Raw genomic sequence first — 57671 nt, 5'->3', positions numbered from 1 at the left:
CAGGGGAGCGATGGTCCGGCGCTGGAGCTTCCACTCCTCGCCTTCCGCCGTCAGCAGCCCGCGCCCGAGACCTGGAGCCAGAACCCGGAGCTGAAGGTCGTCCTTCCGGTAATTGGCGGCATTGTCGACCAGGATATGGCGGATCACCTCCGGGTCGTTGACCACGGTGATCCGCCCCAAGGCCCCGCTGCCCGAGATGATGCGCTCATTGAAATGCCGCTCCGTCCAGGTCGTGAGCGGGTTCCGGCGCACGGCCAGCAGGAAGCCGAGGAGCCCCGGCGGCTCCTGAAGCGGTTTCGGAGCGGGCGGGCGGAAAAGCGGTGGGTCGAGTGTGTCGGTCATCCGAATTTACAAGGCCGTCATGCGGCGTTCGCTGTTGCGGGAGCCCCAGTTTGAGATAAGAACACGCAACTCCATTGAAAGAGGTGAGCATGTCCTCGACCCGTACCGAAACAGATACCTTCGGCCCTATCGAAGTTCCCGCCGACAAGCTCTGGGGCGCCCAGACGCAGCGTTCGCTCCAGAACTTCAAGATCGGCACGGACAAGATGCCGCTCCCCCTCGTTCATGCGCTAGCCATCGTGAAGCAGGCCGCAGCCCTCGTGAACAAGGATCTGGGCAAGCTGGACGGGAAGCTCGCCGACGCCATCTCCGCCGCTGCCGCCGACGTGGTGCAGGGCAAGCACAACGACGAGTTCCCGCTGGTGGTCTACCAGACCGGTTCGGGCACCCAGTCGAACATGAACATGAACGAGGTGCTCTCGAACCTCGCCATCGAGCGCCTCGGCGGCGAACGCGGCAGCAAGAAGCCGGTTCACCCGAACGACCACGTGAACATGGGCCAGTCGTCCAACGACGTGTTTCCGACCGCCATGCACATCGCCGTGGCGCGCGAGATTCATGCCCGCCTGATCCCGGCTCTCAAGCACCTGCTGAAGGCGCTCGAAGCCAAGCAGGAAGAGTTCAAGGACATCGTGAAGATCGGCCGCACGCACTTGCAGGATGCGACGCCCGTGACCCTCGGCCAGGAATTCTCCGGCTATGCGGCGCAGGTCCGTCTCGGCATCGCCCGCATCGAGCAGACGCTGCCCGGCATCTATGCGCTCGCCCAGGGCGGCACCGCCGTCGGCACGGGCCTCAACGCCCATCCGGAATTCGCCGACCGCTTCGCCGCGAAGGTAGTCGAGCTCACCGCCCTTCCCTTCACCTCGGCCGCCAACAAGTTCGAGGCGCTCGCCTCCAACGACGCGCTCGTCTACACGCACGGTGCGCTGGCCGCACTCTCCGCCGGCCTGTTCAAGATCGCCAACGACATCCGCCTCATGGGCTCCGGCCCGCGCTCGGGCATCGGCGAAATCTCGCTGCCTGAGAACGAGCCCGGCTCGTCGATCATGCCCGGCAAGGTGAACCCCACCCAGGCCGAAGCGATGACCATGCTGTGCTGCCAGGTGGCCGGCAACCAGACCACGGTGACCTTCGCAGGCTCCCAGGGCCATTTCGAGCTCAACGTGTTCAAGCCGGTGATCGTGAACGCGGTTCTGCAATCGATCCGCCTGCTCGCGGACGGCGCGATCAGCTTCACGGACAATTGCGTCGTCGGCATCGAGCCGAACCGCGAGCGCCTGCAGGATCTGATGGGCCGTTCCCTCATGCTCGTGACGGCGCTCGCGCCGACCATCGGCTACGACAAGGCGGCCTACATTGCAAAGACTGCTCACAAGAACGGCACGACGCTGAAGGAAGAAGCCCTCAAGGCGGGCGTCTCGTCGGAAGATTTCGACGCCATCGTTCGTCCCGAGACGATGCTTCAGCCGGGCGAGTAAGAAGAACACGCGCCATGGCAGAGATTATCAATCTGCGCCAGGCGCGCAAGAACAAGGCGCGGGCCGACAAGGAGGCCCGCGCCGACCAGAACCGCATCACCTTCGGCCGCACCAAGGCGGAGAAGGAACTGACCAAAGCCGAGCGTGAGCTGGCGCAGCGCCGCATCGATGCTCACAAGCGCGACGACGACGAGAAATCTTGATGGGCGCAGGCATCGTCAAACGTTCCGTCTCGATTGCCGGTCACCGCACGAGCATTTCTCTCGAAGAACCGTTCTGGCAGTTGCTGCGCGACATCGCGGAGCGCGAGACGATTTCCGTTCAAGCACTGATCGGACGCATCGACGCCGAGCGCGGTGAGCAGAACCTCTCTTCCGCCATCCGCGTGTTCGTGCTGATGGATGTACGCGGCCGCGTGGCCTGACTGAAAAAAATCTAGCGTTCCGGCACGTTCAACACAGGTGGCGCAGGCTGGATCTCGACCGGCGGATTGAGCGGCGGCACAGACTCTTCTTCGTCCGGCAGCTGCTGTTGCTCGGATTGCAAACGCTCTGCATCACGGCGGGCCTTGTCAGCTTCAGCCTGTGCTCTCGTCTGACGAGCAGCCTCCTCTGCAAGGGCCCTCAAGCGCTGCCGCTCGGCTTCCTGCTGCGCCTGGATCTGTCGCTGACGCTCTGCAGCGGCACGCTCGAAGGCTTCGATCTTTTCAAGCTCGCGCTTGAGCACGATGGCAGCAAGCCCGTTGCGGAACGGCCCCGCATCCACGTCACGCACCGGATTGGCAACCGAGCCGCGCCAGTTGAGCCCGATGGAAGGAGGAGCGCCGGTCCATCCGGCAGGCGACGTCTTCGCAACCAGAGAACCGCGCGCCTCGAGGGCGAGCGTGTTGAGATCGAAGGTCACGGCGCCCTGCCATGTAGAAGCCCCGCTATCGATGACGAAGGGCGAGAGACGCAGCGATCCGCCGACGAGAGCCGCCGACGTTGTGACTGTTTGCGCAGATAGCGCCGCCCGTCCCAACTCCGCACCGATGATGGCCTCCGGCTTCCCATCGGCCAGAGGCTCGTTCTCCGCCAACGCACGCTTCAGGCTGCGATCGAAAACAGAGGGATCCGCATTCGGCACGCGAAGCTTCGTGATCTTCCAGTCACCCGCCCCGCCAAGAGCCGCAACGAGCTGAGACATGCTCTCGCCTGCCGTGCCGAATTTGAGATTGCCGGACAGCACCGCCTCGATAGGCGACGATCCGCTCAACGCCCAGAGCGGCACGCTATCGATCGCACCTTCGCCGACAACGGTGGCTGTCGCTCCCTGGCGCGTGATGGTCGTGGAACCCGTGAGACGTCCTGGACCGATGCTGGTATCGAGATTGCGGATCGAGATGCCATCGGTCTGAGCCTCGACCGTGAAGCTCGCACGCGTGCCCTGGATCCCGCGTCCCAGATCGAGCGTGCCAACACGGAACGTTACCTGCCCGCCGCTCACAAGCCTGCCGCTCTGACCAAAGCTCGCGTTCGACCAGATGGCCGTGGCATTGGGATCGCCTGGAATGTTCAGCGCCAATGCTGTCGTCAGCCACGGCAATGAGAGCTTGTCGAGCGATATCTCACCGCCGATCTCGGAGCGGGAGCGGACGTTGAGTCTGGCCTGCACGGCGTTGTTTGCAACCTGTCCCATCACATCGAGGCGGCTCGCGTCGCGCTCACGTCCCAGTGTCACGCGAGCATTCACCGGCACAGGCGGATTCACGCCTGCGCCATCGCCCAGAAGCAGCAGGAACGGCGTGACGTCTGCGGTTACGAACTCCGCCTCGCCGCTATCCACCACGTCATCGCTTGCGCTCAACGCGAAGGGCCGCAGCGTGTTGATCTGCGCGCCAGCGACTTCACCTGCGAATGTCACGTTGAACTGTCCCGATCCAACGCGTGTGCCGCGCAGGTCGATCCTCGATGGCCGGTCGAGACCGGCCATATTCGTCCGCTTCACCCAAGCGCCGGTATTGTCCGTTGCAAGGGTGAGATTCAGGTTTTCCGTGCGCCCATCGACGGCATCGACGCTGCCTTCGATGCTGCCGCCGGTAGCGGTGCCCTTCACCATGGTGCGCAGCCGCACTTCGGTAGAGCCCGCCGGCGGCGCAACACGCTCCGTTCCCACCTGCACGTTGAGCGCGCCTTCGCGCACGAAATACGGCACGAGCTTCGAGACGCCACCAACCCACACGCTACCGATCAGATCGATGAGAGGTGCTGCGCGCTGCGCCGTGACTTTGCCCGTGATGCTGCCGGAACCATCGGGCGCGATGCGTCCGCTGACGCGGGCATTGGCACCGGCGAGGTCCACGATGTCGAGACTTTCGACGAGCAGCGACGATCCGTCGGAGAGAATGCGCGCTGTGATGCGCCCCGTGGCCGAACTCTTCCCCGCACTAACGCCGCGTGCTTCAAGAATGAAGCCCACATCCACATTCTGCGTAGCCTCGAACACGCTGGAGAGCTGCGGCAATTGATCGAGGTTGAGATTTTGAATCGCAACCTGCGCTTCAACTTTGCCGCGTTCATCGGTGCCGGGGATGGTGTAGCGCAGATTTCCGGTTGTGACTGCGTCGCCGATCTTCACGCGCATGCGGTTGAGCGACAAAACTGGATTGCTGAAGACGATATCCGACGATACCTCGACAGGACGTCCATCGAGTACATCGAGGAATGGCGAGTGGATCTTGATGCGGTCGAGATAGCGCGCCAGGCGATCCGAGACATTCGAGGCCAGTGCAACCTTGCCTTCAATGCCCCCCTGCGTCGTCAGGCCAAGCTGGCCTTCCATCGCAACGCGTGTTTCACCGGGAGCATTGAATTCGAAGCGCTCGACGCGTGCCTTTCCATGATCGAGCGATAGACGCATGGTGGCGTTGGTCAGATCCTCTTGGCCAAGGCCGATGCTGTCGATCTTGAGGTCAAGATCGATCGGAACCGTGATTGGAGGCAGAGACCACTCTTTGAGCCGAGAACCGAAGTCCCGACCGTTAGAGGACAGGATGAAACTGTCCGCATCCAGACGACGACCTTCGAGCTTCAACGCGATGCGCGGATCGGTGATGCCGATGCTGCCCTCGCCCGTCATGCGCAGGCTCGCGCCGCCTTCGCCTGCCTCAAGACTGACGCCCTCCAATAAAACGGCGCCATTCGCGGTCTTGAAGTTTGTTTCAACGGCGATCGGGATGGGAATGCCAGCCGCCGCTATCTGCGCGGGCGGGCCAAACAGCACCTTGGCCTTGCCCGAGACAGTGGGAACCGTGGTGCCCGCCGTCGGCTCGTCGAGCGAGAGACGGGAATCGATGTCGAAACGCGGGTAGATATCGCCGCCGCCTGAAAGCTTGACCTGGACGCTCTTGTCCTCGCCGAGTTCGCCGGTCACGAGGCGGAACGGAACACCAGTCGTTGTGCCCTCCACCCGCCAGGGTCCGATGAGCTTCTGGCCCTCGATATGGACGTTTTCGGCAAAAGCCTGGTTCGTATGGCCCGTAGTGACAGTCCGGGTGGTGACGAGAAGCTGGCCGACCGTGAGGCTTTCAATGGCCCATTCACGGCTGCGACCGCTGCCGGAGACGAGATCCGAGGGCAGTCGCCAGTCGCCCTTTCCGGAGACCGGCACCTGGATGTCGGCCCGCTCGATCCGGGTCGAGGTGAAGCGCACTTCACCGCGCAGAAGCGGCGTCAGCGCGATCTCGGCCACCACATTATCGGCTGTCAGGATTGGGGAATCCGCCGTCTTGCCGCCGAGCCGCAGCCGGTCGAGAACGATCCTGGGTTCGGGCAGAAGACGAATGGAGATGCTGCCCTCCGTCTGCGCTTCAGTCCCCGACGCGCGCGCGATCATGCCGTCGATGGTGTCGCGGTAGTCCTTCCAGTCCATGAGAGGAGGAGCCGCGACGGCAACGGCGAGGATCAGGATCACGATGCCGGCGATGATCGTCAGGATATCGCGCAAGAGGTGTATTGTCTCCGTTTCGTCTTAAAGCTCTTTAGCCCAGGGCTTCCGGGATAGGGAGCGCTCCAGACACTCCTTCCACCATCAAAGTGTAACGATCTTGCCCGGATTCATGATGTTGTGCGGGTCCATGGCCCGTTTCAAGACGCGCATGAGCTCAAGCGTGGCTTCTCCATGCTCAATTTCCAGGTATTTCATCTTTTTCTGCCCCACCCCATGCTCGCCGGTGCAGGTGCCTTCCATTGCAACGGCCCGCTTCACAAGGCGATCCACGAAGGCCTCGCAGGCCGCAACTTCCGCAGGGTCATCCACATTCACGAGCGGCTGAACGTGGAAATTGCCGTCGCCCACATGGCCCACGATGGGCGCGATCATGCCGCTTTCGAGGATGTCTTTCTTCGTCTCGGCCACGCATTCGGCCAGACGCGAGATCGGCACGCACACGTCGGTCGCGACCGATTGGGCACCGGGGCGAAGGCCACGGGCCGCCCAATAGGCATCGTGCCGAGCCTGCCAGAGGCGCGAGCGCTCCTCGGGCTTGGTGGCCCATTCGAAGGGCTGGTTGGTGAACTCCGCCGCGATCTCGCCGAAGCGTTCGGCCTGCTCCTGAACACCCGCATCGGTGCCGTGGAATTCCAGCAGCAGCAAGGGGCTCTCCGGCAGGGTGAGCTTCGCATGTTGGTTCACCGCCCTCACCTGCACCTCGTCGAGCAGTTCGATGCGCGCCACCGGGATGCCTGACTGGATCGTCATGATCACCGCGTCACAAGCGGCCTTCACGGTCGGGAACGGGCAGATGCCGGCGGAGATAGCCTCGGGGATACCCTGGAGCTTCAGGGTGATCTCGGTGATAACGCCGAGCGTGCCCTCCGAGCCGATCAGGAGCCGCGTGATGTCGTAGCCGGCCGAGCTTTTCTTGGCGCGGCTTGCGGTCTTCACGATCTCGCCGTTCGGCAGGACGGCGGTGAGGGAAAGCACCACATCCTTCATCGTGCCGTAACGGACAGCATTGGTGCCAGAGGCACGAGTGGCGACCATGCCGCCGATGGAGGCATCCGCTCCCGGATCGATAGGAAAGAACAGGCCCTTGTCGCGCAGATGCTCGTTCAACTCCTTGCGGGTCACGCCCGCCTCGACCACGCAATCCAGATCCTCCTCATGAACGGCGATGATGCGCTTCATGAGGCTCAGATCGATGCAGACGCCGCCATCCGGCGCGTTGATATGCCCTTCGAGCGAGGTTCCCGTCCCGAAAGGAATGATCGGCACGCGTTTCTCGATGCAGAGCTTCACGATCTCGGACACCTCTTCCGTCGTGCGGGCATAGACCACAACGTCCGGCGGTTGGTTCTTGACCCAGGTGAGCGTGTGGCCGTGCTGCTCTCGCACGGCAGCCGAAGTGACCGCCCTATCGCCGAAGCGGCTGGAAAGCTCCGCAGTCAAGGCAGCGATAACGGCTTCCGAGGGCTTGGGACGGCTGGGCGAGAGAGAAGCGCTCATATGGCTATGGTTCCGGTTGGATGACGCGTTATCCATACCTACCAAAAGCTTCCTGAACGCAATACTCTGAAGGGCGGATGGGCCATTATGCCCATGCATGGCAACCAGACATGTGCTAACGTTTCCAACTTGCTGACGAAGGGTGATGCGTGTGACCGGCATCGAGGAAAGGAGCTGATCATGGAGAAGAGAACTCCAGTGTTCTTCTTCGCTCCCTTCGTGTCGTCCACGATGCGGGTCGAGCCTGCCTGGATCGACTACAACGGCCACATGAACATGGCCTATTACCATGTGCTGTTCGACCGCGCCGTCGACGAAGGTTTCGGCCTCATCGGCCTCGGCCGGGAATATGTGGAGGAGCGCAAGGCTTCTTTCTTCGCTGCAGAGGTCCATACCCTCTACAAGCGCGAACTGAAGGCCCGCGACCAGGTCCGCGTGACCCTGCAGCTGATCGATTACGACGAGAAGCGCATCCACTATTACATGGAAATCCGCCATGCTGCGGAAGGTTGGGTCGCCGCCTCCATGGAGGGAATGTCCCTGCACGTGGACATGGAAACCCGTAAGGTCTCCCCTTTCCCGGACGACATCGCCGCCAATCTCGCCGTGATGAAGGCAGCCCATACGCGCCTTGCCCGCCCGCAATCCCTGGGCAGCACGATCGGCATTCCGTCAAAGGCCGAAACCATGTTGGTCGCCGGAACCCGCCACTGACGTCAGCGCGTCACGCCACTCTCAGCCGCCTCGTTTCCAACCGCTGGCGGATCCATTCCGTGAGAGGGCTTTCATACCAGCGGAAGATCATGAGAGAAGCCACAACGGCTCCCGCCAGAACCAGCGCGATATAGCCCCATCCGCCGACGATGGTGCCGAGGCCGCTTCTGACAACGACCTCTCGTCCGGCACGAATGACGAAGGGGTGGACGAGATAGAGCGCATAGGAGGCATCGCCCAAAGCGCTTCCCACGCGGACGAACCAACCCGTCGGTTGCACAAGCCTCTCCGCTCCGAGCGCCGCTGCCGCGACCAAGAGCGCGGCCGGCAGGCCATAAGCGATGGCTCGGGGCAGGCCTGCGTGAGCCCAGACAACAAGCAGGCCAAGCCCAGAGATGAAGAGAGCCCCCCGCCATGCACGGGAAAGGGTGAACCCTTCGACCTTGAGAAGGCCGAGCATCATGCCGAAAGCAAATTCCAGCACGATCGGATTGGTCCAGAAGCTCAGCGGAAGCGGAAGCGTAACGAAGCGACCAAGAGCAACGGTAGCGGCCATGACGGTGATCAGGACCGGGACGGATCTCTTCAGCGGCCATGCAAGGGTCATGGCGAAGAGAAGATAGAAGTAGATTTCGTAGTTCAGCGTCCATCCCAGCGAATAGAGCGGCTGAACCAATCCGTCAGGACGTGCCAATGGGATGAACAGATACGAGGCCAGGATGAAACCCGGCTCCAGAACCTCGCTGTTGAGGACGCCGGGCACAGCGAGCGCGAGCGCGAGATAGAGGCCGGTGGCGCTCCAATAGAGAGGGACGACGCGCCCCAAGCGCCGCGTCAGAAAAACGCCCGCAGCCCCAGGGGCCTCCGCGAGCTTTTGCGACGAATAAACGATGATGAAGCCGGAAATGACAAAGAAGATGTCGACACCGGCAGCCCATGGAATGGCTTCAAAGGGATGAAACGAGCCGCCGAAGCGTCCCGCCAATGCAGCCGCGTCGAATTGAGCGTGGTGGATTGCAACCGCCAAAGCCGCGCAGGCGCGCAATATCTGAATGTGGATCAGCTTCGACATTATACGAGCTCGCCCCCGCGCTCTTGATGGGCGTGCATAGCCCTGAGGGGGCACCCTGACAAGCAGGGACCTCATGCCTCATGGCGAGCTGCGCCAATAAAGCTCAGCCTTGCAGCATCTGGACTAATAACATCTTGCAGCGCCCGGGGGACACCGGCCGTAGCCTGGAGCACCGATAGGCGGATTAGCGAACATCCGGTCCCTATTGATCTCCTGCCTCAGCTGATTGTCCCTGACCTCGAGTTCCTGCCCGAGGCTCTGTATGCGGCGATCCTGTTGGATGTTGCGGTTGATATCCTCGACCTGCCGCTCGGAACGGCTCTGGCTCGGCAGGCGCGTCTGCGCCTCTGCTGACAGGGGCAGAACGATGCTCAAGACAACCGCAGCCGAGCCTAAGAAACCTAAGAGACGCATGGGAGCATTCCTTTTGGAGCCTTTCCTCCCCATATGGCGATGAAAGCCTTTTCCGACAATCCAGTGAGCCCTCAATTCGCCCCCTCCCTCCGGGGCGAATGGCAATTCCGGGCTCGACGTCGTTCGCCTTTTGATCCATGGTCGCGCCGATGAATCAGCCTGATAACCGCCCCGATCCAAACGATGATCTGGCGCACCAGCCCTCCGCCGGCTCCCTGAGCGCTCGCGCCCGGGCTGCGGTGGCGCCGCAGACGCCTTATCTGAACGGCCTGAACCCAGAGCAGCGCGCCGCCGTGGAAGCCACGGAAGGCCCCGTTCTGGTGCTTGCAGGCGCAGGAACCGGCAAGACCCGGGTGCTTACCACCCGCATCGCCCATTTGATCGCTACCGGTAAAGCCTGGCCGTCGCAGATCCTCGCCGTGACCTTCACCAACAAGGCCGCGCGCGAGATGCGCGAGCGCATTGGCCGCGCCATCGGCGAGGTTGCCGAGGGCATGCAATGGCTCGGCACCTTCCACTCCATCGGCACCAAGATCCTGCGCCGCCATGCCGAGCTTGTCGGCCTTCGCTCGGACTTCACCATTCTCGGCACCGACGATCAGCTTCGCCTGATGAAGCAGGTGATCGAGGCGGAAGGCATCGACGAGAAGCGCTGGCCCGCGCGCCATCTTGCCGGCCTTATCGACGGCTGGAAGAACCGAGGCCTCGGCCCTGACCAGGTGGCGGCTGGCGAAGCAGGCGCGTTCGCCAATGGCAAGGGCGGCAAGCTCTACCGTGCTTATCAGGAACGCCTGAAGGTTCTGAACGCTGTCGATTTCGGTGACCTGCTGCTCGAATGCCTGCGCTTGTGGCGCGAGCATCCGGATATTCTGGAGCAATATCAGGAACGCTTCCGCTACATGCTCGTGGACGAGTACCAGGACACCAACGTTGCGCAGTATCTCTGGCTGCGTCTGCTTGCGCAGAAGCGCAAGAATCTGTGCTGTGTCGGCGACGACGATCAGTCGATCTACGGCTGGCGCGGCGCCGAAGTCGACAACATCCTGCGCTTCGAGCATGACTTCCCCGGCGCGACGGTGATCCGCTTGGAGCGCAATTATCGCTCCACCGGTCATATCCTCTCGGCCGCTTCCGTCTTGATCGCCAAGAACCAGGGCCGTCTCGGCAAGACACTGCGCACGGAAGACGAGCTTGGCGAGAAGGTATCGATCACCGGTGCGTGGGATTCGGAGGAGGAGGCACGTCTCATCGGCGAGGAAATCGAGGCGCTGCATTCCAAGAAACACTCGCTGTCGGAAGTCGCCATTCTCGTGCGCATCTCGGCGCAGATGCGTGAGATCGAAGACCGACTCGTGCAGCTCGGCGTGCCCTATCGCGTCATCGGCGGCCCACGCTTCTACGAGCGCGCGGAAATTCGCGATGCGCTGGCCTATCTGCGCGTCGTGAACCAGCCCGCCGACGACCTTGCTTTCGAGCGCATCGTGAACGTGCCCAAGCGCGGCCTCGGTGATGCGACGATCCAAGTGCTGCACAATCATTCCCGCGCCGCACGCGTGCCGATGATGGAAGCCGCACGCTTCATTGTCGAAACGGACGAGTTGAAGCCGAAGCCGCGCGCGACGCTGCGCGATCTTCTCATCTCCTTCGGGCGTTGGTCGAAATTGTCCGAGACCATGTCGCAATCGGAAGTCGCGCAGACGGTGCTGGAAGAATCCGGCTACACGGATATGTGGCAGAAGGAGAAATCCGCCGACGCCGCAGGCCGCCTCGAAAACCTGAAGGAACTTGTGCGCTCCATGGAGGAGTTCCCGGATCTGCAAAGCTTTCTGGAACACGTCTCGCTGGTCATGGAAGCCAATGAAAGCGACACCACCGAGCGCGTGAGCCTGATGACGCTGCACGCAGCGAAAGGTCTCGAATTCGACACCGTATTCCTGCCCGGCTGGGAGGAAGGCCTCTTCCCCAACCAGCGCGCCCTCGATGAGAGCGGCCGCGCGGGTCTTGAGGAAGAGCGCCGTCTTGCTCATGTGGGCATTACCCGCGCCAAGCGACGCGCGAAGATCTATTTCGCCTCCAACCGCCGTATCCATGGCCTATGGAACTCGACCGTTCCGAGCCGCTTCATCGACGATCTGCCAGAGAACAATGTGGAGATCGTGGAAGCGCCCGCGAACTTTTCCTATGGCAGCGGCTACGGCGGATCGCGCTTCGACCGCATGCAACCCTTCAGCGGATCATCCTATCAGACGCCCGGCTGGCAGCGCGCGCAGGCGCATCGCGCTAACACGGAAGACGGCGGCTATTCCGCCCTTCGCTCCGGCGACAGACGCGGACCGATGATGATCGAAGGCGAGCTGGTGGCGAAGTCCACCGGCACATCAGGCTTCTCGGTCGGCGGACGTGTGCTGCATTCCAAGTTCGGCCCTGGCACCATCGAGGCGGTGGACGGCAACAAGCTCACCGTCGAATTCGACAAGGCAGGTCGCAAGATGGTGCTCGACAGTTTCGTCGAGGCGTTGGGCTAAATCAAAGGGCGCATCCGGCGATGCGCCCTTGTCTTTGATCATTCCGCAGCCAATGGCGGAACCGGCGCGGGTGGCGTGCCATAAACGCGTGGATCGATGGGATTGAGCTGCCCTTCGTCCTCGGTATAGGCCGGCGGGCGATCCACGTAAGAGAACTGCCCTTTACCGTCCGGCGAAGTGCCATTGGCCCAGCGTCCCTGCTGGCTTTCCACGCCTTCCGAGTGGTTGAGGAATTGATAGGCGACCTCGCTCTTCTCCTGAGCCTGCGGGAAATTCGAAGGCACCGGCGTCATCTCGAGACCGTCCTCCTCCAGCTCCTTGATGGCAGCAAGCCATTGGTTCTGGTGCATCGTGTCACGCGCGATGAGGAAAGAGAGCATGTCGCGCACGCCGGTATCGTTCGTCATGTTGTAAAGGCGCGCCACCTGCAATCTGCCTTGGCTTTCCGCCGTCACGTTGAAGCGGAAGTCCGCAAGCAAATTACCGCTCGCGATGGTATAGGCCGAAGTCCAGGGATTACCGATGCTATCGGATGGGCGCGCGCCAAGGCCGGCGACGATGTAATGCTGCGGGTTCATGCCCGCAACGATGGCATCCTCCACACGCGCGCCGCCCATGACGGCACCGACGATGGAGTTCTTCGCCATGTCTTCCTGCTGTTCGACAGGCGAGGTTTCGAGCAGCCGCGCGATCATGGTGGCGAGCATCTCCACGTGACCGATCTCCTCGGTCCCGATATCCATGATCATGTCTTTGTACTTCTGCGGACCGCGGCAGTTCCAGCCCTGGAAGAGATAGGTCATCATCACGCTGATCTCGCCCCATTGGCCACCAAGGGGCTCCTGCAGCATCTTGGCGAAAAGCGGATCGGGCCTCTCAGGCTTGGCATGATATGCCATTTGCCGCTGACGGAAGAACATCGGCTTGCTCCTGTATGGGTTGGATGGACAGACTCTTCTGGCCGCACGAGAGTCTGCTCTCCAACCAAGGCACAGCATGGTTGTTCCCCAATGAATCCTTGGAACATCTACTTTAGACTTGTTCCGATTTTGCTGGCCCCTAGCCAAGCTCTATTAAGTGTGGAACCATCGCCTCTCAGAAGATGCTATCCATGAGGCTTCCGATGTTTCCCCTTTCCCATATGCTCAAGTCCTTCGTGCGCACTGGGACGTTGAAGGTCATCGATGCAGAGGGCAAAACTCACGTCTTCGGAGGCGAGAAGCCCGGCCTGAACGTGACCATGCGGCTGACGGATAAATCGCTCTATCACAAACTCTTCCTCAATCCGGAGCTTCATGCGGGCGAGGCCTATATGGACGGCCGCATGAGCTTCGAGGAAGGCTCCTCCTTAAGGGACTTCCTGAACCTCTTCTCCCAGAACCGCTCCACTCTGGCGAACTATCCCTTACAGAACGTGCTGAAGCGCATTTCCAGGGCCGTGAAGCGCTTTCAGCAGGCAAACCCTGTCGGCAAGGCGCAACAAAACGTGGCGCATCACTACGATCTCGGGAATGAGTTCTACCGGCTCTTTCTGGACAAGGGCATGCAGTATTCCTGCGCCTATTTCGTCAACGATGAAGACACGCTGGAAGAAGCACAGCAGAACAAGCTGCGCCTCATCGCATCAAAACTGCAGCTCAAGCCCGGCTTGAAGATCCTCGATATCGGCAGCGGCTGGGGCGATCTCGCGCTCTATCTCGCCGCAATGGAGGATGTGGACGTGACGGGCGTCACGCTTTCCAAAGAGCAGTACGAACTCTCGAACGAAAAGGCGAGGCGCGTAGGACTATCGCACCGCGTGCGCTTCGAGCTGCTCGATTACCGCAAGGTCGACAAACGCTTCGACCGGATCGTGTCCGTGGGCATGTTCGAGCATGTGGGTGTGCATCATTACGGCGAGTTTTTCGCCAAGATCAACGCACTGCTCGACGATGACGGATTGATGGTGCTGCATTCCATCGGCAAGATGAGCCCACCCGGAACGGCCAGCCCGTGGCTGCGCAAATACATCTTCCCAGGCGCTTACTCCCCTGCCCTGTCCGAGGTCTTTCCTGTGACAGAGCAGAATTCTCTTTGGGTGACGGACCTCGAGTTTCTCCGCATTCACTATGCCAAGACCCTGAACCATTGGCACAAGCGCTTCGAGGCCAACCGGGAGAAGATCGCTGCGATGTATGACGAGCGCTTCTGCCGGATGTTCGAGTTCTATCTCATCTCTGCCGAGACGATGTTCACCACGGGCAGCCAGCTCGTGTTCCACATGCAGCTCGCTCGCAGGCGCGATGCCGCGCCCATCGTGCGCGATTACATCACGGATCTGCAGCGCCACTACAAATCCATCGAGCCCGAGCGCCTCAAGATTCTCGAACCGGCGAGAGAGTTGATGCCGGCTTAAGGGCCGGCACCTCATCCATCAGGTGAGTGTCTCGTAATTCTTGTTCTTCAGCCCGTCATGCGAATGGCGCGTCGGCAGTGTTCCTTCCGGTTGTTTCTTGAAATGCGAGGAGGCCATGGAGCCGACGCCACCTTTTGCCGTAGTAACTCCGCCATCGACCGCATAGAGAGCCCCGGTCACATAACTCGCCTCGTCGGATGCGAGGAAGCAGAATACGTTCGCCACCTCCTCCGGCGTACCGCGCCGTCCCATGGGCGTGGCCTCGATCATCATCGATTCCATCTTCCGATCCATCGGCCCGGTCGACTTGTGAGTCCATGCGGTATCGATGGGCCCAGGACAGACGCAATTGGCTCGAACGCCATAAGCCGCCTGCTCCACAGCGACGCCGCGCATGAACGAATGAATGAAGGCCTTGGTCCCGCCATACATCGTGTTTTGGGCGATCCCGATCATGCCGGCCTCTGAGCCGGTAGAGACGATGTTGCCATAAGTCTTCTGCAGAAAAGGCAGCGCGAACTTGGTCATCAGGAAGACCGAGCGCACGTTCGAGCGAAGGGTCTCATCGAATTTATCGATGGGGTAATCCTGAGTCTCGGCGGCGGCCAGAAACACGCCTGCATTGTTGATGAGAATGTCGATCCGCCCATAAGCATTCGCGCAGGCCTCGACAGCGGATTGGGCGTGGTGCTCTTCGGCTATATCGCCAAGGTAGGTTTCCGCAAATCCCCCTGCCCCATTGATCAGACGCGCCACATCCTCAACCGGATCGTCAGGCAGGCCGACGAGAAGGAGCCGCGCACCTTCGCGGGCGAACTTCAGGGCAATGGCTTCACCGATACCGGTACCGGCACCGGTGATGATGGCGACCTTATCGAAAAGACGTCCGGACATGGGGATCTCCTGGCGGCGCAGGCACCGCTGCAATCGTGGTGGGACAGGCTTAGCGTTGGGAGAACGGGTGCGAGTCCGAGCGGTTCCTTTGATCGGGATCGCTTGAGGCATGGCACAGGGGGTGCTAGAGCAGCCTCATGCTTGAAGGTCTGCACCCCAACCGCCCCACCCATGTCTTCCGCATCACCACGGACGAGCGCTCCGCGCGCGCCATGACGGACCTGATCGGAGAGATATTCGACCCTGCCGAGACGGCCGTTGCCGCCTTCGAGACGGTTGAGGATGGGCCATGGTTGCTTGAGGCCTATTTCGCCCATGAGCCGAACGAGGCCGCCATCCGCGATCTCGTACGCCCCATCGTGGGCGAGGAAGCCGACAAGGGCGTGTTCCTGCCCCTCGAGCAGAAGGATTGGGTGAAGGCCTCCCTGGAAGGCCTGAAGCCTGTGCGAGCCGGCCGCGTGCTGGTTCACGGCTCCCACGACCGGGAGCATCGCCGCAGCAACGACATCGCCATCGAGATCGAGGCGGGCCTCGCCTTCGGCACCGGCCATCACGGCACGACGCTCAGCTGCCTGAAGGCTTTCGTGGATGAATTGAAGATGCGCACGCCCCGCCATGTGCTCGACGTGGGCACCGGCACGGGCATCCTGGCCTTTGTGGCGGCCAAGGTTTTGAAGCGCCCTGTCATTGCAGGCGATATCGATCCGGAAGCGGTGCGGGTAGCGAAGGAGAATGCACGTCTCAACGGCATCGGGCCGTGGATGAGGCTCTATGTCGGCCCCGGCACGCGTAATCCGGAAGCCGACCGCCCAGGACATTTCGATCTCGTCTTCGCTAACATCCTGGCAAAGCCCCTGCGGATGCTGGCGCCTTCACTGTCGCGCGTGGCAAGCAATGACGGAACGCTCATTCTGTCAGGGCTTCTGGGCCATGATGTTCCGGGTGTGCTGTCAGCTTATGCCCATCAGGGCTGGTATCTGCAGCGCCGCTACAATCTCGAAGGCTGGGCTGCTCTGGTGCTGAAGCGGGGCAGCGCACGTCCGCAGCCCCGCCATTAGCGGGTAGGTGTGAGGCTTACTCGGCAAGGACGCCGGGATAGCGCTTCATCATCTCGCGGCGGAGCTGGAAGGTATCGGCAACGACGTCGCGGACGAATTTGAGGGCGAGGACGATCAACATTGTTTTGCTCTCTTCTTTATCGATGAAATTCTTGTCTCAGATCTTGAAGGGCAGATCATTGCCCTGGATCAAGAAATCGGCGGAATGATCCTGCCTGCGGCCGAGATCGGCCATCAGAGCTTCGTGGCGGCGCAGCTCACGAGCGGCGCTGCGGGCACGGCTCTCGGCAAGGGCGTCCATCACGTTCCTGACGATCAGCGAGAACGTGGACGGGGTCTTTACCTGGCCGGTATAGACGGGGGACAAAACAGCTGTGGTCATGGGCTCATCTCCAACAGATTGGCGTTGAGACCCCTTCGGTTCAGCGTTCCTCTGTTCTTGTTACGCTATACATAAGCCATGCCAGACTTTAGTAGTAGGCGGGCCGATTGCATGCGAGCCATGCACTTATTGCACTGCACCATCGGAAAATATTAACGCTTGAGCCTTCGGCGCATGCGGGATGGGCAAATTGCCTGTTGCCTATGCAGGCCGGGCGGCTCCATGGCGGTTGCAGGGCCTGTCCCAGCGGCATAGCGTGCTGCTTCCTCAATCCTGATCGCGGTACTGCCCGGATGGCCCAGTTTCAATTCTTCGACGACACGACTTCTCCTTCGCAGGGCCCTGCCCGCATCGCCAAGCTGCGTGCCGAACTGAGCCGCCGCGGCTTCGACGGCTTCATCGTGCCCCGGGCCGACGAGCACCAGGGCGAGTACGTGCCGAAGAGCGCCGAACGTCTAGCATGGCTCACTGGCTTTACGGGCTCCGCCGGCACAGTGGTCGTCCTGCAGGAGAAGGCTGCTCTCGTGGTCGATGGACGCTACACGGTCCAAGCCGCCGAGCAGGTGGATACTTCCGTAATTACGCCAGTCCAGCTCGCCGAGATGTCGGTGGAGGATTGGATCGCTGCCAATCTGCCGGAAGGCGGCACGCTGGCCTACGATCCGTGGCTGCTCACGAGCGATGGACTGAAGCGTCTGGAGCAGGCCGTGGCGAAGGTAGGCGGCAGGCTTGCTCCCGTCGACATCAATCTGGTCGACGTGATCTGGATCGACCGCCCTGCGCCTCCGCAGGCTCCAGTGCGCCCTCACCCGCTGGATTATGCCGGTGAGACGGCAGAGGCGAAGCTCGAGCGCATCCGCAGGAAGATGGCGGAGGCCAAGCTTGATGCGGTGGTGATCTCCGATCCGCACAACCTCGCCTGGGCCTTCAACCTGCGCGGCGGCGATGTGGGTCACACGCCGCTGCCGCTCGGCTATGCCATTCTGCCGAAGCAGGGACGCGCAAGCCTATTCTTCGACCCCGCCAAGATCACCAATGAGGCCGGCGCGGCTATCGGCGAACTCGCCGAGTTTACGCCCATCAGCTCCTTCCAGAGCGCTCTCGATGCGCTCGGCCAGACAGGTGGGAAGGTGCGCGTCGATTCCACCACCGGCGCCGTTGCCCTCATCCGCCGCATCGAAGCGGCAGGCGGCAAGGTCGATGTGGGCGCCGATCCCATCGCGCTCATGAAGGCAGTGAAGAACAAGGCCGAGATCGCCGGTTCGCATGCGGCGCATCTGCGCGACGGCATTGCGATGGCGCGCTATCTCGCCTGGCTTGACCGCGAGGCCCCGAAGGGACAGCTCACCGAGATCGATGCGGTGGAAGCGCTGGAAGCGTTCCGCGTCGAGACAGGCGCACTGAAAAACATCTCGTTCCCGAGCATTTCGGGTGCCGGCCCGAATGCCGCACTGCCACATTATCGCGTGACGGCTTCCAGCAATCGCAGGATCGAGAACAACCAGATCTTCCTCATCGATTCAGGCGCGCAATACGAGGACGGCACCACCGACATCACGCGCACGATCATCGTGGGCGAGCCGACCGCTGAGATGAAGGACCGCTTCACGCGCGTGCTGCAGGGCCATATCGCGATTGCCCGCATCGTTTTCCCGAAGGGCACGACGGGCGCGCAGATCGATGCCTTCGCGAGGAAGCCGCTGTGGGAAGCGGGCCTCGATTTCGATCACGGCACGGGCCACGGCATCGGCAGCTATCTCTCCGTGCATGAAGGACCGCAGCGCATCGCCAAGACCGGCACCACGCCGCTCGAGATCGGCATGATGCTCTCCAACGAGCCTGGCTTCTACAAGCAGGGCGATTACGGCATCCGCATCGAGAATCTGATCCTCGTGGAGCCGCGCAAGATTGCCGGTGGCGACCGCGAGATGATGGGCTTCGAGACGCTCACCTTCACGCCCATCGATCTACGCCTCGTAGAGCCCTCCATCATGAGCGCCGAGGAGATCGCATGGCTCAACGATTATCATGCGCAGGTGCGCGCGAAGATCGGCCCGCATCTCGATGCCGAGACACGCGCATGGCTCGAGGACGCCACGCGCCCCATCGGCTAGATCAGGTTTCGCAGCAGCACGACGGAGGCCACGCCGACGGCGATGGTCGCGAGCAGCGGCAACCGAAAGGCGATGATAGCGGTGATGGCGGCGGCAATCGCCTCCGCCCATCCCGTCGTCAGTGCCGTCGGCGCGATCACCGAGACCAGCACGGCGGGCGGGATCGCGTCGAAGGCAGCCTTAGCGCGCCCCGTCAACACGAGACGATCCGCCACGAACAAGCCTGCGATGCGCGTGATGTAGGTCACCACCGCCATGCAGATGATGGCGAGCAGCGTCGTCGTATCGAGGCTCATGAGCGCGCCTCCCTGGGAGCGGCAAGATAGGCGGCGGCGATACCTGCCAACGCGCCAGACGCCACATGCCACGGCGCGCCGATAAAGTAATGCACGAGGGCAGCGACCGCCGCGCTGACGCCGACTGTCACGAGCGTCACGCGGCTACGGCCGAATCCAGCCACGAGACCGATGAAGAGCGCGGTGAAGGCGAAGTCGGCGCCGATGCGCGCAGGATCGCCCATGAAGGAGCCGAGGATCGCGCCGAGTGTGCTGGAAATGCTCCAGTTCAGCCAGAGTACGGCGGCCATGACGGCCCAATAAGCACCCGTGATCGGCCGCTCTAATGCGCGCCGCTCGGACAGCGCCCAGGATTCATCGGTGAGAAAGAACATCGCGAGAAGCTGCTGAGGGCGCGACAGCTTCAGCTTCGGCGAGAGCGAAGCACCCATGAGCACGTGACGCGCATTGATAAGCAGCGTCGCGAAGGTGAGCGCTGCGACAGGCGCGGGATGAAGCCAGGCTTCGGTTGCCGCGAATTGCGCGCCGCCCGCGAAGACGAGGCCGGACATCAGCCCGATTTCGAGCGGCGACAATCCCTTGGCAGCGGCAAGCGCACCGAACAGGAGTCCGATGGGAACGGCGGCGACAGCGACCGGTGCAATGTCGCGCAGGCCTGCGCGCATCTCGCGCTTATAGGTTGTCATGGCTGTTCCACTCACGATCCGTTGCGCCCGACAAGCGCGAACCAGCCGTCTTCGTCCATCACCTGAACGCCGAGCTCGGCGGCTTTGGCGAGCTTCGAGCCCGCGCCGGGACCAGCCACTACGATATCGGTTTTCTTGGACACGGAGCCCGCAACCTTCGCTCCGAGACGCTCGGCCATGGCCTTCGCCTCCTCGCGGGTCATCTGTTCGAGCGAACCGGTGAAGACCACTGTCTTGCCAGCGACAGGCGAGTCGATGGTGGCCGGCGCTTCCATCGGCTCCACATTCACCTGCGCTAGCAGAGCATCGAGCATCTCTTCGTTGTGCTCTTCCTTGAAGAACTCGACGACGGCCTCGGCCACGACGGGGCCGATGCCGCCGATGGCGGTGATCTCCGCATGCGCTTCCGATTCAGGATCGGCTGCGGCATTGGCCGTTTCACGCAAAGCTTCGAAGGTGCCGAAATGGCGCGCGAGCAGGCGCGCCGACGTCTCGCCGATATGCGGGATGCCGAGCGCGAAGATGAAGCGGTTGAGTTCAATCGACCGACGTGCCTCGATGGCGGCGAAGAGGTTGGCGACGCTCGTTGCGCCCCACCCTTCCCTGTTCTCCAGACGCTTGAGGCTGCGCGCGTTGCGCTCGGCTAGGGTGAAGATGTCCTGCGGACGCTGCACCATGCCTTCTTCGTAGAATTCATCGATGCGTTGCTCGCCCATTCCTTCGATGTCGAAGGCGTTGCGCGAGACAAAATGCTTGAGGCGCTCGCGCGCCTGCGCCGGACAGATGAGGCCGCCGGTGCAGCGGCGCACCGCATCCTCCTTGCCCGTGCGCGGATTGACCTCGCGCACCGCATGGCTGCCGCAGGCGGGGCATTGCGTGGGAAATTCGTATGGCTTCGCATCAGCGGGGCGCTTGTCCAGCACTACGTCGAGCACTTTCGGGATCACGTCGCCCGCGCGGTTGATGATCACCGTATCGCCGATGCGGATGTCGACGCCCTCGCGGATCTTCTCGCCGTTGCCGCCGATGCCCTTGATGTAATCCTCGTTGTGCAATGTCGCATTCGACACCACAACACCGCCCACCGTCACGGGGCGCAGGCGTGCGATCGGATTGAGCGAGCCCGTGCGGCCCACATTGATCTCGATGCCCTCGAGAACAGTCACCGCCTTCTGTGCGGGGAACTTGTGCGCCAGCGCCCAGCGCGGCGAACGCGACACGAAGCCGAGACGCTGCTGCAAGCCCAAGTCGTCGACCTTGTAGACAACGCCGTCGATATCGTAGCCGAGATTGGCGCGATCCGTCTCGATGGCATGATAATGCTCGAGCATTTCGGCAATGCTCGAGCAGCGGCGCGTGAGCTTGTTGACCTTGAAGCCGAAGCCGCGCAGCGCATCCATCATGCCGGATTGCGTATCGGCGGGCATCTTGCTCACCTCGCCCCAGGCATAGGCGAAGAAGCATAGAGGACGCGATGCGGTGATTTTTGGGTCGAGCTGGCGCAGGCTGCCGGCGGCTGCGTTGCGCGGATTGGCGAAGAGTGGCTTGCCCGCCGCTTCCTGGCGCTCGTTGATCGCCGCGAAATCCTTGTGCGAGAGATAGACCTCGCCGCGCACCTCGAACACGTCGGGAACATCTGCGCCTTTCAGCACATGCGGAATGTCGTCGACCGTGCGCGCATTCGCCGTCACGTCCTCGCCTTCCGCACCATCGCCGCGCGTCGCCGCCGAGACGAGCTTGCCCTTCTCGTAGCGGATGCTGAGCGACAGACCGTCGATCTTCGGTTCCGCCGTGAACACGAGCGGCGCATCGGCCTTCCATTGCAGGAAGCGACGGATGCGTTCGACGAATTCCTCCACCTCCTCATCGGCGAAACCGTTGGCCAGCGAGAGCATCGGGATGCGATGCTTGATCTTGGCGAATTTCTCGGAAGCCCTGGAGCCGACCTTCTGCGTCAGGCTCTCCGACGTCTTCAGCTCGGGGAACATGCCCTCCAGCGCCTCGTAGCGCTTGCGCAAGGTGTCGTATTCCGCGTCCGAGACCGTGGGCGCGTCTTCCTCGTAATAGCGCCGGTCATGCTCCGCGATCTCGACGCCCAGCGCCTCGTGCTCGGCACGGGCTTCCTTGAGCGTCAGTTCATCGACGGACTTCAGAGATGGGGTGTTTTTTGCGGACATGATCGAATCGAGGTTGGCGTTGGATGAACCATAGCGTCTTAGGCGCGACTCTCCAGGGTTCAGACCCCAGATAATTCTTGACTAAGCCTCAGTGGCGCCCTCCTTTCGCAAGGCAATCCCGAATGCGACCTGGCTGATGATCCCTGAGGCCGCCAGCACGCATGCCGCTGCAAGTGCCGGGTCATGCCCCAGCCCGGACAAGGAGGTGCAGATGGCACCGACCGCCATTTGCGCAAACCCGTAGAGGCCCGCGGCCGAGCCGATCAATCTAGGATTGACGCTCACTGCCTTGGTCAGTGCGGCAGGGCTCGACAGGCCCGCTCCCATCGTAAACAGGATCATCAAGCCAACCGCAGAAAACACATCGACGACGCCCAGCAGAACGAGGCTGAGGAGCATCAATGCTGCAAGGGTACTCACGGCGTTAGCTTCCACCATCAGGCGCTCCATCTTCACCCTGCCGATGAAGCGGCTGGCCAAAGCACTGCCGATGGAAGCCCCCACCGCCATCAATCCGAGGGCGATGCCGACCTCATGGGCAGGTCGGCCGAATTCTTCGAAAATGAAGGGCGATGCCGCGATGAAAGCATAGCCCGACGTCGTCGCGAAGCTGCCGCCGATGGTGTAGCCGAGGAAGGCGCGCGAGCCGAGGAGGCCCTTGTAGTCACGACCCAAGGAGAGAACGCTGATTGTGCCGGAAGGCTGTCCCGTTTCCGGCAGGAGGCGCCATGCAAAGAAAAGGTTCGACGCGCCAAGCGCGATGAGCAGCAGGAAAATGGAGCGCCAGCCGAAGGTGGTGGCAAGCAGCCCGCCGAAGAGAGGCGCAAGTGCTGGACCGATCACCACGATGAGGTTCATCACGGCAAGCTGCCGGGCAGCCGTTTCAGGGCCGGACATATCTCGCACCATGGCGCGCCCGAGGACCAGCCCGGCACACCCGCCCAGAGCCTGGAATAGCCGCGCGGCAACCAGAGCATAAACCCCAGGCGCAGCAGCGGCGGCAATCCCGGCTACTGTGTAGAGAACAAGCCCGATCATCAGGATCGGCCGACGTCCAAAGCAATCGGAGAGTGGGCCATAGATGAGCTGTCCGAATGCCAGCCCAAGAATGTAAAGGCTGATGGACATCTGCACAGAGGCGATACTTGCGCTGAGATCCTGCGCGGCAATTGGGAGCGCCGGCACGAACATGTGCATCGCCAGAGTGCCGCTGAAGGTGATGAGCACCAGAAGCCAAAGAGCTGGCTTACGTTTCAGGTCGACGGCTGGGGGAGGTTCGTGCCTCACAAGGATGAAGCCCTGGCGTTGGACATAGAACGGTTCGGAAACGGCATTGCGCCGCTCAAGGTCGGGGACACTTGTGTGCGCCCCGATCCCTTATCAAGTGGTTAGCCGGCTTCAGCGAATTTCAGTAGAGGCCTGAATGGCATGCCTCATGCGCGTCCTGTTAATGCGCTGCTGCTTCCAGAAGCCGAGCAGCTGCGGCGCGGGCTTCTTCGGTGATTGTCGCGCCTGCGAGCATGCGGGCGATTTCCTCGCGGCGGGGCGTCGCTTCCAGCGGGATGACGCGGGTCGCCACGCGGTCTTCGGCGCCGTTTACGCCTTCCTTCGCGATGAGGAAATGGCTCTCCGCGCGGGCGGCCACCTGCGGGGCGTGGGTCACGGCCATGACCTGGACACGCTTGGCCAAGCGTCCGAGACGCTGGCCGATGGCGTCCGCCACCGCGCCGCCGACACCGGTATCGATTTCGTCGAAGACGAGGGTCGGAGCCGAGCCCTTGTCTGCCAGCACCACCTTCAGCGCCAGCATGAAGCGGGACAGCTCGCCGCCGGATGCCACCTTCATGAGAGGACCGGGACGGGTGCCGGGATTGGTCTGGGCCCAGAACTCCACCCGCTCGAAGCCCGACGGATCGCGGCTGTCCTCGTCGGTTTGGATTTCCGTGATGAACTTGGCGCGCTCCAGCTTGAGCGGCGGCAGCTCGGCCTGCACGGCGGAATCGAGCGCCTGAGCCGCCTTCTTGCGGCCCTCGGAGAGCTTGCGGGCGGCCTTCAGATAGACCTGATCGGCCTCCTTCAGCGCGGTCTCGAGACCGGACAGCTGTTCCTCGCCTGCATCGATGGCGGCGACATCGCCCTCGAAGCGCTGGCGCAGGGCCGCCAGTTCATCGGCGGGCACATCGTATTTGCGGGCGGCAGCGCGAAGCGCGAAGAGACGCTCCTCGGTCTGCTCCAGCTCGCGGGGATCGTATTCGGTGGCGCGGATCGCCTCTTCCAGGGCCGCGCGAGCTTCGTCGATGGCGACAAGCGCCGAATCGAGGGCTTTCACGCTCGGGTCCACGAGGGTGGGCGCCTGGGCACTGCGGCGCTCCAGCTTGCGCAGAGCGGCCGACAGTTCCGGAACGGGAGAGGAGTTGCCTGCGACGGCCTCGAAGGCCTCGTTCAGGTCCTGGGCCACCTTCTCGGATTGCATCATCACGACCCGGCGCTCGGCCAGAGCCTCTTCCTCGCCGGCCAGAGGATTGAGCTTGGTCAGCTCATCCACGGCATGGCGGAGGAAATCGGCTTCCTTGCGGGCTTTCTCGATCCGGCTGCGGTGCTCCTGCAGGGCCGCCCTCGCCTCGCGCACCCGGCGCGCGGCGTCAGAGACGGCCTGAAGCTCGTCGGAGAGGCCACCGAAGGCATCGAGGATGGCGCGATGGCTGACGGGATCCACCAGGGCGCGGTCGTCGTGCTGGCCGTGGATCTCGACCAGGGTCGCGCCGATGGCCTTGAGTACCTGGACGCTCACGGGCTGGTCGTTGACGAAGGCGCGGGTGCGCCCGTCGGCGACCTGGACGCGGCGCAGGATCAGATCCCCGTCCACATCGATCTCCGCGTCGCGGGCGATGCGGCGCGCCGGATGATCCAACGGGCAGTCGAAAACGGCCGTGACCTGCCCTTGAGATTCGCCATGACGGACGAGGCTTCCGTCGCCGCGTCCGCCAAGAGCCAGGGCAAAGGCATCGAGCAAGATGGACTTGCCCGCGCCTGTTTCACCCGTGAGGACGGAGAGTCCCTCGTGGAAATGAAGCTCGAGCCTGTCGATGAGGACGATGTCGCGTATCGCCAGCTGGATCAGCATGGGAGGTGAGGCTTACCCCGCCCGCTGACCGACCTGGGGAACGCCACGGAAGGCCTTGCTGATCCAGGACTGGGAGTCCTCGCGCGGCGCGACGCCGCCCTTGGTCAGCAATGCGTGGGCGTCCTTGTACCAGGGACTGTCAGGGAAGTTGTGGCCGAGAACGGCGGCGGCGGTCTGCGCCTCGCCGACGATGCCCATGGCCATATAGGCCTCGGTGAGACGCTCGAGCGCCTCTTCCGTGTGTCGGGTCGTCTGATAGCGCGACACCACGGTGCGGAACCGGTTGATGGCGCCGGAATAGTTGCGCTTCTGCAGATAGAAGCGTCCGACTTCCATCTCCTTGCCGGCGAGCTGGTCGGCGGCGACCTGGATCTTCTTACGGGCATCGGCCACGTATTCGGAGCTCGGATAACGCTGGATCAGGTCCTGAAGCGCCGAGATCGCGCGCTCGGAGGCGGCCTGATCGCGGGTGATGTCCGGAATTTGATCGTAGTAGGACGAAGCCATCAGGTACTGCGCATAAGCGGCGTCCGAAGTGTTCGGATGCTGCTGGAGATAGCGCTTGGAAGCGGTGATCGCTTCCTCGTACATGCCGCCCTCGTAATTGGCGTAGGCTTCCATGATCAGGCCTTTGCGGGCCCATTCGGAATAGGGGTACTGGCGGTCCAGGCTGTTGAACTTCTTGGCGGCGCCTTCGAAGTCACGCTTCTGAACGCGCGCGAGACCGTCGTTGTAGATCTCCTCGGCCGGGACGTCGGCGACGACTTCCGGCTTGTAGGTTTCGCTCTTGTCGAATGGGTTGATCGACGACAGGGTGTCGCAGCCGGCGAGTGCCAAGCCGCAGGCGCCAACCATCAGGGCGCGCCCGGCAGCGGTTCTCAAGCTCAAGTAAACCTTCGCGAAAGACATGGCTTCGCGGTCCTCCAAAATCGGTGCCCGGTGATTTTCTAACGATGCACCGAGGTTCTTTAACCTATGCGGGGGGTAAGAGCCAACCCCATCCGAGCGGCTTTACCCAGATCGATGGCGCAAAGCGGTCAGAAACCGTGCGGCCAAAGGGCGCTCGGCAGGCTCTTGAAAGAGGAAGATCTTCAGTGAACTTCAGGAGCGAAAGCCGTCCGGGCCGCGCTGCTGACATCCAAATAGCCCGGCTCGCGGCGCGGAGCGCCGTCCACGATGGCGTAGTTGGAGCGGCTGGAGAACAGGGCCTCGAGCACGGAGAAGTTCAGGCGGTGGCCGCCGCAATAGGAGCGGTAGGTGGCCAGCAGCGGCAGGCCGGCCAGGGCCAGGTCGCCGACAGCATCGAGAAGCTTGTGGCGCACGAACTCGTCGGCATAGCGCAGGCCTTCCGGGTTCATGATGCCGTCGTCGCCGATGGCGACCGTATTGTCGAGGGAAGCGCCCAGCGCGAAGCCCGCGCTCCAGAGCTTCTCCACGTCGCGCATGAAGCCGAAGGTGCGGGCGCGGGAGATGTCGCGGCGGAACACGGACGGTGACAGGTCGATGGCCTTGCGCTGACGGCCGATCACCGGGGTCGGGAAGTCGATTTCCACGTCGAGGCGGAAGGCGCGCTCGTTCGGGAGAAGCTCGGCGAAGGCCTTGCCCTGGGTCACGCGGACGGGCTTGAGAACCTTGATATAACGGCGGCTGGCGCCCTGGGCGACGATGCCGACCTGATCGATGGCGTCGATGAAGGGGGCGGAGCTGCCGTCGAGGATAGGCACTTCCGGGCCGTCGATCTCGACGAGCACGTTGTCGATGCCCAGACCCGTCAGGGCCGCCATGAGGTGCTCGATGGTGGCGACGGCGCCGCTCTCACGGTCGCCGATGACGGTGCAGAGTTCGGTGGCGGTCACAGCCAGATGGCGGGCGTCGATGAGACGGTCCAAGCCGCCGGGCAGGCCGGTGCGCAGGAAAGCAATGCCATGGTTCACCTCCGCCGGGTGGAGGATCATCCTCACCTCATCTCCGGAATGAACGCCGATACCTACGAGCGTAACGGCGGCGCGGAGCGTGGTTTGATGGCTTTGCTTCATTATCTCTGAACCTCGAACATGATCGCCGCTTTGGAAAAAGCCGCGCAATGCGTTCGCTTCAAACTGTTGATCGGCGGGATCGAAGTAGGACCCTCGCCCTTTCGACATGGGGAACATAGTCCCCACTACAGCCTAGGCCAAATCACGCTTTTTAACGTTCTGTTACAGAGTGGATAAGTGTTAACCCTTTGTTAACTAACGCTTTTACGAAAAAAGCCCCAGCCGCGAGTGCGGCTGGGGCTTCCCGTTGTAACAAACCTTACAGGCTTAGTTGGCCTGGCGGCGGAGGAAGGCCGGAATCTCCAGCTGATCGTCCTCGGCACCGCGCGGGGCGGGACGCTGAGCCTGCGGCGCCGGACGGCGGGCATACTCGGCGTGAACCGGGGACATCTGTTGGCGCGGAGCCTCCTGGCGGGGAGCAGGATCCACCTGAACCTGCTGGTTTTCCTCGCGGCGGCCGAAGCCCATGGTGGCGAGGCGCTGCATCAGGGACGGCTTGTGCTCCTGAACCGGGTCGATCTCACCACGGCTGGCGCGGATCTGATTCTGAGCCGGGATCGGCAGCTCGTCGATTCGCGGCATCCGGGCCGGACGCATGGCGCGCTCGGCCTGCGGTGGGATGAAGGAATCGTCCATCGCCGGCTCGTCATAGACCGGAGCCTGCGGAGCCGGAGCTTCGTAGGACATCGCGGGCTTGGGCTGGGCCGGGGTGAGCACCACGTCGTCGCGGATCACCGGCTGGGGAGCCGGTTCCATGACCTGCGGAACGGCAGCCACGGGAGCGGGAGCGAGGACGGGGGTGCCCTCGGTCAGGATCTGCTGGGCAGCCTTCACCGGCTCGGCGAGCTGGGGGTTGGCGCGAAAGGTAGGAACAGGCTGGGCCTGGGTGGCGCGGGAGCGGGCTTCGGCGCGCAGACGCTCGGCCACTTCGGAGATCCGCTGCTCGGTGGCCGACAGGTCACCGGCGTTTTCCAGAACCGCATGGTCGATGCCGGTGGCCACGACGGAGACGCGGATGATGCCTTCCAGGCTCTCGTCGAAGGTGGCGCCGAGGATGATGTTGGCATCCTGATCCACTTCCTCGCGGATGCGGGTGGCGGCTTCGTCGAGTTCATACAGGGTGAGGTCGTTGCCGCCCGTGATCGAGATCAGCAGGCCGCGCGCGCCCTTCATCGACACATCGTCGAGGAGCGGGTTCGCGATGGCAGCCTCGGCGGCGCGGATCGCGCGCTTCTCGCCGGAGGCTTCGCCCGTGCCCATCATGGCCTTGCCCATGCCGCGCATGACGGAGCGCACGTCGGCGAAGTCGAGGTTGATGAGGCCTTCCTTGACCATGAGGTCGGTGATGCAGGCCACGCCCGAGTAGAGCACCTGGTCGGCCATCGCGAAGGCGTCGGCGAAGGTGGTCTTCTCGGTGGCGACGCGGAAGAGGTTCTGGTTCGGGATGACGATGAGGGTATCGACAGCCTGCTGCAGCTCGGCGATGCCGGCCTCAGCCAGACGCATGCGGCGCACGCCCTCGAACTGGAACGGCTTCGTGACGACACCGACTGTGAGGATGCCGAGTTCGCGAGCAGCGCGGGCAATCACGGGAGCAGCGCCCGTGCCGGTGCCACCGCCCATGCCGGCGGTGATGAACACCATGTGGGAGCCTGCGAGCTGATCGCGGATCTCGTCGATCACCTCTTCAGCGGCGGCGCGGCCGACTTCCGGCTGCGAACCGGCGCCGAGGCCTTCGGTCACCTGAATGCCCATCTGGATCACGCGCGGAGCCTTGGAGGAGGTCAGCGCCTGCGCGTCGGTGTTGGACACCACGAACTGGACGCCCTCCAGACCCGACTCGATCATGTTGTTCACGGCGTTGCCGCCGGCGCCACCGACACCGAAGACAGTGATGTGCGGCTTGAGTTCCCGAATGTCCGGAGTTTGCGAATTGATTGCCATGACCTGTGCCTCTTTGGCCTTTTGACTGACAGCGTTTGGCCGACGCTTACTGTGTTGACTTGAACTCTACCCGATGACCCGCCGCGCCATCGCGTTACGCATTTAAAAACTATCGCGAATCCACCGGCCCACCCGCGAGAAGTAGCCGTCGGTTCCCGTACTCTGAAACAAGCCGCTCGAGCGCGGCTCGAAATACTCGATATGCGCCACCTGGGGATAAACCAGGAGGCCGACCACCGCCGAAAAAGCGGGGCCCTTCGCCGCTTCCGGCAGACCCTTGATGCCGAGCGGACGCCCGACACGAACCTGGCCCTGCAGAATGCGGCGCGCCGTTTCCGGCAAGCCCACGAGCTGGCTTGCGCCACCCGTCAGCACGACGCGCCGTCCGGCCTGGGCTGCGAAGCCCGCGCCTTTGAGGCGATCGCGCACGAGTTCGAGAATTTCCTCGACTCGCGGCTTGATGATGCGAACGAGATGCGACTTCGGCAGATGGTTCGGAACGTCCCGTTCGTCCTCATCGACCTGCGGCACCGCGATCATGTCCCGATCGTCCGCGCTCGACGTGATCGCGGAACCGTAGAGAGTCTTGAGCCGCTCGGCAGCGGAGACGCGGGTGGTGAGACCACGCGCGATGTCCATGGTCACGTGGTGACCGCCGACGGCGATGGCATCCGTATGCACGAGATGCCCGTTGGAGAAGATGCCTACGCTCGTTGTGCCCGCGCCCATGTCGACGACGGCGCAGCCCATATCGGCTTCGTCATCGACGAGAGCCGAGAGGCCGGCAGCGTAGGGAGATGCGATCACCGCTTCCACACCGAGGTGGCAGCGCTCGACCGCGAGCATGAGATTGCGCGCAGCCGCCGTTTCCGTGGTGACCACGTGCAGATCGACGCCGAGCTGCTCGCCGATCATGCCGGCGGGATCGACGATGTGATTCTGCTGGTCGAGCGAGAAGCCCGTCGGCAGCGCGTGAAGAACCGCCCTGCCCCGGCGCAGATCGTAATCGGAGGCCACATCGAGAACGCGGTGAATATCACCGGCATTCACGGCGCCGCGCACCGGAATATGCGCATCGAAATGCTCGGAGGCGAGACGCCCGCCGGTGAGGTTGACGATCACCGACTGGATTTCCACCTTCGCCATCCGCTCGGCCGCATGAACGGCCTGACGAATGCATGTTTCCGCTGCTTCCAGATCGACAACGACGCCGCCCTTCAAGCCTGCCGAACGCTGATGGCCGATGCCGAGGATGCGCGCCACATGGGTGCGGCTGCGCAACGATTCACTTTCATCGGCCGGCTTCAGCTCCGCCACCACGCAGACCACCTTGCTCGTTCCGATATCGAGGACCGAGAGGATGGCGCTCTTGCGCGCAGACAAAGGCTTGAGGCGCGGCGTTAGCCCGTGACCCGAGAGACTCATGTATCGACCCCCTTGCCGCGCATCGGTTTCTTCTTGAGCGACTCGGCGCGGGCCAGAGCCGCCTCTTCCGTGAGGCGCACCACGACGCGATCTGCCATGCGCAGATCGACCGCGAGCACGTCCTTTTCCAAAATCTTCTGTTCGTTCTCGAGCTTCACGAGACGGGCGAGCGCATCGGATGCGCCCTGCTCCGGCAGGCGCACGTCCATGCCGTTGTCCATCTTGAGCGTCCAGCGGCGTCCGGAAACGAGCGTGCCGGCGCGGATGCGGCCCTTGAGCGGACCAGCTGCATCGAGGAGCGCGAGATATTCCTTGCTGCGGACATTGGCGCTCTCGCCCACCACGAAGGGCAGATTGGTGAAGCGGTCGTCCTGCATGAGGTCGATGACGGTGCCATCGGCTGCGATGATGAAAAGCTCGCCGTTGTTCTGCCAAACCGCATAGGGCTGGCGCTCGGTGAGCGTGATCACGAGCTCGTTCGGATAGAGCTTGCGCACGGTGGCGCTCTCGATCAGCGGAACATGCTCGAGGCGCTCACGCAGATCGTTCACGTCGAGGAAGGCCAGCGATTGCTTGCCGTTGAGACCGGCTGCGGCGAGCACTTCCGCCTCGCGCATCTGCGCAATGCCGGAGATCGTCACGCGCTCGAGGCCGAGGCCGAGTGCGCGGGCAATCGCATGATGCGGCTGGCCGTTATCGCGGATGAAGGTGTCGAGATGGCCACCCTGCCAGAGACCGAGCGTCACGACGCCAGTGTAGAAGCCGAGGGTGAGCCAGGTGCCCAGGAAGCGCGGGATGCGCTTTTCGAGGGGGACGCCGGCGGAGCGCCGACGAACGCTCCGCGAGGAGCCGAAGAACTTTTTGATTCGGGGCTGCCTGTGGGAGGCAGCACGCGCAGCAACGGCGCCGGCCGGGTAGGCCGTCATCGGTTGCAGGTAGCGTCCTCCACCATCCATTGCACAAGCTCGCCAAACGTATAGCCCGCATGGGCTGCCAATTCTGGCACCAAGCTCGTCTCGGTCAGGCCGGGTTGCGTGTTGACCTCTAGGACCACGAGTTCCCCGGTTCCCCCGGGGGTGTCGTCGTACCGCAAGTCGGCACGGCTGATTCCCCTGCAGCCGAGCGCTTGATGCGCCGTTAACGCCAACTCTTGGACCTTTTGGTAAATATTCGGTTTAATTTCTGCCGGGAGGATGTGAATGGACCCGCCCTTCACATACTTTGCGTCATAGTCGTAGAAGACCCCGGTGGCGGGCTGGATGTCGATGACCCCAAGGGCCCTGTCGCCCATGACCGCGCAGGTGAGCTCGCGGCCCGCAACATATGATTCTACAAGGACTTGCTCGCCGAAAGCCCAGTCGTCCCGCATGAGTTCCTGAGGGGGATGGGAGCGGTCCGCGCGGACGATGATGACACCCTTCGAGGAGCCCTCGCTGATCGGTTTCACCACATAGGGAGCAGGAAGCACGTGGCTTTTGGCCGCTTCCATTCTGTTAACAACCATTCCCTTCGGCACGGAAACGCCGGCTGCGGCCATGACGATCTTCGCCTTGTCCTTCTGCATGGCGATCGCAGAAGCCAGCACACCGGAATGGGTATAGGGAATCCTCAAGATCTCCAGGAGACCCTGGATGGTGCCATCCTCGCCGACCGGGCCGTGAAGAGCATTGAACACCACATCCGGCGCGGTTGCCTGCAGAACGGTGGCAATATCGGGCTGAACGTCGATGGGGGTGACCTTGTAGCCCCTCTCCTCCAAGGCCTTGCAGCAGGCGCGGCCCGAAGCCAGGCTCACCTCGCGCTCCGAGGACCACCCGCCATAGAGAACGGCAACGTGCTTGGCCATGATAGGGCTCCTTGAATGGCAGCCCGGCCAGTGAACCAGCCGGGCGTTAACAAAGTGATTCGGGGTTTAGGCTCGGGCGAAGCCGACGCGCTTGATTTCCCATTCGAGCTCCACGCCCGACATCTCGCGAACCCGGCGACGCACTTCCTCACCCAGATTCTCGATATCGGCGGCAGAGGCCGAACCGTGATTGATGAGGAAGTTACAATGCATCTCGGAGACCTGCGCGTCTCCGATCCGCAAGCCACGGCATCCGGCGGCATCGACCAGCTCCCAGGCCTTCTTGCCCGGCGGATTCTTGAAGGTGGAGCCGCCCGTGCGGGTGTTCACTGGCTGGGTGGAGGAGCGCGCTTCGGTGATCGCGTTCATCTCGGCGAGGATCTCTTCCGGATTGCCGGGACGGCCTTCGAAGAGAGCCTCGGTGAAGATCACATCGTCCGGTACAGAGGAATGGCGATAGGTGAAGCCCATCTGCGCATTGGTGAAGGACACGAATTCGCCGGTACGGGTGACACCCTTGGCTTCGACGAGCACATCTTTCGTCTCGCCGCCATAGGCGCCGCCATTCATGCGCAGCGCGCCGCCGATGGTGCCGGGAATGCCGCGCAAGAACGAGAGACCGGCAATGCCTGCTTCCGCCGCCGCGCGCGCCACCTTCACATCGGGAGCGCCAGCGCCCGCGCGAACGCGCAGGCCTGGCTCGACCGACATGTCCGAGAAGCCTTTGCCCAAGCGGATCACCACGCCCTCCCATCCGCCGTCACGGATGAGCAGGTTGGAGCCAAGCCCCACGACGAGCACCGGCACGCTGCGGTCGAGACGCTGAAGGAAGTAAGCGAGGTCGTTCGCATCGGCCGGCGTGAACAGCACCTGCGCCGGGCCGCCCGTACGGAACCACGACAGCGGCGCCGTCGGCGCATTCGCCTCCAGCTTGCCGCGCAGTTCCGGCATAGCGGCTTTAAGACTCGGAACAAGATCAGGAAACATCAACAACCCCACAGCGCTCATCCTGAGGAGCGAGCATGGCTCGCGTCTCGAAGGACGAGGGCGTCTCCAGAGCCCACTGGAAGCGGTTTCCTCGTCCTTCGAGACGAGCGCGATGCGCTCTCCTCAGGATGAGGAAACCTTGGGCCGCGCCACAAATTATCAAGCCGCCTTCTCGCCAAGCGCCTCGAGTTCGCCCGGCAGCGCATAAGCCCATTGCGTGATGTTGCCGGCGCCGAGGCAGATCACGTAATCGCCCGGCTTCGCAACGCCCTTGATGAGACCCGCGAGATCTTCCGACTTTTCGAGCGCCATCACGTTGCGATGGCCGCGCGCCTTCAGGCCCGACACGAGACCGTCGCGGTCGGCGCCAGGGATCGGCTGCTCGCCTGCTGCATAGACCGGCGCAACGATGACGGAATCCGCATCGTTGAAGCAGGTGCAGAATTGATCGAAGAGCGACGACAGGCGCGAATAGCGGTGCGGCTGCACCACGGCAATGACTTGACCATCCGTCGAAGCACGCGCGGCTTTCAGCACGGCGGCGATCTCGATGGGATGGTGGCCGTAATCGTCGAACACGGTGACGCCGTTCCAGTCGCCCGTGCGGGTGAAGCGGCGCTTCACGCCGCCGAAACCGGAAAGCGCCTTGCGGATCGCGTCGGGCGAGACGCCGAGCTCATGCGCGACGGCAATCGCGGCCGTGGCATTGAGCGCGTTGTGCGCGCCGGGCATCGGCAGCACGAGGTCTTCGAGTTCAAGACGGAAACCGGGGCGGCGGTCGCGGATCATCACGCGGAACTTGGTCTGACCGCCGCGCGGATCGATATCCATGATGCGCACATCAGCCTGCGGATTCTCGCCATAGGTGATGATGCGACGGTCCTCGATATGGCCCACGAGATCCTGCACGGTCGGGTGATCGATGCACATCACTGCGAAGCCGTAGAACGGGATCGAGTTGATGAAGGAATGGAAGGCTTCCTTGATCGCGTCGAACGTGCCGAAATGATCGAGATGCTCGGCATCGATGTTGGTGACGATGGCGACGTCAGCGGGAAGCTTCAGGAAGGTGCCGTCGGATTCATCCGCCTCCACCACCATCCACTGGCCATCGCCCATGCGAGCGTTGGTGCCGTAGGCATTGATGATGCCGCCGTTGATGACGGTGGGATCGAGGCCGCCCGCGTCGAGCAGCGTCGCGACGAGCGATGTCGTGGTGGTCTTGCCGTGCGTGCCGGCCACCGCCACGCAGGACTTGAAGCGCATGAGCTCGGCGAGCATTTCCGCGCGGCGCACCACTGGCAGGCGCCTTTCGCGCGCCACGATCAGCTCCGGGTTGTCGCGCTTGATCGCGGTGGAGACTACGACGATCTCGGCATTCTCCACATTCTCGGCCTTGTGGCCGATGAAGGTCTTGATGCCCTTCTCTTCGAGGCGCTTGACGTTGTAATTGTCGGCGGCGTCGGAGCCCTGAACCGTGTAGCCCAGATTGTGCATGACCTCGGCGATGCCCGACATGCCAATGCCGCCGATACCGATGAAGTGAATGGGACCTAGCTTCGGCGGCAGTTTCATGACGGCATTCCGTTCTTGTTAGAAGGTATCAGGTTGAGGACGGCGTGAGCCAAACGCTCGGCCGCATCCGTGATGCTGGCGCTATGTGCGGCGGCAGCGGCTTTGGTCAAGCGGTCGGGCGCATCGAAATAGGAAGAAATTTCGCCAGCCAGACGCTCTGGGGTGAACTGAGATTGTGGGAGAACGATGGCAGCGCCAAGGTCCCCAAGGGTTTTGGCGTTGGCGGCCTGGTCCTGATCGAGCGAACCCGGCAGAGGCACGAGGATCGAGGGACGGCCGATCACCGCCAGCTCTGCGACCGTGGAGGCGCCGGAACGGGAGATGACGAGGTGGGCATCGCCCAAGCGCTTCGGCAGATCCTTGAAGAAGGGCTCGGCCTCGAACCCGACGCCGAGACGTGAGTAATGCTCACGCACGCGCTCCAGATCCTCTCCCCTCGCCTGCTGGGTGATGGACAGGCGCGAGCGAATTTCCTGCGGCAGCAATTCGATGGCGGGCGGTACCACATCGCTCATCACCCGCGCGCCCTGGCTTCCGCCGACGACGAGAAGGCGCATTGTGCCGTTCGGCGCAAGCGGAGAATAAACCTGCTTCGCCGCGTCGAGAACCGCCGGGCGGATCGGATTGCCAGTCTGGATTACCTGACCCCGCACGCCTGCGGGAACGCCTTTGATGTCGGCAAAGCCGGTGGCGATGAGCGAGGCGCGACGCGCGAGCAGTTTGTTCGCGCGTCCCATTACGCCGTTGGCCTCATGGATCACCGTCGGCACGCTCAAGAGCGATGCGGCGATGACAGGCGGCACGGTGGGATAACCGCCGAAGCCCACGATCGCATCGGGTTTGAGTTTGCGGATCACGCTTGTCGCCTTCAGTGTGCCCTGCGCGAGCAGCAACGCGGCCTTCGCCATCTTCGGGATCGAGCGGCCCGAGGGTGTCGCGGAAGGAATCTCGATGATCTCGTCCGCCGGGAACGAACCCGCATAGGCATTGGCGCGCTTGTCGGTGGCGAGCACCACGCGGCAGCCGGAGGCTTTCAGGACGTTGGCAAGTGCTTCGGCCGGAAAGAGATGGCCGCCGGTGCCGCCTGCGGTAAGAAGAACGAGAGGCTGATTGTTCAACGCTGCCAATCCTGATTGAAGTGCTCCATCATCTCAGCGCGCGGACGGCGGCGTGTGAGCGCTACAAGGAAGCCCATGCCGAGCGCCAGCGAGAGCAGCGAGGAGCCGCCATAGGAGATGAAGGGCAGCGTCATGCCCTTGGCCGGCATGAGATGGACGTTCACCATCATGTTGATGCAGGCCTGCAGGCCGAACATGAGAATGAGGCCCGTCGCCGCGAGACGGCAGAACGTGTCCTCGTTGCGCCGGGCGAGCATGAGGCCGCGCAGCACGATGAAGGCGAAGAGCACGAGAAGAGCGAGGCACACCACGATGCCGAACTCCTCTGCCGTGACGGCGAAGATGAAGTCGGTATGTGCGTCGGGCAGGATGCGCTTCACGGTGCCCTCGCCCGGACCGCGTCCCAGCCAGCCGCCGCGCGCGAAGGATTCCATCGCTGTATCCACCTGAAAGCTGTCGCCGGAATCCTTGTCGAGGAAGCGCTCGAAGCGAGCGCGCACGTGCGGCAGGAATTCATAGGCCGCGACGATGCCGATCAGCCCCGCGCCGCCGAGCCCCATCACCCAAAACCAGTGCAATCCGGCCACGAAGAACAGGCCGCACCACACGATGGTAACCAGCATGGTCTGGCCGAAATCGGGCTGCAGGATGAGCGGGATGATGGTGGCGGGAAGCAACATCAAGGCAAGCAGCGCGCCCGGCATGTCCTTGCGCCGCGCGCCTTCCGAGAAGGCCCATGCGGCGAGCACGACGAAAGCGGGCTTCACGAATTCGGAAGGCTGGAGACCGAACGTGCCGATCATGATCCAGCGATGCGCGCCCTTGATCTCGGGACCGAACTTGAAGGCCAGCAGGATCATCACCATGCCGCCCAGATAAACGAGAAGCGCAAGCCTGCGGATGTGGCGCAGCGACAGGAACGAAACCGGCAGCATGATGAGCAGCGCCGGAATGAGGAACATGACCTGACGGTTCACGAAGTAGAAGGTCGACAGCCCCAGCCTCTCCGCGACAGGCGGACCGCCTGCCATGAGGAAGACGAGACCGGCGAGCATGAGGACCGCGAAACCGCCCAGCAGCAGCCGGTCGACGGTCCACCACCAATCGCTGAAAGCCGAGCGTTCCGCGCGCGACACCATGTGTTCAAGCCCCCTTGGCTTCAATGCCGGGTAATGCCCGGACCAAATCGCGGAAAGCGTTTCCGCGCACTTCGTAATTGGCAAATTGATCGTAGGACGCGCAGGCCGGCGAGAGCAGAACGACCGACGGGCCGTTCATTGCCGCAGCATCGGCAGCCGCCTGCTCGACGGCCTTGTCGAGCGTGCCGCTGCGGACATACGGCACATCGCTGCCGAGCGTCTTGGCAAAATCTTCCGTGGCTGCACCGATCAGGTAGGCCTTGCGGATCTTCGGGAAGTATTCCTTCAGCGGCTCGATGCCGCCTTCTTTCGCCTTGCCGCCGAGGATCCAGAGAATGTTGTCGAAGGATTTGAGCGCCTTCTCGGTGGAATCCGCGTTGGTGGCCTTGGAATCGTTGATGAACAGCGTCTCGCCGCGACGACCGACTTCTTCCATGCGGTGAGGCAGGCCGGGGAAGGTATTAAGAGCGCGCTGAATAACATCCGGATCGTCGTGCCAGATCTCGTAAATATCCGCGACGCCCGCCGCGAAGCATGCATTCTGAGCGTTGTGCAACCCGCGCAACGTCGAGATGCCGTTCAGATTGCCGATATCGCGTTCTTGGCCGGGATAGGCCAGCATATGAATCATTTCCCCCTTCAAGGAGATGCCGGCTTCAACGCCGTGCTCGACCGAAACGGCATATTGCCTTCCGATGGGTTTGCCTGATGCTTTAGCGCGCGCCTCACGTTCGAGCGCGCGCTTGTGAATGGCCTCACTATAGGGATCCTCGACGCCGACAAGAGACCAATCGGCCTTTGCAATCAGCCGTTCCTTGATCGCCGCATAATTCTCCATCGTCCCATGACGATCGATGTGATCGGGCGAGATGTTGAGAAGGATACCGACGCTCGGCGCAAGCGAGGGCGCGAGATCGATCTGGAAAGAGGAGCACTCGATCACATGGATGCGGCCCGGCGCTGGCGGCTCGAGCGAGAGAATCGCCGTGCCGATATTGCCGCCCATCTGCACATCCCAACCTGCCTCACGCATCATGTGCGCAATGAGAGCTGTCGTCGTGGATTTGCCGTTGGTGCCGGTAATGGCAATGAATTCAGAGTTCGGCGCGATCTTCGCCCGCTCGCGGCAGAACAGCTCGATGTCGCCAATGATCTCGACGCCTGCTTCTTTCGCGAGCTTTGCCGACCAATGCGGCTCGGGATGCGTGAGCGGCACGCCGGGCGAAAGGATGAGGGCCGACACCTTCGACCAGTCGAGCCCGCGCAGATCGCCCGTCTCGATGCCCTTGGACGCGGCTTCCGCCATCTTCGCCGGGTTATCGTCGCAAGCGATGACATGGGATCCGCCCGCCTTCAGGGCAAGCGCCGTCGCGAGCCCCGATCCGCCGAGACCGAAGAGAGCGAGGGTTTTGCCGGAGAAGACGGTGACGGGCGTCATGGGTGTTACCGCAGCTTGAGGGTCGCGAGGCCGACGAGGGCAAGCACCACGGAGATAATCCAGAAGCGGATCACCACCTGCGGCTCGGTCCAGCCCAACTGCTCGAAATGATGGTGGATCGGCGCCATCTTGAAGACGCGTTTGCCCGTGAGCTTGAACGACGTGACCTGGATGATCACCGACATGATCTCCAGCACGAAGAGGCCGCCGACGATGGCGAGAACCACCTCGTGCTTCGTCGCCACGGCGATGGTGCCGAGCAGGCCGCCGAGAGCGAGCGAGCCCGTGTCGCCCATGAAGATCTGGGCCGGGGGTGCGTTGAACCAGAGGAAGCCGATGCCCGCGCCGATCAATGCACCGCAGATGACGGCGAGTTCGCCGGTGCCGGGCACGAAATGGATCTGCAGGTAGTTCGCGAACACCGCGTTGCCGGCGAGATAGGCGATGAAGCCGAAGGTGCCGGCCGCGATCATCACGGGCACGATGGCAAGACCGTCGAGACCGTCCGTGATGTTGACCGCATTGCCTGCACCGACGATCACGAAACCGGCGAAGATGATGTAGAACCAGCCGAGATTGAAAATCAGCTCCTTCGAGAAGGGCAGCGCCAGCTTGTTCGCGAGGCCGGGGGCTTCGATGTAGGAGATGGCGATGCAGGCAATGGCTGCGATGATTGCCTCAATGGCGAGGCGCGACTTGCCGGAGAAGCCTTTGTGCGACTGCTTCGTCACCTTCAGGTAATCATCGTAGAAGCCGATGGCGCCAAAGCCCACCGTGACGAACAGCACGACCCACACATAGGGGTTGGCGAGGTTGGCCCAGAGCAGCGCCGACACCAGCACGCCCGCCATGATCATCAACCCGCCCATGGTCGGCGTGCCGCGCTTCGTCAAAAGGTGCGATTGCGGCCCGTCCTCGCGGATCGGCTGGCCCTTGCCCTGCTTCAAGCGCAGCATCGAGATGATCGCCGGGCCGAACAGAAACACGAAGAGCATGGCGGTCGCCGTCGCGCCCCCGGTGCGGAACGTGATGTAGCGGAAGATATTGAGGGGGCTGAAATAGGGGCTGAGCTCAGCCAACCAGGTCAACATTTTACTCTCATCCTTTCAGCGCATGGGCCGCCTGGCCCGCGCCGTAACGTTCTTTCAGGGCTTTGACAACCAGGGCCATCTTCATGCTGAGCGAGCCCTTGACGGTCACCGCATCACCCGGCCGGATCGCGGCACAGACCGCATCGACGATCTCGGCAGAGGTTTCAGCGTGTAGCGCCACTTTCACCTTCGGCAGACGGTCCACCAGATTCTTCATCAAAGGCCCTGCTGCGAAGACGAGATCGATGTTGTTGGCCTGGATCGCTTCCGCGAGCTCCTCATGAAGGGCCGGACCCGTTTCGCCTAGTTCCTTCATGTCTCCCAGCACTGCTAGACGCCGAGCGTGGCCATTGAGTTCCACCGCACCGAGATTGGCAAGCGCCGCGCGCATGGAAGCGGGGTTGGCGTTGTAGCTTTCATCGATGAGAAGCGCTTCGTCGCCGTTCACGGACAGCATCGTGCGCTCACCACGGCCCACGGGAGGCTTCATTTCGGCAAAAGAAAGAGCGACCTGCGCAAGGTCAGCGCCGATGGCATGGCAGGCTGCAAGCACGCTCAATGAGTTGAGCGCGATATGCCGGCCCGCCGTGCCAATCCTGTAGCTCAAGAGCTTTCCGAAGACGCGGGCTTCGACGAGGGACTGATCGGGCTTCACAGCAATCCGCTCGGCGCGAATGTCGGCATCCTCATGCTCGCCGAAGGAGATGACACGACCCGCATTCGAGGCCAGCGCGTGCGCCTTCATGCGATCGAAATAAGGGCTGTCGCGGTTGATCACCGCCGTGCCGCCGGGCTCGAGGCCGGAGAAGATCTCGCCCTTCGCATCGGCGATGCCCCAGAGCGACGGGAAGAACTCGATATGGACCGGCTCGATGGTGGTGATCACCGCCACATGCGGGCGCACCATCGCGGTCAGCGGCAAAATCTCATGGGCATGGTTCATGCCAATTTCGAAAATGCCGAACTCAGTCTCGCGCGGCATGCGCGAGAGGGTGAGCGGAACGCCCCAATGGTTGTTGTAGGAGGCCACCGATGCATGGGTGCGTCCCTGCTGCGAGAGCGCAAGGCGCATGGCTTCCTTCGTGCCGGTCTTGCCGACGGATCCGGTGATGGCAACGATCTTCGCGTCGGTGCGCTTGCGTGCGGCGCGGCCCAGCTGGCGCATGGCCTCCAGCACGTCGGGAACGACGATGAGCTTGTCGAAAGAAAAGGCAGGAGCCTTTTCCTCGGAAACCACGGCACCTGACGCGCCTTTCTCCAAGGCGGCGGAAACGAAATCGTGCCCGTCATGCACATCGCCCTTGATGGCGAAGTAAAGATCGCCGGGCTCCAGCGTGCGCGTGTCAATAGACGCGCCCGTCGCCTGCTTGAAGCCACTGCCGACACGAGCGCCGGTGGCGGCTGCAATCTCGTCTTTGGTCCACAAAGGCGAACTCATCCCTGCCTCTCCGCAATGGCCGCCCGGACCTCGTCATGGTCCGAGAACGGCAGGGTCCGGTCGCCGATGATTTGGCCCGTTTCATGGCCTTTTCCAGCAACCACCAGAACATCGCCCTTTTGCAGCTCCTTCACCGCCGTGCGGATGGCAAGCGTGCGGTCACCGATCTCGCGGGCACCGGGAGCGCCTTTGAGCACCTCGGCGCGGATCGTGGCAGGATCCTCCGAGCGAGGATTATCGTCCGTGACGATGACAATATCCGCCTTGTCATGGGCGATGCGGCCCATGAGCGGACGCTTGCCCTTGTCGCGGTCGCCGCCGCAGCCGAGAACGCAGACGAGACGCCCCTTGGTGAACGGACGCAGTGCATCGAGCACATGAGCCAGCGCATCGGGCTTGTGCGCGTAATCGACGATGCAGATCGCACCATCGACCTCGCCCACCTGCTCAAGGCGCCCGGAGACGCCCTTCAACGTCTTGAAGCCTTCGAACACTTCAGCCGCCCTGCCCTCGCCTTCGACAGCGAGCACGAGACCGGCGGCAACAAGCGCATTCTCGACCTGGAAGGCGCCGAGAAGCGGAAGAGTTGTTTCGAATGTCTTGCCAAACGCTTCGATGGTGAGAGCCTGCCTGAAACCTTCAGGACGCGCCGCGACGAGACGCAAGGCCTCGCCCTGGCTTCCGGTGGTCATGATCGGCAATCCGCGCTCGCCGACACCGCGCAGGAACACATCCGAGAACGGACCATCCGCGTTGATGATGGCAGGCGCATCCTGTGGCATGAGCGTGTCGAACAGGCGCAGCTTCGCCTTGGCATAGGCTTCCGTCGTGCCGTGATAATCGAGATGATCGCGGCCGAGATTGGTAAAGCCCGCCGCTTTCAAACGAACACCGTCGAGACGGCGCTGGTCGATACCGTGGGAGGATGCCTCCATGGCAAGACGCGTGACGCCGTCACTTGCGAGCTTGTCGAGTGTCTGATGCAGGGAGATCGGATCGGGAGTCGTGAGCGAGCCATAGGCAGCGCCGTCCGACGTAATCACGCCCAGCGTGCCGAGGCTTGCCGACTTGTATCCGAGAACGGCAAAGAGCTGGCGTGTGAAATCGGCGACCGAACTCTTGCCGCTCGTGCCCGTGACAGCGACGACCTTTTCGGGCTGGCGCGAATAAAAGCGTGCAGCTGCGCGGGAAAGTGCTTCACGCACCTCGCTCACGCGCACATAAGCCACGCTAACGGGAAGATCGGCGGGACGCTCCGCCTCACCGACGATCGCAGTCGCGCCGACAGCGAGGGCCTGTGGCACGAAGCTCATGCCGTCGACCTTCGTGCCGGGCACCGCGAAGAACACGCTGCCCTGCGCGACCTTGCGGCTGTCGGAAGCGATGCCGCTCACAGACAAGGAAGCCTCCGGAAGTCTCTTCGCCTCCGGAAGCAGATCGTCAAGTCTCATGGTTTTTGTCATTGTTTCGTGCCCCATGCGTTGAGGCGAGACATAAGGGGGAAAGGTTGCGCCGGCGGCTCGAAGCGCGGCGGCACGCCGAGGAGCGGTGCCACCCGCTCGATGATGTGGCCCGTGGTCGGCGCGGCGTTCCAGCCTGCGGTCGAGAAGCCGTAGGTACCCTCAACCGCTTGCGGCTCGTCCATGATGGTCAGGAAAACGTATTTTGGCTTGTCGGCAGGCAGAACCGCCGTGAAAGTCGTGAAGTTCTTGTTCTTGGCGTAGCGGCCGTTGATCACCTTCTCGGCGGTACCGGTCTTGCCGCCGACGAAGAAGCCTGCAACCGCCGCATTGGACGCGGAGCCTTCGGGATGCGTCGCGTTCAGGCGCATCACATAGCGCATCGCCTCGCTCGTCTCGGGCTTGAGCACCTGCAGAGCGCTCTTGCGGGCCTCTTCCTCGGTACGCTTCAGGAAAGTCGGCTTGATCATGATGCCGCCATTCACCAGCGCGCCGACCGCCGACAGCGCCTGAAGCGGTGCTACGGCAAGGCCGTGGCCGAAAGCGATGGTCATGGTGTTGAGCTCGCCCCAGCGCGGCGGAATGATCGGCAAAGCATTCTCGGGCAGTTCAGTCTCGAGGCGGGTCAGCTGTCCCATCTTGCGCAGGAAGGCCTTGTGCCCTTCCACGCCGATGCCGAGCGCCATGCGCGCCGTGCCGATATTGGAGGAATGCACGAAGACTTCCGGCGCGGTGAGCACACGCCGCGTCGGGTGATAATCGCCGATGGTGAACTTGCCGTAGCGCAGGCCCGAACGCGCATCGAAGGTGGAATTGATGTTGTACTTGCCGGAATCGAGCGCCATCGCGACCGTCAAGGCCTTGAAGGTCGAGCCCATCTCGAACACGCCGACATTGATGCGGTTGATGCGGTCCTTGTCGAGCGCGTCGACGGGATTGTTGGGATCGTAATCCGGCAGCGACACGAGCGCGATGATCTCGCCCGTATTCACGTCGAGGATCGCACCGGCGGTGGCCTTGGCCTTGAACTTCGCCATGCCCTTCGCCAGCTCGTCGCGCAGCGCGTGCTGCACGCGCAGGTCGATGGAGAGCTGCACCGGCTTCAGATCCGCGGCGGAGATGTTGAAGCCCGCGCCGTTGAGATCCTGCAGGCCCATGCTGTCGATGTATTTCTCGATGCCCGCAATGCCGACATTGTCGACATTGGCGAAGCCCAGCACGTGAGCCGCGGCTTCTGCATTCGGATAGACTCGCTTGTTTTCGGGCAGGAAGCCGACGCCCGGAATGCCGAGGCGGTGCACTTCGGCCTGCTGGCGCGGCGTGATCTCGCGCTTGACCCAGACGAAGCCCTTCTTCGTGCCGAGCTTGTTGCGCAGATCCGTGGCGTCGAGATCGGGCAGAACGGCGGTGAGCAGCTCCACCGCCTCGTCCTTGTCGATGATGTTGCGTGGCTCCGCGAAGACGGAGACCATCTTCACGTCGGTGGCGAGGATTTCTCCGTTGCGGTCCACGATGTCGGGACGCGCCGCCGAAATTTCGGAAGAAGCCGCGCGGCGCACTTCGCTCGTGTTCTCGCTGGTCATCGCCAGCTGCACGAGACGGCCGCCGATGGCGCCGAAGAGAAGGATGAAGCAGAAAGAGGCCAGACCGACGCGGGACGTGCTCTTGTCGAGACGCAGGCGGAACAGCTCGCGCGCATGCCAGAGAAGACCCCGCTTCGGCGGATCTTTCATGACCTTCATTTCAGGTTGGGGCACGTGCAGCACGGGAGTTACCGCCTGGGAGTTTGGGTCGTCGGGGTACGGGCTTCGTTGCTCTTGTCCTTCGGCGTCGCCGTCGGTTCGAGCAGGCCGAGCGCCTGGAGCTTGAGACCGATCTCATCCTCGCGGCTCGGGCGGTTCGGCAGATCGGATAGGCGCGCAAGCTGCTGGATCTTCATGGCCTGCAGATCGAGATGCTGATCGGCCGCTGCCTGGAGACGGTCGGGCCGGTCGAGATATTGCCATTCCGCCTGAAGCACGGCGATGGATTCGCGCTCGCGCTGTACCTTCGATTTCAGCTTCGCCACCTGCTCCGAATAATAGAGCGTGTCGTACTTGACCGAATAGGCATAGCCCGCCGATGCGATGAGACTGGAGATCGCAACGATATGGAGCAGCTTGCTCATCGCCGCCCTCCCCTTTTCTCTGCCGTTTGCGGCAGTTCGGCCAGCATGGTGATGGCGCTGAGCGGCTCCTGCGGCGGCTCGCTCGTGCGTGCGCCAGCACGCAGCTTCGCGGAGCGTGCGCGCGGATTGCGCGCCATCTCGGCATCGCTCGGACCCACGGGCCCCCTCGTGACGGCGTCGAATGTCGGCTCGGGGGCCGCCATCGTCGGCATGTGGCGCGATCCGCTCGGCGTGCGTCCCGTGCGGGCCGCGAAGAATTGCTTCACGATGCGGTCTTCGAGCGAATGGAAGGTAACGACCACGAGACGTCCGCCCGGCTTCAGGATGCGTTCCGCCGCATGCAGCGCGCGCACCAATTCGCCCAGTTCGTCGTTGACGGCGATGCGAAGGCCCTGGAACACGCGCGTCGCCGGATGAATGCCGCCCGGCTCCTGACGGATCAAGGATGCCACGAGATCGGCAAGCTGGCGCGTCGTCTCGAACGGTGCGCGGCGGCGCGCCTCGATGACGGCGCGCGCCACTGCGCGAGCGCGGCGCTCCTCACCGTAATGATAGAAGATGTCGGCGAGCTCGGCCTCGGATGATTCATTGATGAGGTCGGCTGCGCTCGGTCCGTCCTGCTCCATGCGCATGTCGAGCGGACCGTCGTTGCGGAACGAGAATCCGCGCTCGGCCTGATCGAGCTGCATGGATGACACGCCGATATCGAGAACGACGCCATCGACGCTCTCGAAACCTTGCGCCTGTGCGATCTCGTCGAGATCGCCGAAGCGTCCCGGCACGAGCATCAGGCGCTTCTTGAATTTCGCGGTCAAAGCAGCGCCGCCCGCAATCGCATCGGGATCGCGGTCAACGGCAATGACTTTATTCTGAGGGTGGGCATCGAGAACGGCGCGCGTGTAACCGCCCGCGCCGAACGTGCCGTCGATGAATAAGCCGCCGCGCTTTACATCAAGCGCGTCGCACACCTCCGCCAGGAGCACAGGAACGTGACGGGTCGGTCCGCCAGCGGCTCCGGCTTCTGGGCCGTCGCCGCGTCCCATCATTGCTCCTGCACTCCTGGTGAGATGTTCTGCACCATACGCGGTTCCACGATCCTGGCTCCAAGAGTTTTCTTCAGGTCTCTGACCTTCGTGCGCGCCTCCTCCAAGTGCGCACGGAAACGCTCCGGCTCCCAAATCTGGAACTTGTGACCGAGGCCGACGAACGTCACCGTATCGCCAATCCCGGCATGTACCTTCACTGAGTCCGTCAGGATGACACGCCCCTCCGGATCGACTTTCAAGATTTCGCTGGTCCCGAACAACGCGGTCGACAGCTGATCCCGTTCGTCCGAATAGGGCGACAGCGTCGACAAGAACGCATCGATTTCGTTCAGAAGCGTGTTGCCACCTGCGTCCAAGGCCTGCGCATCGAGCGCCGGATGAACGTAGAGACCCTCGAATCCATCGCGGGCCAAGACGGCCCGGAAGGATGCGGGGATCGAGACGCGACCCTTCGAATCCAACTTGTTGGTGAAATTGGACACGAAGCGGTTCATTGGCCGCAGCTCGCAAGCTCCCGATTGTCAGCCCCCCGACAGGCCTTGTCAGCCTGCCACCCGTTCTCGGCGAAAACGCCTCTTTCCGAAGCCCAATGTCAGCACATCTGGTGCGTCTGACATTCCCTTCGGAAGACACCGTCAACGGGATGATTTGGGATAACATGGGATAATATGGGCGTCAACGGAACGAGGATGGGGCGCACACCTTGCTGCATGCAACACACATGAGACGCAAATAGGGTTAATGAATCGTAAGCAAGCCAAGGGTTTGGCTCGCTTTGTCGCAGTTTTCGGCCTGTGGAAAAGAAGGGGTCAGCCGGCCTGTAAGCCGGGTTCTGTATGGCCCAAGGTTTAACCCTTGAACGTGGCGGCCATTCCTCTGGGACGGTCATTGCTGACCGCCTCAAGCAACCAACCCGGACGACCAGCCTGGAAGCAGGCCTGGCGCGAACGCCTGTCGTCCCTATTCGGTTTTGCTCCTGGTGGGGTTTACCGTGCCGTCCGCATTACTGCGTCCGCGGTGCGCTCTTACCGCACCCTTTCACCCTTACCCTGGGAATCCGAAGATTCTTGCAGGGCGGTCTGCTCTCTGTGGCACTATCCCTGGGGTCGCCCCCGCCGGACGTTATCCGGCACCTTACTTCCATGGAGCCCGGACTTTCCTCCCCGAGCAAGCTCGAAGCGGCCGCCCGGCCAGCTGACGGTTGGGATGTGGTGCGAAACAGAGGCCTGCGTCAAGGCCGAAGGCTGTTTGACTGACGGTTATTCGGCTGCCGCCGTGATCACCTTGACCTTTGCGCAATAGGCGCGCGAAGCGCTGGTCATGGTCGTCGTGCGATGACCGAACTGATAGCGCAGGATCGTGCCGCAGGTATCGCCGCCTGCAAGCTTGTAGGCTTGAGCGAGATATTTCAGGCCATAACGGAGATTGGTTTCCGCATCCATCAGACCCGCCACATCGCCCTTGTAGCCCAGCGACTGAGCCGTGCGATAATTGATCTGGGTCAGGCCAATATTGGGACCGTTGCGGGCACCGGGATTGTAGCGGCTCTCGAGGCGAACCACCGCATCAGCCAGCTCATACGACAAGCCGTTCTCGGAAGCGTAGCGTGCGATGAGGGGCTTGAGAGCGCTGGCCTTGGCGGCATCGGCCCGCTGAGAGCGCGACAATGCCGGAAGAGCATCCGGCAGAGAGGCGGTCTCTTCCGCGCCGACCTCTTGAACAGCATCCTTCGCCTTGACTGCTGCCTTCTCCACCACGGCCTTTTCGGGCGCGGGCATCTTGGCGGCAGCTACAGCTTCCTTGGCTTTCTTCTTGTCGGCTGTCTTGCTGGTCTTGGCAGCCTGAGCCTCCTCGGCAGCGATGGCTTCCTCTTCTTCCTTCTGAGCAGCAGCGGCTGCCTTCTGCTCTTCAAGCTGAGCGCGCACCAGCGCCTCGGCCCGATCAGGAGAAATAAGGCCATCCTCGGCTTGCGCGACAGTCCCGAGGCCAAGTGTAACCACGCCAAGAATCGCAATGGTCGAGGCTCTCAGGCAATGCTGCCAAGTCATACTAAAACTCCAAATGGCATCAGCCCCGGGGAGGCGGTGGGTGGCCGTCAAATAAGGCAAAGTTGTGGCTATGCAAGTCTTAAATGTGTCCGAGATCTGCTCAAGCTCAACAGTGATTCTACGTCAAACCCAAGCAAATAAAGGCGCGTAATAGCCTCAAAGCATCGGTCACAATTTTTTCTACAGCTCATTTAAGGCGCAAGGAACTTTGTCCACGGGTCGGGAGTTGGCCTGAGCGTAAGGTCAAGCTAAGGATGAAGCTGGGCCGTTAAAGCCCGCTAGATACAGGGAAGCCTCCATGAAAAAGATCATTACCGCGATTGCCGCCGGTGCTCTCACCCTCTCGATGGCCGCTTGCAACACTCCTGGTGAGCGTGCAGTCGGTGGTGCCGCCATCGGCGGTCTGGCTGGCGCGGCTATCGGCGGCGCTGCAACGGGCACTGCAGGCGGTGCTCTGGCTGGTGCTGCCATCGGCGGCGCTGGTGGTGCAATCGTCGGCGCCAGCACGGCTCCGCGCGGCCCGGCATGCCCCTACGGCACCTATCAGGACATGTACGGCAACGTCTACTGCCGCTAAGAGCGTCCTCACATTGAATTTAAGGGGTCGAGATCTTCTCGGCCCCTTTTCTTTTGGGCGAAGTTAAGCGACGACTAGGCTCATCATGATTCAGTCGATTTGGGGTAAGCTCAGTGGTGCCGGCATCGGCCTGGCGCTCGGAGGGCCGATTGGCGCTCTCCTGGGCGGTGTTGCCGGCCATGTTCTCATCGATCGCGAAGGCGCATTGTTCGGTAAGCCGCCGCGCGACGTGCTGTTCACCATGGGTCTCGTGGCGCTCGCCGCGAAGATGGCGAAGGCCGACGGCGTCGTGGTGGATGTGGAGGTGAAGGCCTTCGAGCAGATCGTCGAGGTGCCGGAGAGTGAGCACGCCCGCGTGCAGAGCCTCTTCGAACTCGCGATGCAGACCTCCGACGGCTTCGAGTCTTACGCCCGGCAGATCGGCACGGAGTTCAAGGACGAGCCTGCCCTGCTCGAGGACGTGCTCGACGGCCTGTTCCACATCGCCAAGGCCGACGAGGCGGTGCACGAGGCCGAATATGTCTATCTCAAAAGCGTCGCGACGATCTTCGCGTTTTCAGAAACCGATTTCGAGCGCATCGCCGCACGCCATGTGCGGCGGGCAGACGATCCTTATCTCATCCTCAAGGCTGATCGCTCCATGAGCGACGAGGAATTGAAGCGCCACTATCGCCGCATGGTGGCCGAGAACCATCCCGACCGGGAAATCGCCCGCGGCCTGCCGCCGGAAGCGGTGAAGATCGCAACGGAACGACTGGCCGCGATCAATGCCGCATGGGAGCGCATCGCCTCAGAGCGAAATCTCAGGTAACGAGATGAGCATGTCTCTTTCTCCCGAGAGCCCTGTCGCCACGAAGGTGTTTCCTTCACCCAATCACGGGGAGCGGAAGGACGGACAGCGGCCGACCATGCTGATCCTGCACTATACGGGCATGCCGGACGAAGGCGAGGCTCTGCAATGGCTCTGCAATCCGGTCTCGCAGGTCTCGGCGCATTACTTCGTCTTTGGCGACGGGCGCGTGCTGCAGCTCGTGCCGGAATCCCGCCGCGCCTGGCATGCTGGCGTCTCCTTCTGGGACGGCGAGACGGATATCAACTCCGCCTCCATCGGCATCGAGATCGCCAATCCCGGCCATCCCGGCGGCATGCCCGCCTATCCCGACGCGCAGATCGACAGCGTGATCGCACTCACGAAGGATATCGCGGCCCGCTGGCGCATTCCCGCAACCCGCGTGCTCGGACATTCCGACGTGGCGCCCGGACGCAAGGTCGATCCGGGCGAGAACTTTCCTTGGCCACGCCTGCACGAAAACGGCATTGGCCATTGGGTGCAGCCCGCGAATTTGAACGACGGACGCTTCTTCGCGCGCGGCGATCAGGGCATGCCCATCGAGGCGTTGCAGGCGATGCTGGCCATGTACGGCTACGGCGTGAAGATCAACGGCGTGTTCGACGAGGACACGGAGAAGGTCGTGACCGCCTTCCAGCGCCACTTCCGCCCCGAGCGCGTGGATGGCGTGGCGGACGCCTCCACAATCACCACCCTGCGCGACCTGATCGCCAAGCGGCCGCATGTCGTTAGATGATGCACACCACTGTCATCCCCGCCAAGGCGGGGATCCATAAACACCACAGCTCAAAGAAAAGCGATTAGCGTCGCAGTTCCTCCTGCAACGCTAGCGGTTACGGATTCCGGGCTCCGCTGCGCGGCCCCGAAATGACGGCGAAATTCTTACTCCGCCGCCATCGGTCTGTAGCTTGCCGGATCGTAGTTGAGGATCGGGCCGAGCCAGCGCTCGACTTCCTGCACGCTCATGCGCTTGCGCTCGGCGTAATCCTCCACCTGATCGCGCTCCACCTTCGCCACGCCGAAGTAATAGGCTTCCGGATGCGCGAGGTAGAGGCCCGACACGGAGGAGCCGGGCCACATGGCGTAAGACTCAGTGAGACTCACGCCGATGCGGCGCTCGGCTTCGAGGAGGCTGAAGAGCGTCGCCTTCTCCGTGTGATCGGGCTGCGCGGGGTAGCCGGGCGCCGGACGGATGCCGCGATACTCCTCGCGGATGAGATCCTCATTCGACAGGTTCTCGTCAGGCGCATAGGCCCAGAATTCCTTGCGCACACGCTCATGCATGCGCTCGGCAAAAGCTTCCGCGAGACGGTCGGCAAGCGCCTTCACGAGGATCGAACGGTAATCGTCATTCGCGCGCTCGAATTTCTCGGCGATACGTACTTCCTCGATGCCGGACGTGACGACGAAGGCGCCGATCCAGTCGGGCTTGCCGCTCTCGGCGGGCGCGACGAAATCGGAGATGCACATGTTGGGTTTGCCGTCGCGCTTCGAAAGCTGCTGTCGCAGGCCGTGGAAGGTGGCGAGCGTCTCGCTGCGGCTCTCGCCCGTATAGAGGCGGATGTCGTCGCCGACCGCATTGGCGGGCCAGAAGCCGATGATGGCTTTCGGGTTGAACCAGCGCTCCTCGACAAGCTGCTTGAGCATGCCTTGCGCATCCTCCCACAGCTGACGCGCGGCAGGACCCTGCTTCTCGTCGTCGAGGATCGCGGGGAAGCGGCCCTTCAGCTCCCAGGTCTGGAAGAACGGCGTCCAATCGATATAGGGAACGAGCTCGCCCACATCGTAGCTGCGGAACACGCGCGCGCCGGTGAAGGTAGGCTTGGGAGCGTCATACGAAGCCCAATCGATCTTCATGCTATTGGCGCGTGCCTTCTCGATGGGAAGGCGCTGCTTGTCGGCCTCGGAACGGGCATGGGCATCCGCCACCTTGCGGTATTCGCTGCGCAGGGTCTCGACGTAGTTGTCGCGCATGTCGTGCGAGAGCAGCGACGAGACCACACCCACCGCGCGGCTCGCATCCGTCACGTAGACGGCCTGGCCCTTGTTGTAGTTCGGATGAATCTTCACCGCCGTATGCACGCGGCTCGTGGTGGCACCGCCAATGAGGAGCGGAATGTCGAAGCCTTCGCGCTCCATCTCGCTTGCCACATGCACCATCTCGTCGAGAGACGGCGTGATGAGGCCGGAGAGGCCGATCACATCGACATTCTCCTTGCGCGCGGTCTCCAGGATCTTTTGCGCCGATACCATGACGCCGAGATCGATGACTTCGTAATTGTTGCAGGCGAGAACCACGCCGACGATATTCTTGCCGATATCGTGCACGTCGCCCTTCACGGTCGCCATCAGAACCTTGCCGGCGGCGGAACGTGCCTCGCCTCCATTGGCAGCTTTCTCCTCCTCCATGAAGGGCATGAGATAGGCCACCGCCTGCTTCATCACACGCGCGGACTTTACCACCTGCGGCAGGAACATCTTTCCTGCGCCAAAGAGATCGCCCACCACGTTCATGCCCGCCATGAGTGGACCTTCGATCACATGCAGCGGACGCTCGGCCGCTTGGCGCGCCTCTTCCGTATCCTGCTCAATGAACTCGGTGATGCCGTTGACGAGCGCATGCTCGATACGCTTCTCGACCGGCCAGGAGCGCCATTCGAGATCGGCGGCCTTCGAGGCACCCGCGCCATCGCCCTTGAAGCGGGGTGCCGCCTCCAGCAGGCGCTCCGTCGCGTCGGGGCGACGGTTGAGCACCACATCCTCGCACAGCTCACGCAGCTCCGGATCGATCTGCTCATAAACCGCAAGCTGGCCCGCATTCACGATGCCCATATCCATGCCGACCTTGATGGCATGGAACAGGAACACGGAATGCATCGCCTCGCGCACGGGCTCGTTGCCTCGGAAGGAGAACGAGAGGTTCGACACGCCGCCCGAGATGTGAGCATGCGGCAGCGTCTCGCGGATGATGCGCGTCGCCTCGATGAAGTCGACGCCGTAGCCGTTGTGCTCCTCGATGCCGGTGGCAACTGCGAACACGTTCGGATCGAAGATGATGTCTTCCGGCGGGAAGCCAACCTTCTCGGTCAGGATCTTGTAAGCCCGCGTGCAGATCTCGACCTTGCGGTCCTGCGTGTCGGCCTGTCCCGTCTCGTCGAAAGCCATGACCACGACGGCGGCGCCATAGGAGCGGCAGATCTTCGCCTGCGCGATGAACGCTTCTTCGCCCTCCTTCATGGAGATCGAGTTCACGATGGCCTTGCCTTGCAGGCACTTGAGACCGGCCTCAATGACGTGGAACTTGGACGAATCCACCATCACCGGCACGCGGGCGATATCGGGCTCGGCCGCGACGAGGTTGAGGAACTCCACCATCGCCTTCTCGGAATCGAGCAGGCCTTCGTCCATGTTGACGTCGATCACCTGCGCGCCGTTCGCCACTTGATCGCGGGCCACGTCGAGCGCCGCGGCATAATCATTGTTGGTGATGAGCTTGCGGAACTTGGCCGAGCCGGTGACGTTCGTGCGCTCGCCCACATTCACGAAGGGAATGTCGGAGGTAAGTGTGAATGGCTCGAGGCCGGACAGGCGCATGAGCGGCTTGAGCTTCGGCAATGCGCGCGGGGTCTTGCCCGCAACGGCCTCGGCAATGGCCTTGATATGCGCGGGCGTGGTGCCGCAACAGCCGCCGACCACGTTGACGAGGCCAGCATCCGCGAATTCCGCGAGCATACGCGCGGTGGCTTCGGGGCTCTCGTCATAGAGGCCGAACTCGTTCGGCAGGCCCGCATTGGGATAGGCGCAGACGAAGGTATCGGCGACCTTGCCGATTTCCTGGATGTGAGCACGCATCTCGCGCGCGCCTAGCGCGCAGTTGAGGCCGATGGAGAACGGCTCCGCGTGACGCACGGAATGCCAGAAGGCCGTCGGTGTCTGGCCCGAGAGCGTGCGGCCGGACAGGTCCGTAATCGTTCCCGAAATCATGACAGGCAGCGTCACGCCCGTCTCTTCGAAAACCTGATGCGTGGCGACGATGGCAGCCTTCGCGTTCAGCGTATCGAAGATCGTCTCGATGAGGATGATCTCGGCTCCGCCGTCCATGAGCCCCCTCACCTGTTCGGCGTAAGCATCGCGCACCTGATCGAAGGTCACGGCGCGGTAGCCCGGATTGTTCACGTCCGGCGAGATGGAGAGCGTGCGGTTCGTCGGGCCGATGGCACCAGCCACGAAGCGGCGGCGGCCATCTTCCTTCTGTGCGATGATCGCAGCCTCGCGGGCAAGGCGCGCGCCTTCGTAGTTCAGCTCGTAGACAATCTCCTCCATGCCATAATCGGCCTGGGCGATGGAGGTGCCGGAGAATGTGTTCGTCTCGACGATATCCGCGCCCGCGCGGAAGTAGTCGAGGTGCACATTGCGAACCGCGTCCGGCTGCGTAAGGATCAGGAGATCATTGTTGCCCTTGACGTCGTGGCTCCAGTCCTTGAACCGCTCGCCACGAAAATCCTCTTCCGAGAAACGCGAGCGCTGAAGTTCCGTACCCATAGCGCCATCGAGCACGAGAATGCGCTTGGAGGCAGCTTCACGAAGTGCCTTGAGAATTTCAGCGCCGTTGGCGCGGCGAGGTTCAAACATCATCATCTCTCATTGGGTCAGACTGACTGCCGCAATTCATTCTATGCATTGGATTTTACAATCTTGGACAGAGCGGTCCTTAAGACTGCAAGTTGTTAAAGAGCCGTTCCGCGGTTTCGGGATAGTTTCTGAGACCGCCTCTATGGGGAGGTCGCTTTTTGTGAAGCGGCACGATTGCTTCACCTCAAGAAAAAGCTCATATCCGTCACGGTACTGGCAGATAATCTCTGCTGCCACGCCATCTCCTCGGAAGCTCTTTTCTTTAGAGCTGTCATGAACGAACAATGCAAAAGCCTGCAAGGTCCGGCTTTCCCAATGGGATTTCTTTTCGAGAGATCCATGTGGTGTTGCTTCGGCCGGGCAATGCGCCTGACCATTCATGACCCACGGAAGATACCAAGTTCCCGCCGCTTTGGCAGCCCGCTCTCGTTCCGCAGCTTCGCGTGCGTATTTTTCATTAAGCCTTAGCCTTTCCTGTCGGACCTCTTCAGGAATCGTCTCTCTAGGAGGCACGCTTTGAGCCCAAGCGGCACCGATCCCTAATGCACAGGCGGCGAGTACCCACAGAGGGAAGCTATGACGCAGAACGGAGATCATGCAGCAGCCTTCACGCTCTGATCGCGCAGCCCGAGCAGGTGGCAGATCGCATAGACGAGATCGGCGCGGTTCATGGTGTAGAAGTGGAACTCGTTGACGCCACGGTCGAGAAGATCGAACACCTGTTCCGCAGCAACGGCGGCGGCGATGAGCTTTCGCGTTTCCACATCGCTATCGAGGCCCTCGAAGCGGGCAGCGAGCCAATCGGGAACGCTCGCGCCGGTCTTGGCCGCGAAATTCGCCGTCTGCTTGAAGTATCGAGGCCCTCGAAGCGGGCAGCGAGCCAATCGGGAACGCTCGCGCCGGTCTTGGCCGCGAAATTCGCCGTCTGCTTGAAGTTCTGCACAGGCACGATACCCGGCACGATCGGGATGTCGATGCCGCGCGCGCGGACCCGGTCGAGATAGCGGAAGTAGTGATCGTTATCGAAGAAGAACTGGGTGATGGCGCGGTCCGCACCGCAATCGACCTTGGCTTTCAGCACATCGATATCGGCATCGAGGGACGCGGCCTCGGGGTGCTTTTCAGGATAGGCGGAAACGGACACCTCGAAATCGCCGATGCTCTTGATGCCAGCCACGAGATCGCAGGTCTGCTTATATCCGCCCGGATGAGCCTCATAGGCTGTGCCGAGACCGCCGACCGGATCACCGCGCAGGGCCACCACGTGGCGCACACCCGCATCCCAATAGGAGCGGACGACATCATCCACCTCGTCCTTCGTCGCGGCGACGCAGGTGAGATGCGCGGCGGGCTTGAGATGCGTTTCCTTCACGAGGCGCGACACGGTGGCATGCGTGCGCTCGCGGGTGGAGCCGCCCGCGCCATAGGTAACGGACACGAATTGAGGATTGAGCGGCGCGAGACGTTGGATCGAGGCCCACAGCGTCGTCTCCATCTCGGGCGTCTTCGGCGGAAAGAACTCGAAGGACACTTTGATGGCCGCAGAGGCTTGCCTGCTGGGACGAAGGGTCAGGGGTGACATCAGGCAACCTCTTTATTGGGCTCGGACAAAGGCCAATCCGTCATGGCGCGGCGGTCCTGTCCAAGCCAAAGCGAAACGGTGAGTTTGTCATCGCCCTTCTTGGGCGGTGCGATTTCTTTGGTGAGCGTGCAATCGAGACCCGCTTCATCGAGCCAGCCCGCCACCTGCGATGGCGCGAAGCCAAGGCGGCGATGGGCCTGCGCCTCGCGCAGGAATTCCAGCTTATGCGGCGCGAAATCCACCACGAGAATGCGCCCGCCGGGTGCGACCAGCCGCGCGGCTTCGCGGATCGCGCGCGCGGGATCGTCCAGGTAATGCAACACCTGATGGATGATCACGAGATCAAAGGTGTCGCGCGGGAATGGCGGTGCATAGATGTCGCCCTGGCGCAGCTCGATGCCGCGCAGCCCCGCCTTTTCGAGATTGGCGCGCGCGACGGAGAGCATGGCGTGGCTCGCATCGAGTCCCACGGTGCGGCTCGCACGCGGCGCGAGAAGCTGCAGCATGCGGCCCGTGCCGGTGCCGAGATCGACGAGATTGCGGATCGCCTTCTGGCCGAGCGCGTCGACGACTGCCGCCTCCACCACATTATCGGGAGCGTGGAGCGAACGCAGGCGATCCCATTCCGGCGCAAGGCGCGAAAAGTAAGCCTGCGCCGCCTGCGAGCGCTGCGCGCGAACGCCTTCGAGGCGCGTGCGGTCTTCCAGCAATTGCGGATCGGACCGGTCGAGGCTCTCGAGTGTCGGGCGGATGATCTTGAGCGCCGTGCCCTTGTCGGTGAGACGGAAGAAGGCCCAGGCCCCTTCCCGGTGCCGCTCTACGAGCCCCGCTTCCACGAGCAGCTTCAGATGGCGGGAAATGCGCGGCTGGGACTGACCGAGAATGTCGGTGAGATCGGAAACGGACAACTCGCCTTCCGCCAGCAGGGCGAGAATGCGCAGACGCGTTTCCTCAGCGGCGGCCCGCAGGACATCCAGCGTCAGATCCAGCGATGGAGCTTCTTTGTCAGCCATGAGCAAAACTCGCTCTTACATATAAAGATATATTTATATCTCTTTTGGAGAAAGAGCAAGCAAAGGTTTAGCGTCCTCTCCAAGTGGAAGAAACGAGCCAAGCCATTAAATTTAAATGGAATTCTCAGATAACAGGGTCGGTTCCGACCCTGTCAGATCCTGGATTGCCTGACCTTGGCCTTGTTGGCCGCCACCACGAGCAGGAACACCGCCCCGGCCACGAACCAAGCCGAGAGAGCGATCGGCTCCCGGTTGAGGATTGCGGCGATGAGAAGCGTCACGAAGGTCTGGAGGAGCTGAACCTGGCTGACATGGGCAATGCCGCCCAATGCCAGGCCCGCATTCCAGGCGAAGAAGCCGAGATACTGGCTCATGAGAGCCACATAGACGAAACCGATCCAACTCCAGGCGGGAATGGCGGCAGGCTCCTCCGGCATGGACAACAGCGCTACCGGCACCGTGACCGGTAGGGCCACCACGAGGACCCAGGAGATCACCTCCCACCCGGCCATGCCTTTGCGCACCAGCTTGCCGGAGATCACATAGCCCAAAGCCGATGCGAGGGCCGCAGCGAGCAGGAACAGGTCCCCTACCCCCAGCGAACCGCCGCCCTCATAAAACGTGAAGCCGATCACGAGTCCCGCGCCGGCCAAGGCCGCCACCCAGAAGGCCGGGCTCGGACGCTCACCGGCAATGAGCGTGCTGATGGCGGATGTGGCAAGCGGCAGGATGCCGAGCACGACACCGCCATGGGAAGCGGGAACGCTCTTCATGGCGAGCGCCGTGAAACCGGGGAAACCTGCAACGAGGCACAGGGCCGCCAGCGCCAGGGTGAGCGCAAGGCGCGGCGTCGGCCACGGCTTGCGCAAGACGAGCAGAGTCGCGAGCGCGAGAAGCCCCGCGACCGCCGCACGACCCGTCGTGACGAAGAGCGGGCTCAGATGCTCGACGGCGATATGCGTGAAAGGCAGAGTGCCGGCGAAGATGCATACGCCGACAAAGCCTAGAGCAAGCCCCGTACTCTCTCGTGACATGAAACGGCAGCTTACCGGAACGGAGGTTCGTCGAAGCTGCGCAGCTTTCGCGAGTGCAAAGATGAGC

Annotated in this window: 47 protein-coding genes, 1 other RNA gene and 1 pseudogene (2 of these 49 cut by a window edge); 11 read left to right on the top strand and 38 right to left on the bottom strand. The window is 62.6% G+C overall.

The annotated features are described in order from the left end of the window. Positions 1-342, bottom strand: the 5' end (the start) of a protein-coding gene (locus MJ639_RS11035; protein WP_243371737.1) for a cytochrome P450. 1071 nt of this gene lie to the left of the window's left edge; 342 of the gene's 1413 nt are visible here — the first part of the coding sequence; the start codon lies at positions 340-342; its stop codon lies beyond the left edge, outside the window. An 89-nt stretch (positions 343-431) separates the two neighbouring features. Between MJ639_RS11035 and fumC the strand changes: the two genes are divergently transcribed. Genes fumC through MJ639_RS11020 form a run of 3 tightly spaced genes read left to right on the top strand, consistent with a single transcriptional unit; the run spans position 432 to position 2247 of the window. Then, positions 432-1823: a class II fumarate hydratase gene (fumC, locus tag MJ639_RS11030; protein ID WP_243371735.1), complete on the top strand. Its 1392-nt coding sequence runs from the start codon at positions 432-434 to the stop codon at positions 1821-1823. Positions 1824-1837: 14 nt separating this feature from the next. Continuing rightward, positions 1838-2026 carry a DUF4169 family protein gene (locus MJ639_RS11025; RefSeq protein ID WP_243371725.1) on the top strand — a complete coding sequence of 63 codons (189 nt, stop codon included), beginning with the start codon at positions 1838-1840 and terminating at the stop codon, positions 2024-2026. Then, complete coding sequence (locus MJ639_RS11020) at positions 2026-2247, top strand: ribbon-helix-helix domain-containing protein (protein WP_243371722.1); 222 nt, start codon at positions 2026-2028, stop codon at positions 2245-2247. Before MJ639_RS11025 ends, MJ639_RS11020 begins: the two co-directional genes overlap by 1 nt. An 11-nt stretch (positions 2248-2258) precedes the next feature. Here MJ639_RS11020 and MJ639_RS11015 read toward each other — a convergent pair whose 3' ends face one another. After that, positions 2259-5807 (bottom strand): AsmA family protein, encoded by a 3549-nt coding sequence (locus MJ639_RS11015; RefSeq protein ID WP_243371720.1) that lies wholly within the window; start codon positions 5805-5807, stop codon positions 2259-2261. A gap of 84 nt (positions 5808-5891) precedes the next feature. Next, positions 5892-7307: an FAD-binding oxidoreductase gene (locus tag MJ639_RS11010; RefSeq protein ID WP_243371717.1), complete on the bottom strand. Its 1416-nt coding sequence runs from the start codon at positions 7305-7307 to the stop codon at positions 5892-5894. Between the two features lie 180 nt (positions 7308-7487). Here MJ639_RS11010 and MJ639_RS11005 point away from each other — a divergent pair, with 180 nt between their 5' ends. Then, the gene (locus MJ639_RS11005) at positions 7488-8021 is read left to right on the top strand and encodes a thioesterase family protein (protein WP_243371715.1); all 534 of its coding nucleotides are present in this window, start codon (positions 7488-7490) and stop codon (positions 8019-8021) included. A 10-nt stretch (positions 8022-8031) separates the two neighbouring features. On the opposite strand, the gene MJ639_RS11000 is transcribed toward MJ639_RS11005, so the two are convergent. Next, on the bottom strand, positions 8032-9093 hold the full coding sequence (locus MJ639_RS11000; protein ID WP_243371705.1) for an acyltransferase family protein: 1062 nt from the start codon (positions 9091-9093) through the stop codon (positions 8032-8034). A gap of 563 nt (positions 9094-9656) precedes the next feature. On the opposite strand from MJ639_RS11000, the gene MJ639_RS10995 reads away from it, so the two are divergent. Next, positions 9657-12032, top strand: a complete 2376-nt coding sequence (locus tag MJ639_RS10995; RefSeq protein ID WP_243371703.1) for an ATP-dependent helicase — start codon at positions 9657-9659, stop codon at positions 12030-12032. Positions 12033-12070: 38 nt separating this feature from the next. On the opposite strand, the gene MJ639_RS10990 is transcribed toward MJ639_RS10995, so the two are convergent. Next, on the bottom strand, positions 12071-12952 hold the full coding sequence (locus MJ639_RS10990) for a manganese catalase (protein WP_243371701.1): 882 nt from the start codon (positions 12950-12952) through the stop codon (positions 12071-12073). Between the two features lie 203 nt (positions 12953-13155). Between MJ639_RS10990 and MJ639_RS10985 the strand changes: the two genes are divergently transcribed. Further along, positions 13156-14427, top strand: coding sequence for an SAM-dependent methyltransferase (locus MJ639_RS10985; protein ID WP_243371699.1), 1272 nt, complete (start codon positions 13156-13158; stop codon positions 14425-14427). Positions 14428-14445: 18 nt separating this feature from the next. Here the strand turns inward: MJ639_RS10985 and MJ639_RS10980 are convergent, their stop codons facing one another. Then, positions 14446-15321 (bottom strand): SDR family NAD(P)-dependent oxidoreductase, encoded by an 876-nt coding sequence (locus tag MJ639_RS10980; protein ID WP_243371697.1) that lies wholly within the window; start codon positions 15319-15321, stop codon positions 14446-14448. A 137-nt stretch (positions 15322-15458) separates the two neighbouring features. Between MJ639_RS10980 and MJ639_RS10975 the strand changes: the two genes are divergently transcribed. Next, entirely contained in the window at positions 15459-16379 is a 921-nt protein-coding gene (locus tag MJ639_RS10975; RefSeq protein WP_243371695.1) for a 50S ribosomal protein L11 methyltransferase, read from the top strand. A 157-nt stretch (positions 16380-16536) separates the two neighbouring features. Here MJ639_RS10975 and MJ639_RS10970 read toward each other — a convergent pair whose 3' ends face one another. Then, positions 16537-16761 carry a hypothetical protein gene (locus MJ639_RS10970; protein ID WP_243371685.1) on the bottom strand — a complete coding sequence of 75 codons (225 nt, stop codon included), beginning with the start codon at positions 16759-16761 and terminating at the stop codon, positions 16537-16539. Between the two features lie 293 nt (positions 16762-17054). Between MJ639_RS10970 and MJ639_RS10965 the strand changes: the two genes are divergently transcribed. After that, a complete protein-coding gene (locus MJ639_RS10965) occupies positions 17055-18875 on the top strand; it encodes an aminopeptidase P family protein (protein WP_243371667.1) in 1821 nt (606 codons plus the stop codon). On the opposite strand, the gene MJ639_RS10960 is transcribed toward MJ639_RS10965, so the two are convergent. From MJ639_RS10960 to MJ639_RS10840, 25 genes are all read right to left on the bottom strand, one after another. Continuing rightward, positions 18872-19171, bottom strand: coding sequence for an AzlD family protein (locus tag MJ639_RS10960; protein WP_243371658.1), 300 nt, complete (start codon positions 19169-19171; stop codon positions 18872-18874). The two genes, MJ639_RS10965 and MJ639_RS10960, sit on opposite strands and share 4 nt — an antisense overlap. Beyond that, a complete protein-coding gene (locus tag MJ639_RS10955) occupies positions 19168-19857 on the bottom strand; it encodes an AzlC family ABC transporter permease (RefSeq protein ID WP_243371650.1) in 690 nt (229 codons plus the stop codon). The genes MJ639_RS10960 and MJ639_RS10955 overlap by 4 nt, the downstream gene beginning before the upstream one ends. Positions 19858-19868: 11 nt before the next feature. Further along, positions 19869-22034, bottom strand: a complete 2166-nt coding sequence (gene ligA / locus MJ639_RS10950) for an NAD-dependent DNA ligase LigA (RefSeq protein WP_243371648.1) — start codon at positions 22032-22034, stop codon at positions 19869-19871. An 81-nt stretch (positions 22035-22115) separates the two neighbouring features. Further along, complete coding sequence (locus MJ639_RS10945) at positions 22116-23321, bottom strand: multidrug effflux MFS transporter (RefSeq protein WP_243371646.1); 1206 nt, start codon at positions 23319-23321, stop codon at positions 22116-22118. A 160-nt stretch (positions 23322-23481) separates the two neighbouring features. Continuing rightward, positions 23482-25158 carry a DNA repair protein RecN gene (gene recN, locus MJ639_RS10940; RefSeq protein WP_243371644.1) on the bottom strand — a complete coding sequence of 559 codons (1677 nt, stop codon included), beginning with the start codon at positions 25156-25158 and terminating at the stop codon, positions 23482-23484. A gap of 12 nt (positions 25159-25170) precedes the next feature. Continuing rightward, on the bottom strand, positions 25171-26013 hold the full coding sequence (locus tag MJ639_RS10935; protein WP_423790787.1) for an outer membrane protein assembly factor BamD: 843 nt from the start codon (positions 26011-26013) through the stop codon (positions 25171-25173). A gap of 236 nt (positions 26014-26249) precedes the next feature. Then, positions 26250-27194: a UDP-3-O-acyl-N-acetylglucosamine deacetylase gene (gene lpxC / locus MJ639_RS10930; protein WP_243371639.1), complete on the bottom strand. Its 945-nt coding sequence runs from the start codon at positions 27192-27194 to the stop codon at positions 26250-26252. 267 nt (positions 27195-27461) lie between these two features. Further along, the gene (ftsZ, locus tag MJ639_RS10925) at positions 27462-29138 is read right to left on the bottom strand and encodes a cell division protein FtsZ (RefSeq protein ID WP_243371638.1); all 1677 of its coding nucleotides are present in this window, start codon (positions 29136-29138) and stop codon (positions 27462-27464) included. A 102-nt stretch (positions 29139-29240) separates the two neighbouring features. After that, positions 29241-30563, bottom strand: a complete 1323-nt coding sequence (gene ftsA, locus MJ639_RS10920) for a cell division protein FtsA (protein ID WP_243371637.1) — start codon at positions 30561-30563, stop codon at positions 29241-29243. Then, positions 30560-31519 (bottom strand): cell division protein FtsQ/DivIB, encoded by a 960-nt coding sequence (locus tag MJ639_RS10915; protein WP_243371636.1) that lies wholly within the window; start codon positions 31517-31519, stop codon positions 30560-30562. Before MJ639_RS10915 ends, ftsA begins: the two co-directional genes overlap by 4 nt. After that, the gene (locus MJ639_RS10910) at positions 31486-32409 is read right to left on the bottom strand and encodes a D-alanine--D-alanine ligase (protein ID WP_243371627.1); all 924 of its coding nucleotides are present in this window, start codon (positions 32407-32409) and stop codon (positions 31486-31488) included. Before MJ639_RS10910 ends, MJ639_RS10915 begins: the two co-directional genes overlap by 34 nt. Positions 32410-32475: 66 nt before the next feature. After that, positions 32476-33399, bottom strand: coding sequence for a UDP-N-acetylmuramate dehydrogenase (gene murB / locus MJ639_RS10905; protein ID WP_243371625.1), 924 nt, complete (start codon positions 33397-33399; stop codon positions 32476-32478). A 156-nt stretch (positions 33400-33555) separates the two neighbouring features. After that, the gene (gene murC, locus MJ639_RS10900; protein ID WP_243371623.1) at positions 33556-34971 is read right to left on the bottom strand and encodes a UDP-N-acetylmuramate--L-alanine ligase; all 1416 of its coding nucleotides are present in this window, start codon (positions 34969-34971) and stop codon (positions 33556-33558) included. Continuing rightward, a complete protein-coding gene (gene murG, locus MJ639_RS10895) occupies positions 34968-36089 on the bottom strand; it encodes an undecaprenyldiphospho-muramoylpentapeptide beta-N-acetylglucosaminyltransferase (RefSeq protein ID WP_243371621.1) in 1122 nt (373 codons plus the stop codon). Before murG ends, murC begins: the two co-directional genes overlap by 4 nt. Next, entirely contained in the window at positions 36086-37228 is a 1143-nt protein-coding gene (locus MJ639_RS10890; RefSeq protein WP_243371618.1) for an FtsW/RodA/SpoVE family cell cycle protein, read from the bottom strand. The genes murG and MJ639_RS10890 overlap by 4 nt, the downstream gene beginning before the upstream one ends. A 4-nt stretch (positions 37229-37232) precedes the next feature. Continuing rightward, the gene (gene murD, locus MJ639_RS10885) at positions 37233-38666 is read right to left on the bottom strand and encodes a UDP-N-acetylmuramoyl-L-alanine--D-glutamate ligase (protein ID WP_243371615.1); all 1434 of its coding nucleotides are present in this window, start codon (positions 38664-38666) and stop codon (positions 37233-37235) included. Between the two features lie 5 nt (positions 38667-38671). Further along, the gene (gene mraY, locus MJ639_RS10880) at positions 38672-39757 is read right to left on the bottom strand and encodes a phospho-N-acetylmuramoyl-pentapeptide-transferase (RefSeq protein ID WP_243371612.1); all 1086 of its coding nucleotides are present in this window, start codon (positions 39755-39757) and stop codon (positions 38672-38674) included. A 7-nt stretch (positions 39758-39764) separates the two neighbouring features. Further along, the gene (locus tag MJ639_RS10875) at positions 39765-41195 is read right to left on the bottom strand and encodes a UDP-N-acetylmuramoylalanyl-D-glutamyl-2,6-diaminopimelate--D-alanyl-D-alanine ligase (protein ID WP_243371609.1); all 1431 of its coding nucleotides are present in this window, start codon (positions 41193-41195) and stop codon (positions 39765-39767) included. Further along, positions 41192-42646: a UDP-N-acetylmuramoyl-L-alanyl-D-glutamate--2,6-diaminopimelate ligase gene (locus tag MJ639_RS10870; protein ID WP_243371607.1), complete on the bottom strand. Its 1455-nt coding sequence runs from the start codon at positions 42644-42646 to the stop codon at positions 41192-41194. The genes MJ639_RS10875 and MJ639_RS10870 overlap by 4 nt, the downstream gene beginning before the upstream one ends. Before the next feature lie 8 nt (positions 42647-42654). Continuing rightward, positions 42655-44397 (bottom strand): peptidoglycan D,D-transpeptidase FtsI family protein, encoded by a 1743-nt coding sequence (locus MJ639_RS10865; protein WP_423790783.1) that lies wholly within the window; start codon positions 44395-44397, stop codon positions 42655-42657. 29 nt (positions 44398-44426) lie between these two features. Beyond that, the gene (gene ftsL / locus MJ639_RS10860) at positions 44427-44822 is read right to left on the bottom strand and encodes a cell division protein FtsL (RefSeq protein ID WP_243371602.1); all 396 of its coding nucleotides are present in this window, start codon (positions 44820-44822) and stop codon (positions 44427-44429) included. Then, on the bottom strand, positions 44819-45868 hold the full coding sequence (rsmH, locus tag MJ639_RS10855; RefSeq protein ID WP_243371599.1) for a 16S rRNA (cytosine(1402)-N(4))-methyltransferase RsmH: 1050 nt from the start codon (positions 45866-45868) through the stop codon (positions 44819-44821). The genes ftsL and rsmH overlap by 4 nt, the downstream gene beginning before the upstream one ends. Continuing rightward, positions 45865-46362, bottom strand: coding sequence for a division/cell wall cluster transcriptional repressor MraZ (gene mraZ / locus MJ639_RS10850; RefSeq protein ID WP_243371593.1), 498 nt, complete (start codon positions 46360-46362; stop codon positions 45865-45867). Before mraZ ends, rsmH begins: the two co-directional genes overlap by 4 nt. A 311-nt stretch (positions 46363-46673) precedes the next feature. Beyond that, positions 46674-47066: RNase P RNA component class A (gene rnpB / locus MJ639_RS10845), an RNA gene on the bottom strand. A 61-nt stretch (positions 47067-47127) separates the two neighbouring features. Then, a complete protein-coding gene (locus tag MJ639_RS10840; RefSeq protein WP_243371591.1) occupies positions 47128-47916 on the bottom strand; it encodes a lytic transglycosylase domain-containing protein in 789 nt (262 codons plus the stop codon). 298 nt (positions 47917-48214) lie between these two features. Here MJ639_RS10840 and MJ639_RS10835 point away from each other — a divergent pair, with 298 nt between their 5' ends. The 3 genes from MJ639_RS10835 (at position 48215) to MJ639_RS10825 (ending at position 50079) form a co-directional block, all read left to right on the top strand. Then, complete coding sequence (locus MJ639_RS10835; protein ID WP_243371589.1) at positions 48215-48493, top strand: hypothetical protein; 279 nt, start codon at positions 48215-48217, stop codon at positions 48491-48493. 85 nt (positions 48494-48578) lie between these two features. Next, positions 48579-49304 (top strand): TerB family tellurite resistance protein, encoded by a 726-nt coding sequence (locus MJ639_RS10830; RefSeq protein ID WP_243371585.1) that lies wholly within the window; start codon positions 48579-48581, stop codon positions 49302-49304. A 10-nt stretch (positions 49305-49314) separates the two neighbouring features. Then, positions 49315-50079 carry an N-acetylmuramoyl-L-alanine amidase gene (locus tag MJ639_RS10825; protein ID WP_243371583.1) on the top strand — a complete coding sequence of 255 codons (765 nt, stop codon included), beginning with the start codon at positions 49315-49317 and terminating at the stop codon, positions 50077-50079. Positions 50080-50225: 146 nt separating this feature from the next. Here the strand turns inward: MJ639_RS10825 and metH are convergent, their stop codons facing one another. The 6 genes and pseudogenes from metH to MJ639_RS10795 all read right to left on the bottom strand — a co-directional run. Continuing rightward, a complete protein-coding gene (gene metH / locus MJ639_RS10820) occupies positions 50226-53975 on the bottom strand; it encodes a methionine synthase (protein WP_243371580.1) in 3750 nt (1249 codons plus the stop codon). A gap of 36 nt (positions 53976-54011) precedes the next feature. After that, positions 54012-54572 (bottom strand): hypothetical protein, encoded by a 561-nt coding sequence (locus MJ639_RS10815; protein WP_243371579.1) that lies wholly within the window; start codon positions 54570-54572, stop codon positions 54012-54014. Then, positions 54569-55557, bottom strand: a pseudogene (locus MJ639_RS10810) (methylenetetrahydrofolate reductase). The gene MJ639_RS10815 and the pseudogene MJ639_RS10810 overlap by 4 nt, the downstream one beginning before the upstream one ends. Then, positions 55557-56570 (bottom strand): ArsR/SmtB family transcription factor, encoded by a 1014-nt coding sequence (locus tag MJ639_RS10805; protein ID WP_243371576.1) that lies wholly within the window; start codon positions 56568-56570, stop codon positions 55557-55559. Before MJ639_RS10805 ends, MJ639_RS10810 begins: the two are co-directional and overlap by 1 nt. A gap of 152 nt (positions 56571-56722) precedes the next feature. Next, entirely contained in the window at positions 56723-57604 is an 882-nt protein-coding gene (locus MJ639_RS10800; protein ID WP_243371574.1) for a DMT family transporter, read from the bottom strand. 11 nt (positions 57605-57615) lie between these two features. Continuing rightward, a protein-coding gene (locus tag MJ639_RS10795; protein WP_423790782.1) for an AMP nucleosidase crosses the window boundary here: on the bottom strand, positions 57616-57671 show its 3' end. Its footprint extends 1423 nt past the window's final position; only the last 56 of its 1479 coding nucleotides appear in the window; its start codon lies off the right edge, out of view; its stop codon occupies positions 57616-57618.

The sequence above is a fragment of the Microvirga solisilvae genome (genome assembly GCF_022808595.1).
GTDB lineage: Bacteria > Pseudomonadota > Alphaproteobacteria > Rhizobiales > Beijerinckiaceae > Microvirga > Microvirga solisilvae.
The sequence above is the reverse complement of the archived record's forward strand: the minus strand, read 5'-3'. Positions and strand labels throughout refer to the sequence as shown.

What these genes read in the sequence shown, in the direction of transcription:
- fumC (WP_243371735.1), top strand. Translation starts at nt 432, where the DNA reads ATGTCCTCGACCCGTACCGAAACAGATACCTTCGGCCCTATCGAAGTT.
- MJ639_RS11025 (WP_243371725.1), top strand. Translation starts at nt 1,838, where the DNA reads ATGGCAGAGATTATCAATCTGCGCCAGGCGCGCAAGAACAAGGCGCGG.
- MJ639_RS11020 (WP_243371722.1), top strand. Translation starts at nt 2,026, where the DNA reads ATGGGCGCAGGCATCGTCAAACGTTCCGTCTCGATTGCCGGTCACCGC.
- MJ639_RS11010 (WP_243371717.1), bottom strand. Translation starts at nt 7,307, where the DNA reads ATGAGCGCTTCTCTCTCGCCCAGCCGTCCCAAGCCCTCGGAAGCCGTT.
- MJ639_RS11005 (WP_243371715.1), top strand. Translation starts at nt 7,488, where the DNA reads ATGGAGAAGAGAACTCCAGTGTTCTTCTTCGCTCCCTTCGTGTCGTCC.
- MJ639_RS11000 (WP_243371705.1), bottom strand. Translation starts at nt 9,093, where the DNA reads ATGTCGAAGCTGATCCACATTCAGATATTGCGCGCCTGCGCGGCTTTG.
- MJ639_RS10995 (WP_243371703.1), top strand. Translation starts at nt 9,657, where the DNA reads ATGAATCAGCCTGATAACCGCCCCGATCCAAACGATGATCTGGCGCAC.
- MJ639_RS10990 (WP_243371701.1), bottom strand. Translation starts at nt 12,952, where the DNA reads ATGTTCTTCCGTCAGCGGCAAATGGCATATCATGCCAAGCCTGAGAGG.
- MJ639_RS10985 (WP_243371699.1), top strand. Translation starts at nt 13,156, where the DNA reads ATGTTTCCCCTTTCCCATATGCTCAAGTCCTTCGTGCGCACTGGGACG.
- MJ639_RS10980 (WP_243371697.1), bottom strand. Translation starts at nt 15,321, where the DNA reads ATGTCCGGACGTCTTTTCGATAAGGTCGCCATCATCACCGGTGCCGGT.
- MJ639_RS10975 (WP_243371695.1), top strand. Translation starts at nt 15,459, where the DNA reads ATGCTTGAAGGTCTGCACCCCAACCGCCCCACCCATGTCTTCCGCATC.
- MJ639_RS10970 (WP_243371685.1), bottom strand. Translation starts at nt 16,761, where the DNA reads ATGACCACAGCTGTTTTGTCCCCCGTCTATACCGGCCAGGTAAAGACC.
- MJ639_RS10965 (WP_243371667.1), top strand. Translation starts at nt 17,055, where the DNA reads ATGGCCCAGTTTCAATTCTTCGACGACACGACTTCTCCTTCGCAGGGC.
- MJ639_RS10960 (WP_243371658.1), bottom strand. Translation starts at nt 19,171, where the DNA reads ATGAGCCTCGATACGACGACGCTGCTCGCCATCATCTGCATGGCGGTG.
- MJ639_RS10955 (WP_243371650.1), bottom strand. Translation starts at nt 19,857, where the DNA reads ATGACAACCTATAAGCGCGAGATGCGCGCAGGCCTGCGCGACATTGCA.
- ligA (WP_243371648.1), bottom strand. Translation starts at nt 22,034, where the DNA reads ATGTCCGCAAAAAACACCCCATCTCTGAAGTCCGTCGATGAACTGACG.
- recN (WP_243371644.1), bottom strand. Translation starts at nt 25,158, where the DNA reads ATGCTGATCCAGCTGGCGATACGCGACATCGTCCTCATCGACAGGCTC.
- MJ639_RS10935 (WP_423790787.1), bottom strand. Translation starts at nt 26,013, where the DNA reads ATGGTTGGCGCCTGCGGCTTGGCACTCGCCGGCTGCGACACCCTGTCG.
- lpxC (WP_243371639.1), bottom strand. Translation starts at nt 27,194, where the DNA reads ATGAAGCAAAGCCATCAAACCACGCTCCGCGCCGCCGTTACGCTCGTA.
- ftsZ (WP_243371638.1), bottom strand. Translation starts at nt 29,138, where the DNA reads ATGGCAATCAATTCGCAAACTCCGGACATTCGGGAACTCAAGCCGCAC.
- ftsA (WP_243371637.1), bottom strand. Translation starts at nt 30,563, where the DNA reads ATGAGTCTCTCGGGTCACGGGCTAACGCCGCGCCTCAAGCCTTTGTCT.
- MJ639_RS10915 (WP_243371636.1), bottom strand. Translation starts at nt 31,519, where the DNA reads ATGGATGGTGGAGGACGCTACCTGCAACCGATGACGGCCTACCCGGCC.
- MJ639_RS10910 (WP_243371627.1), bottom strand. Translation starts at nt 32,409, where the DNA reads ATGGCCAAGCACGTTGCCGTTCTCTATGGCGGGTGGTCCTCGGAGCGC.
- murC (WP_243371623.1), bottom strand. Translation starts at nt 34,971, where the DNA reads ATGAAACTGCCGCCGAAGCTAGGTCCCATTCACTTCATCGGTATCGGC.
- MJ639_RS10890 (WP_243371618.1), bottom strand. Translation starts at nt 37,228, where the DNA reads ATGGTGTCGCGCGCGGAACGCTCGGCTTTCAGCGATTGGTGGTGGACC.
- murD (WP_243371615.1), bottom strand. Translation starts at nt 38,666, where the DNA reads ATGACGCCCGTCACCGTCTTCTCCGGCAAAACCCTCGCTCTCTTCGGT.
- mraY (WP_243371612.1), bottom strand. Translation starts at nt 39,757, where the DNA reads ATGTTGACCTGGTTGGCTGAGCTCAGCCCCTATTTCAGCCCCCTCAAT.
- MJ639_RS10875 (WP_243371609.1), bottom strand. Translation starts at nt 41,195, where the DNA reads ATGAGTTCGCCTTTGTGGACCAAAGACGAGATTGCAGCCGCCACCGGC.
- MJ639_RS10870 (WP_243371607.1), bottom strand. Translation starts at nt 42,646, where the DNA reads ATGAGACTTGACGATCTGCTTCCGGAGGCGAAGAGACTTCCGGAGGCT.
- MJ639_RS10865 (WP_423790783.1), bottom strand. Translation starts at nt 44,397, where the DNA reads ATGAAGGTCATGAAAGATCCGCCGAAGCGGGGTCTTCTCTGGCATGCG.
- ftsL (WP_243371602.1), bottom strand. Translation starts at nt 44,822, where the DNA reads ATGAGCAAGCTGCTCCATATCGTTGCGATCTCCAGTCTCATCGCATCG.
- rsmH (WP_243371599.1), bottom strand. Translation starts at nt 45,868, where the DNA reads ATGATGGGACGCGGCGACGGCCCAGAAGCCGGAGCCGCTGGCGGACCG.
- mraZ (WP_243371593.1), bottom strand. Translation starts at nt 46,362, where the DNA reads ATGAACCGCTTCGTGTCCAATTTCACCAACAAGTTGGATTCGAAGGGT.
- MJ639_RS10840 (WP_243371591.1), bottom strand. Translation starts at nt 47,916, where the DNA reads ATGACTTGGCAGCATTGCCTGAGAGCCTCGACCATTGCGATTCTTGGC.
- MJ639_RS10835 (WP_243371589.1), top strand. Translation starts at nt 48,215, where the DNA reads ATGAAAAAGATCATTACCGCGATTGCCGCCGGTGCTCTCACCCTCTCG.
- MJ639_RS10830 (WP_243371585.1), top strand. Translation starts at nt 48,579, where the DNA reads ATGATTCAGTCGATTTGGGGTAAGCTCAGTGGTGCCGGCATCGGCCTG.
- MJ639_RS10825 (WP_243371583.1), top strand. Translation starts at nt 49,315, where the DNA reads ATGTCTCTTTCTCCCGAGAGCCCTGTCGCCACGAAGGTGTTTCCTTCA.
- metH (WP_243371580.1), bottom strand. Translation starts at nt 53,975, where the DNA reads ATGTTTGAACCTCGCCGCGCCAACGGCGCTGAAATTCTCAAGGCACTT.
- MJ639_RS10815 (WP_243371579.1), bottom strand. Translation starts at nt 54,572, where the DNA reads ATGATCTCCGTTCTGCGTCATAGCTTCCCTCTGTGGGTACTCGCCGCC.
- MJ639_RS10805 (WP_243371576.1), bottom strand. Translation starts at nt 56,570, where the DNA reads ATGGCTGACAAAGAAGCTCCATCGCTGGATCTGACGCTGGATGTCCTG.
- MJ639_RS10800 (WP_243371574.1), bottom strand. Translation starts at nt 57,604, where the DNA reads ATGTCACGAGAGAGTACGGGGCTTGCTCTAGGCTTTGTCGGCGTATGC.